The organism is Pseudomonas bijieensis, from assembly GCF_013347965.1.
Lineage (GTDB): Bacteria > Pseudomonadota > Gammaproteobacteria > Pseudomonadales > Pseudomonadaceae > Aquipseudomonas > Aquipseudomonas bijieensis.
Genome location: NZ_CP048810.1, coordinates 1,785,203 through 1,842,873 on the forward strand (window position 1 = coordinate 1,785,203; position 57,671 = coordinate 1,842,873).

At 61.2% G+C, this 57,671-nt stretch carries 50 protein-coding genes and 1 pseudogene (2 of these 51 running past the window's edge); 20 read left to right on the top strand and 31 right to left on the bottom strand.

The window, feature by feature from the left end; translation table 11 throughout:
• The 4 genes from GN234_RS07515 to GN234_RS07530 form a co-directional block, all read right to left on the bottom strand.
• On the bottom strand, positions 1-1,070 hold the 5' portion of the coding sequence (locus GN234_RS07515; RefSeq protein WP_176688195.1) for a fumarate reductase/succinate dehydrogenase flavoprotein subunit. Its footprint begins 661 nt before the window's first position; the window shows 1,070 of its 1,731 coding nt (coding positions 1-1,070); the start codon lies at positions 1,068-1,070; its stop codon lies off the left edge, out of view.
• Positions 1,067-1,819: a GntR family transcriptional regulator gene (locus tag GN234_RS07520; RefSeq protein ID WP_109751846.1), complete on the bottom strand. Its 753-nt coding sequence runs from the start codon at positions 1,817-1,819 to the stop codon at positions 1,067-1,069. The genes GN234_RS07515 and GN234_RS07520 overlap by 4 nt, the downstream gene beginning before the upstream one ends.
• Positions 1,820-1,924: 105 nt before the next feature.
• Entirely contained in the window at positions 1,925-2,896 is a 972-nt protein-coding gene (locus tag GN234_RS07525) for a Gfo/Idh/MocA family protein (protein ID WP_109751768.1), read from the bottom strand.
• Between the two features lie 93 nt (positions 2,897-2,989).
• Entirely contained in the window at positions 2,990-4,027 is a 1,038-nt protein-coding gene (locus GN234_RS07530; protein ID WP_176688196.1) for an AraC family transcriptional regulator, read from the bottom strand.
• Between the two features lie 206 nt (positions 4,028-4,233).
• Here GN234_RS07530 and GN234_RS07535 point away from each other — a divergent pair, with 206 nt between their 5' ends.
• A complete protein-coding gene (locus GN234_RS07535) occupies positions 4,234-5,178 on the top strand; it encodes a SphA family protein (RefSeq protein ID WP_109751765.1) in 945 nt (314 codons plus the stop codon).
• Positions 5,179-5,390: 212 nt separating this feature from the next.
• Here the strand turns inward: GN234_RS07535 and GN234_RS07540 are convergent, their stop codons facing one another.
• The 3 genes from GN234_RS07540 to GN234_RS07550 form a co-directional block, all read right to left on the bottom strand.
• A complete protein-coding gene (locus GN234_RS07540; RefSeq protein WP_176689565.1) occupies positions 5,391-6,689 on the bottom strand; it encodes a D-arabinono-1,4-lactone oxidase in 1,299 nt (432 codons plus the stop codon).
• Between the two features lie 115 nt (positions 6,690-6,804).
• Positions 6,805-7,182 carry a c-type cytochrome gene (locus GN234_RS07545; protein WP_176688197.1) on the bottom strand — a complete coding sequence of 126 codons (378 nt, stop codon included), beginning with the start codon at positions 7,180-7,182 and terminating at the stop codon, positions 6,805-6,807.
• A 295-nt stretch (positions 7,183-7,477) separates the two neighbouring features.
• Positions 7,478-8,362 (bottom strand): LysR family transcriptional regulator, encoded by an 885-nt coding sequence (locus GN234_RS07550; protein WP_109751761.1) that lies wholly within the window; start codon positions 8,360-8,362, stop codon positions 7,478-7,480.
• Positions 8,363-8,492: 130 nt separating this feature from the next.
• Here GN234_RS07550 and GN234_RS07555 point away from each other — a divergent pair, with 130 nt between their 5' ends.
• Positions 8,493-10,136, top strand: coding sequence for a GMC family oxidoreductase (locus GN234_RS07555; protein WP_176688198.1), 1,644 nt, complete (start codon positions 8,493-8,495; stop codon positions 10,134-10,136).
• Positions 10,137-10,341: 205 nt separating this feature from the next.
• Positions 10,342-11,964, top strand: coding sequence for an MFS transporter (locus GN234_RS07560; RefSeq protein ID WP_116831977.1), 1,623 nt, complete (start codon positions 10,342-10,344; stop codon positions 11,962-11,964).
• Between the two features lie 42 nt (positions 11,965-12,006).
• Here GN234_RS07560 and GN234_RS07565 read toward each other — a convergent pair whose 3' ends face one another.
• From GN234_RS07565 to GN234_RS07580, 4 genes are all read right to left on the bottom strand, one after another.
• On the bottom strand, positions 12,007-14,484 hold the full coding sequence (locus tag GN234_RS07565) for a TonB-dependent siderophore receptor (protein WP_116831976.1): 2,478 nt from the start codon (positions 14,482-14,484) through the stop codon (positions 12,007-12,009).
• A gap of 96 nt (positions 14,485-14,580) precedes the next feature.
• Positions 14,581-15,540: a FecR domain-containing protein gene (locus tag GN234_RS07570; protein WP_163854494.1), complete on the bottom strand. Its 960-nt coding sequence runs from the start codon at positions 15,538-15,540 to the stop codon at positions 14,581-14,583.
• Positions 15,537-16,058 (bottom strand): sigma-70 family RNA polymerase sigma factor, encoded by a 522-nt coding sequence (locus tag GN234_RS07575; protein WP_053123338.1) that lies wholly within the window; start codon positions 16,056-16,058, stop codon positions 15,537-15,539. Before GN234_RS07575 ends, GN234_RS07570 begins: the two co-directional genes overlap by 4 nt.
• Positions 16,059-16,160: 102 nt before the next feature.
• Positions 16,161-16,568: a response regulator gene (locus GN234_RS07580; protein WP_109751756.1), complete on the bottom strand. Its 408-nt coding sequence runs from the start codon at positions 16,566-16,568 to the stop codon at positions 16,161-16,163.
• A gap of 239 nt (positions 16,569-16,807) precedes the next feature.
• Between GN234_RS07580 and GN234_RS07585 the strand changes: the two genes are divergently transcribed.
• Both GN234_RS07585 and GN234_RS07590 read left to right on the top strand, forming a co-directional pair.
• Entirely contained in the window at positions 16,808-18,754 is a 1,947-nt protein-coding gene (locus GN234_RS07585) for a DNA topoisomerase III (RefSeq protein WP_176688199.1), read from the top strand.
• Between the two features lie 633 nt (positions 18,755-19,387).
• Complete coding sequence (locus tag GN234_RS07590; RefSeq protein ID WP_109751754.1) at positions 19,388-19,717, top strand: hypothetical protein; 330 nt, start codon at positions 19,388-19,390, stop codon at positions 19,715-19,717.
• A gap of 60 nt (positions 19,718-19,777) precedes the next feature.
• On the opposite strand, the gene glsB is transcribed toward GN234_RS07590, so the two are convergent.
• A complete protein-coding gene (glsB, locus tag GN234_RS07595) occupies positions 19,778-20,686 on the bottom strand; it encodes a glutaminase B (RefSeq protein WP_109751753.1) in 909 nt (302 codons plus the stop codon).
• Between the two features lie 301 nt (positions 20,687-20,987).
• Here glsB and GN234_RS07600 point away from each other — a divergent pair, with 301 nt between their 5' ends.
• Positions 20,988-21,182 carry a hypothetical protein gene (locus GN234_RS07600; RefSeq protein WP_003200134.1) on the top strand — a complete coding sequence of 65 codons (195 nt, stop codon included), beginning with the start codon at positions 20,988-20,990 and terminating at the stop codon, positions 21,180-21,182.
• Positions 21,183-21,191: 9 nt separating this feature from the next.
• Here GN234_RS07600 and GN234_RS07605 read toward each other — a convergent pair whose 3' ends face one another.
• From GN234_RS07605 to GN234_RS07635, 7 genes are all read right to left on the bottom strand, one after another.
• Complete coding sequence (locus GN234_RS07605) at positions 21,192-22,211, bottom strand: hypothetical protein (RefSeq protein ID WP_176688200.1); 1,020 nt, start codon at positions 22,209-22,211, stop codon at positions 21,192-21,194.
• A 144-nt stretch (positions 22,212-22,355) separates the two neighbouring features.
• Positions 22,356-23,285, bottom strand: coding sequence for a ZIP family metal transporter (locus GN234_RS07610; protein ID WP_116831971.1), 930 nt, complete (start codon positions 23,283-23,285; stop codon positions 22,356-22,358).
• 72 nt (positions 23,286-23,357) lie between these two features.
• Positions 23,358-24,239, bottom strand: a complete 882-nt coding sequence (locus tag GN234_RS07615; RefSeq protein WP_109751750.1) for a manganese catalase family protein — start codon at positions 24,237-24,239, stop codon at positions 23,358-23,360.
• Positions 24,240-24,494: 255 nt separating this feature from the next.
• Entirely contained in the window at positions 24,495-24,872 is a 378-nt protein-coding gene (locus GN234_RS07620; RefSeq protein ID WP_116831970.1) for a con-10 family general stress protein, read from the bottom strand.
• 431 nt (positions 24,873-25,303) lie between these two features.
• Complete coding sequence (locus tag GN234_RS07625; RefSeq protein ID WP_116831969.1) at positions 25,304-25,552, bottom strand: metallothionein; 249 nt, start codon at positions 25,550-25,552, stop codon at positions 25,304-25,306.
• A 30-nt stretch (positions 25,553-25,582) separates the two neighbouring features.
• Positions 25,583-25,915 carry a hypothetical protein gene (locus GN234_RS07630; protein ID WP_176688201.1) on the bottom strand — a complete coding sequence of 111 codons (333 nt, stop codon included), beginning with the start codon at positions 25,913-25,915 and terminating at the stop codon, positions 25,583-25,585.
• 2 nt (positions 25,916-25,917) lie between these two features.
• Positions 25,918-26,427, bottom strand: a complete 510-nt coding sequence (locus GN234_RS07635) for a ferritin-like domain-containing protein (protein ID WP_116831968.1) — start codon at positions 26,425-26,427, stop codon at positions 25,918-25,920.
• Positions 26,428-26,621: 194 nt separating this feature from the next.
• On the opposite strand from GN234_RS07635, the gene GN234_RS07640 reads away from it, so the two are divergent.
• Positions 26,622-27,461 (top strand): NAD-dependent protein deacetylase, encoded by an 840-nt coding sequence (locus tag GN234_RS07640; protein WP_176688202.1) that lies wholly within the window; start codon positions 26,622-26,624, stop codon positions 27,459-27,461.
• A 112-nt stretch (positions 27,462-27,573) separates the two neighbouring features.
• Here GN234_RS07640 and GN234_RS07645 read toward each other — a convergent pair.
• Positions 27,574-28,468 (bottom strand): annotated as a pseudogene (locus GN234_RS07645) (LysR substrate-binding domain-containing protein).
• 142 nt (positions 28,469-28,610) lie between these two features.
• On the opposite strand from GN234_RS07645, the gene GN234_RS07650 reads away from it, so the two are divergent.
• The 3 genes from GN234_RS07650 to GN234_RS07660 are packed head-to-tail and all read left to right on the top strand — an operon-like array spanning position 28,611 to position 31,203.
• Entirely contained in the window at positions 28,611-29,309 is a 699-nt protein-coding gene (locus tag GN234_RS07650; RefSeq protein ID WP_176688203.1) for a CoA transferase subunit A, read from the top strand.
• A gap of 35 nt (positions 29,310-29,344) precedes the next feature.
• Entirely contained in the window at positions 29,345-30,010 is a 666-nt protein-coding gene (locus tag GN234_RS07655) for a CoA transferase subunit B (RefSeq protein ID WP_003180355.1), read from the top strand.
• A gap of 11 nt (positions 30,011-30,021) precedes the next feature.
• Complete coding sequence (locus GN234_RS07660) at positions 30,022-31,203, top strand: acetyl-CoA C-acetyltransferase (RefSeq protein ID WP_109751744.1); 1,182 nt, start codon at positions 30,022-30,024, stop codon at positions 31,201-31,203.
• Between the two features lie 387 nt (positions 31,204-31,590).
• On the opposite strand, the gene GN234_RS07665 is transcribed toward GN234_RS07660, so the two are convergent.
• Positions 31,591-32,304 carry a FadR/GntR family transcriptional regulator gene (locus tag GN234_RS07665; protein ID WP_116831964.1) on the bottom strand — a complete coding sequence of 238 codons (714 nt, stop codon included), beginning with the start codon at positions 32,302-32,304 and terminating at the stop codon, positions 31,591-31,593.
• Between the two features lie 334 nt (positions 32,305-32,638).
• Between GN234_RS07665 and GN234_RS07670 the strand changes: the two genes are divergently transcribed.
• Positions 32,639-33,985 carry an MFS transporter gene (locus GN234_RS07670; protein ID WP_109751742.1) on the top strand — a complete coding sequence of 449 codons (1,347 nt, stop codon included), beginning with the start codon at positions 32,639-32,641 and terminating at the stop codon, positions 33,983-33,985.
• A 29-nt stretch (positions 33,986-34,014) separates the two neighbouring features.
• Positions 34,015-35,358 (top strand): glucarate dehydratase, encoded by a 1,344-nt coding sequence (gene gudD / locus GN234_RS07675; protein ID WP_109751741.1) that lies wholly within the window; start codon positions 34,015-34,017, stop codon positions 35,356-35,358.
• Between the two features lie 250 nt (positions 35,359-35,608).
• Here gudD and glgB read toward each other — a convergent pair whose 3' ends face one another.
• The 3 genes from glgB to GN234_RS07690 form a co-directional block, all read right to left on the bottom strand.
• Positions 35,609-37,843, bottom strand: coding sequence for a 1,4-alpha-glucan branching protein GlgB (gene glgB, locus GN234_RS07680; protein WP_176688204.1), 2,235 nt, complete (start codon positions 37,841-37,843; stop codon positions 35,609-35,611).
• 11 nt (positions 37,844-37,854) lie between these two features.
• Positions 37,855-41,199, bottom strand: coding sequence for a maltose alpha-D-glucosyltransferase (gene treS, locus GN234_RS07685; RefSeq protein ID WP_163854504.1), 3,345 nt, complete (start codon positions 41,197-41,199; stop codon positions 37,855-37,857).
• A gap of 181 nt (positions 41,200-41,380) precedes the next feature.
• On the bottom strand, positions 41,381-43,378 hold the full coding sequence (locus tag GN234_RS07690; RefSeq protein WP_176688205.1) for an alpha-1,4-glucan--maltose-1-phosphate maltosyltransferase: 1,998 nt from the start codon (positions 43,376-43,378) through the stop codon (positions 41,381-41,383).
• A gap of 213 nt (positions 43,379-43,591) precedes the next feature.
• On the opposite strand from GN234_RS07690, the gene GN234_RS07695 reads away from it, so the two are divergent.
• Positions 43,592-43,756 carry a hypothetical protein gene (locus GN234_RS07695; protein WP_013692690.1) on the top strand — a complete coding sequence of 55 codons (165 nt, stop codon included), beginning with the start codon at positions 43,592-43,594 and terminating at the stop codon, positions 43,754-43,756.
• 148 nt (positions 43,757-43,904) lie between these two features.
• Here GN234_RS07695 and GN234_RS07700 read toward each other — a convergent pair whose 3' ends face one another.
• The gene (locus tag GN234_RS07700) at positions 43,905-44,405 is read right to left on the bottom strand and encodes an MgtC/SapB family protein (protein WP_109751736.1); all 501 of its coding nucleotides are present in this window, start codon (positions 44,403-44,405) and stop codon (positions 43,905-43,907) included.
• Between the two features lie 136 nt (positions 44,406-44,541).
• Here GN234_RS07700 and GN234_RS07705 point away from each other — a divergent pair, with 136 nt between their 5' ends.
• From GN234_RS07705 to GN234_RS07720, 4 genes are all read left to right on the top strand, one after another.
• Positions 44,542-44,775 (top strand): DUF3203 family protein, encoded by a 234-nt coding sequence (locus GN234_RS07705; RefSeq protein WP_109751735.1) that lies wholly within the window; start codon positions 44,542-44,544, stop codon positions 44,773-44,775.
• 286 nt (positions 44,776-45,061) lie between these two features.
• Complete coding sequence (gene ccoG, locus GN234_RS07710; RefSeq protein ID WP_109751733.1) at positions 45,062-46,474, top strand: cytochrome c oxidase accessory protein CcoG; 1,413 nt, start codon at positions 45,062-45,064, stop codon at positions 46,472-46,474.
• A gap of 180 nt (positions 46,475-46,654) precedes the next feature.
• Positions 46,655-48,082 carry a GntR family transcriptional regulator MpaR gene (gene mapR, locus GN234_RS07715; RefSeq protein ID WP_176688206.1) on the top strand — a complete coding sequence of 476 codons (1,428 nt, stop codon included), beginning with the start codon at positions 46,655-46,657 and terminating at the stop codon, positions 48,080-48,082.
• A gap of 112 nt (positions 48,083-48,194) precedes the next feature.
• The gene (locus GN234_RS07720; protein ID WP_176688207.1) at positions 48,195-48,614 is read left to right on the top strand and encodes a hypothetical protein; all 420 of its coding nucleotides are present in this window, start codon (positions 48,195-48,197) and stop codon (positions 48,612-48,614) included.
• Positions 48,615-48,763: 149 nt separating this feature from the next.
• Here GN234_RS07720 and GN234_RS07725 read toward each other — a convergent pair whose 3' ends face one another.
• Together GN234_RS07725 and GN234_RS07730 are read right to left on the bottom strand one after the other, a co-directional pair.
• Positions 48,764-49,510, bottom strand: a complete 747-nt coding sequence (locus GN234_RS07725) for an SDR family oxidoreductase (protein WP_176688208.1) — start codon at positions 49,508-49,510, stop codon at positions 48,764-48,766.
• A 99-nt stretch (positions 49,511-49,609) separates the two neighbouring features.
• Positions 49,610-50,488 carry a Dyp-type peroxidase gene (locus GN234_RS07730; protein ID WP_176688209.1) on the bottom strand — a complete coding sequence of 293 codons (879 nt, stop codon included), beginning with the start codon at positions 50,486-50,488 and terminating at the stop codon, positions 49,610-49,612.
• A gap of 264 nt (positions 50,489-50,752) precedes the next feature.
• On the opposite strand from GN234_RS07730, the gene ampC reads away from it, so the two are divergent.
• Complete coding sequence (gene ampC, locus GN234_RS07735) at positions 50,753-51,901, top strand: class C beta-lactamase (RefSeq protein ID WP_176688210.1); 1,149 nt, start codon at positions 50,753-50,755, stop codon at positions 51,899-51,901.
• A gap of 150 nt (positions 51,902-52,051) precedes the next feature.
• On the opposite strand, the gene GN234_RS07740 is transcribed toward ampC, so the two are convergent.
• The 3 genes from GN234_RS07740 to GN234_RS07750 all read right to left on the bottom strand — a co-directional run bounded on the left by GN234_RS07740 (position 52,052) and on the right by GN234_RS07750 (position 54,471).
• Positions 52,052-52,600 (bottom strand): DUF4174 domain-containing protein, encoded by a 549-nt coding sequence (locus GN234_RS07740; RefSeq protein WP_116831957.1) that lies wholly within the window; start codon positions 52,598-52,600, stop codon positions 52,052-52,054.
• A gap of 228 nt (positions 52,601-52,828) precedes the next feature.
• A complete protein-coding gene (locus GN234_RS07745; RefSeq protein ID WP_109751727.1) occupies positions 52,829-53,614 on the bottom strand; it encodes a sulfite exporter TauE/SafE family protein in 786 nt (261 codons plus the stop codon).
• A gap of 107 nt (positions 53,615-53,721) precedes the next feature.
• The gene (locus tag GN234_RS07750) at positions 53,722-54,471 is read right to left on the bottom strand and encodes a hypothetical protein (RefSeq protein ID WP_109751726.1); all 750 of its coding nucleotides are present in this window, start codon (positions 54,469-54,471) and stop codon (positions 53,722-53,724) included.
• 297 nt (positions 54,472-54,768) lie between these two features.
• On the opposite strand from GN234_RS07750, the gene GN234_RS07755 reads away from it, so the two are divergent.
• Both GN234_RS07755 and GN234_RS07760 read left to right on the top strand, forming a co-directional pair.
• A complete protein-coding gene (locus GN234_RS07755) occupies positions 54,769-55,920 on the top strand; it encodes an aldose epimerase family protein (RefSeq protein ID WP_176688211.1) in 1,152 nt (383 codons plus the stop codon).
• A 160-nt stretch (positions 55,921-56,080) separates the two neighbouring features.
• Positions 56,081-56,902 (top strand): aldo/keto reductase, encoded by an 822-nt coding sequence (locus GN234_RS07760; RefSeq protein WP_176688212.1) that lies wholly within the window; start codon positions 56,081-56,083, stop codon positions 56,900-56,902.
• Between the two features lie 177 nt (positions 56,903-57,079).
• On the opposite strand, the gene GN234_RS07765 is transcribed toward GN234_RS07760, so the two are convergent.
• Positions 57,080-57,671, bottom strand: partial view of a DNA polymerase II gene (locus GN234_RS07765; RefSeq protein WP_176688213.1) — the end only. It continues 1,772 nt past the right edge of the window; only the last 592 of its 2,364 coding nucleotides appear in the window; the start codon falls outside the window, past its right edge; it ends in the stop codon at positions 57,080-57,082.

Sequence of the window (57,671 nt, forward strand, 5' to 3'; positions counted from 1 at the left end):
GAGGCCGAGTGACCGCTGCAAAAACCGATTTCGGAGATGTGCATCTCCACCATCTGCGTGCGGTAGTCAGTACCGCGGTTGGCATGGAACTGACCACGACTGGGTCGTTCGTTACTGTGCAGGATGTCCTCGATGTTCTGGATGGTTTCCTCGGCCAGGTGATCGAGCTTGAGGAACACCGGACCATTGCCACTTTCGAGTTCCTGGTGAAACTCCCACATCATCTGCCCGCTCCAGTAGTCGCACTCGATAAAGCGCTCGCCCTTGTTGTTGGCGGTATAGCCGCCCAGGGGACCGGTGACATAGGCGCACGCCGGGCCGTTGTAATCCTTGATCAGCGGGTTGATCTGGAAGCATTCCAGGTTCGCCAGTTCGGCACCGGCGTGGTAGGCCATGGCATAGCCGTCCCCGGCATTGGTGGGGTTCTCATAGGTGCCCATCAGGTAGCCGGAGGCCGGCAACCCCAGGCGTCCCGCCGCACCGCAGCAGAGGATGACCGCCTTGGCCTTGATCACATGAAAATCGGCGGTACGGCAATCGAAGCCCATCACACCGTTCACCGCGCCCGCTTCGTCAGTCAGCAAACGGGTACAGACCAGCCGATTGGTGATACTCACCCGCGCCCGTTTCAACTGGCGATACAGGACTTTCTTGATGTCGTGCCCTTCCGGCATCGGCAACACGTAGGCGCCCATGTGATGGACCTTTTTCACCGCATAGTCGCCGGTTTCATCCTTCTCGAACTTCACGCCCCAGCGGTCCAGTTGCTCGATCGTTTCGAAGCTGTGGGTCGCGTAGGCATACACCGCCGTCTGGTTGACGATGCCGTCGTTGGCGATGGTGATTTCCTTGGTGTACTGCTCGGGGGTGGAATGACCGGGGATGATGGCGTTGTTCAAGCCGTCCATGCCCATGCTGATGGCGCCGCTGCGCTTGACGTTGGCCTTGTCCACCAGCAGCACGCGCAAATCACGGTTGCGCTCCTTGGCCTTGATCGCCGCCATGGGGCCGGCGGTGCCACCGCCGATGACGACGATGTCGTATTCCTGTTCGAGGGTGCTCCGAGTCATGCCTGCGTTCCTTTTTGCCGGTCGATCCGCAAGCGGTACTGGAAAGCATCGCCACGGTAATAGAGGTGTTCGAAGTCCAGTGGCTGGCCGCTGGCATCATGGGTCAGGCGCTCGATGCGCATGATCGGCGAACCCGGCTCGACCTCCAGGGCCTGGGTCAGGTCGCTGTCGGCCAGTACCGCATCGATGGCCAGGTCCGCATGGCCCAAGGTCAGGGCACAGTCGTTTTCCAGGATCAGGAAAATGTCGCGGGTGACCAGATCGGCCTTTTCCAGGCGCTCGCCGAGGGCCTTGGGCAGGTAGGTGATCTCCAGGGAAACCGGCTCGCGATTGATCAAGCGCACCCGTTTGATCTGCACCACCTCTTCCCCTTCAGTCAATTTCAGGCGCTCGGCCACCAGTTTGTCGGCCGCGATGAACTTGAAACTGAGCAGGCGGTTGATCACCTCGAAACCGCGCCCGGTCATGGACTCGGCCAGGCCCTGGAGGGTGCTGACATTCTGGAAGGTCTTGGGCTTGGCCACGAACGTCCCTTTGCCGTGGATCTTGAAAATCAGCCCTTCCTTTTGCAGGTCACCCAGCGCTTGGCGCACGGTGATACGACTGACACGGAACAGCGCACCGAGCTCGCTTTCCGAGGGCATCTGGCTGCCTTGGGGGTATTGGCCATCGAGGATGCGCGCACGCAGCACGTCTCGTAGTTGCGTGTGCAGCGGCACGCTGCTGAGGGGAAGAACGTTGTCGGACATGGCCTTCATCACTTGTCATAACGAGTTATGACGTGATCTTAGAAAACCCGTCCAATGCTTGGGAAATACTCTTTGAGCATTAGGTTATGCCCACGAGGGCTCGCTTCAGCAGCGCTGGAGAATGCGATCCATCACCCAGTCGGTCTTCAATGCCTGTTCGGCAATGGCCGGATGCTGCGACTCACCACGGATATGGGCATTCATGCCGAGTACATGGTGCCACTGGATATGCTCAGGATGATGAGGGATGTCGAGGCTGATGGATGTGTCCGTACACAGTTGCAGTGGCTCATCATTGAACACCGAGAAGTTGATTCGCCCTTGACTGCCGATCACTTCCACACGGTCCTCACGTCGGTCAGCGACGAAATTCCAACAGCCCATGCCTGTGGCCCCGCAGGCGAATCGCCAATGGGCCACGACCGCATCTTCTGCCTGATACAAACCGCCCTGGCGAGCGGCGAAACCCGTTACCTCGACAATGTCCCCCAACAAGAACTGGAACAGGTCAAGGCCATGGCAGGCCAGATCAGTGAAATAACCTCCGCCTGCAATCGTCGGATCGGTACGCCAATTGATCGCTCCGCTGATATCCGCCGATGAGGCGGGCTTGGTGAGCGTCCAGGTCAAATGCCGAATGTCACCGATGCATCCTTGTTCGATCCATTGCCGCACCTTGCGAAAACGCGGCAGTGAGCGCCGGTAGTACGACACAAACAAATGCACCCCCGCGGCGTCGAATACTCGCTGCATTTCCCGGCTCTGCGTGGCATTGAGGGACATGGGTTTCTCAACGCAGCAATGCTTGCCGGCGGCCGCCACCAGCATGCTATAGCTGAAATGACTGTCGGGCGGCGTCGCAATGTAAACCGCATCGACTTCAGGATCATCGATCAGTGCCTGCGCGTCAGTGTAGAACCTGGCGATACCGTGGCGTTCAGCATAATCGGACACTGCCTCCGAACGTCGCCCCATCACCGCTACCAACGCTGAGCCGGGTGCCTTGTAGAAGGCCGGCCCACTCTTGCGTTCCGTCACGCTGCCACAACCGATCATGCCCCAGCGTACCGTTCTCATCGTTTGACTCATGGAATCAAGGCCATCTGGCTCCGCAATGAAGCCCCCTCAAAAAAGACAGGAGTTTAATCAGGCCCAGCCTGAATGTCGTGGCTACAACGTTTGCCCCTCATTGCGAAACGCACTGGGGCTCATACCGGTCCAACGCCGGAACGCCCGGCGAAAACTGCGCACATCGCTGTAGCCGACTTCTTCGGTGATGCGCTCGATGGACAGCCCGGGGTTGGCCAGCAGGCTCAGGGTTCGACCGCGGCGCACCTGTTCGAGCAAGGCCTCGAAGGTCAGGCCGTGTTCGGTCAGGCGCCGACGCAGGGTGCGGCTGCTCATGTTGAGGTCGCCAGCGATTTTCTCGATGTGGCTGCCACGGGTCAGGTCCCGGGCAATCGCCCGTTCCACAGCCTGGATCAGGTCGATCTTCTGGTGGACCTCGGTGACCTCCTGCTCCAGCAAGGCCAAGGCCTGGCGCAAGGCCAACGGGTGGTGATTGGGCAGGCGCATATCCAGCCAGCGTACATCGATCAGCATGCGATTGTGCCGGCAACCGAAGCGCACATCCGGCCCCAGTATCCGCTGGTATTGCTGGGCATAGGACGGCGCGGCGTGCATGAACTCCACGGCCTGAGGCTTGAAATCGGCCCCCGCCAGCGCCCGCCCATAGACCATCAGGCTGGCGAAGAACTCCTCCACGGCAAATACCTGGATCTCGGCGAAAGGCAGGCGGCAGGTCGCCTCGACCATGATCCGGTCAGTGGCTTCTTCGACACTGGTCACCGCGATGCCACCGGTGGTGTGCTGGTAACGAACCCCCAGGGCAAAGGCATCGCGCAGGGTTTCGCACAGCGACAAGACGTGGCCCAACAGGCCGAGGGTGCCGAGCACGTTACGGTCGCCCACCCATAATCCCAGGCCCTGGTCGGGCAACAGTCTGAGCGCCCGTTGGATCATGACCACCGCCTGACGATAGGAAATGCGCTGGGCGGGATCTTGCAGATCGTCAAGACCGAACCCCAGGCCGCGACACAGGCTGGCGGCATCGAAGCCCTTGTCAGCCACCACCTCGGCCAGGGTTTGCAGCAGGAATGGCGATACCAGCGCCAACTCATAGGTGGGGTCGATGACTTTCATCTGCATGGGGCGGGTTCCGGAGCACGTTAGGCGGCGTTTTTGTAACCGGTTATTTCATAAAGTTAGCATGCCCAAGCGAATCGAGGAGCACAAAAATCTGGCCGCCCAAGTCCCCTGTCTGGCCGCCAATACCCTGCCCTGTCGGCGGCGAACGGCTTATTTCTATGGCTCGGACCTTCGGTGTATCTCCAACAATAATAATGAGCCCCCACATGAACCCGATCCGCACGACATTCGCCTTGCAATTGACCCTCGGCCTGGCCGGCGTTTGTGCCCTGCCCGCGTGGGCTACCGAAACCGGAGTCGATAACATCGGCCCCGGTACCGACGGTTTTTTTGTGTTGCCCTTGGAAGTCGACAGCCTTCCGGACAACATGGTCGCGTTCAACCTCTACTACAACCACTACAAGGCCCGGAAATTCAACATCAGCTCGTTGGGCGGCGAAGTGCCAAATGTCGAAATAGAATCCACGGCGGTGGTCCCGCGTATCGATTACCTCAGCCCATTGCGAGTGGCCGGTGGACGCGTGGGGATCTACATCGCCCAACCCTGGATCAAGCAGGAAGTCGCGGTGTTCGGCCTGAGCGATACCCGCGAGGGCATGGGCGATACCACCATTTCGCCAATCGTGCTGTGGGACATGGGCAAGAACCTGACCCTGGCCGCGGCGGTGGAAATCACCGTGCCGACCGGCGAATACAGCAAGGATCGCCTGGCCAACACCAGCACCAATTTCTACACCTACAAGCCGCTGTTCTCCTTCACCTGGCTGCCCACGGAAAACACCGAGCTGTCGATGAAAACCACCTACAGCTTCAACCGTGAGAACAAGGACACCGACTACCGTTCAGGGCAGATCTTTCACTTCGATTATTCCGCCAGCTACCGCCTGACCGACAACCTGCGGCTGGGGCTCAACGGCTACTACCTCAAACAGACCACCGACGACAAACAATACGGCCGCACCGTGCAATTCGCCGGGCAGGACGTGGACGATGGTGTGCGCGGCCAGGTGTTCGCCATCGGCCCGGCGCTGCATCTCACTTTCCTCAAATACGCCAGCGCCGAAATTCGCTGGGCCAAGGAATTCGATGTGGAAAACCGCCCCGAAGGGGAGATGCTCTGGGCCAAGATCAGTATTCCGTTTGCGTTCTAATAGCGTTTCACAGCACTTCTGGAGAGGGGACTTATCTGTGGGAGCAAGGCTTGCCCGCGAAGCAAGCGACTCGGTTCCAGATAGACCGTGTGTTCTTCATCGCGGGCAAGCCTTGCTCCCACAGATAAGTCCCCTCACCACAGGTTTTGTGCCTGACACGAATGCATCAGCTGCAGGCCAGTCAGCGCTCGACCCGCGACGATTGAAGCCAATCAGCTCACCCCCAGAATCGACGAAAGATGCCCATTGAGGAACTTGCCACCAGGGTCCAGCGCCTGGCGCACCTGGGTGAATTCAGTCCAGCGCGGGTACAGCGCCTGGAGCGCCTTGGCGTTCAGGGAATGCAATTTCCCCCAATGCGGACGGCCCTGGTATTTCCAGAAGATCGGTTCGATGGCGGCAAAGAAGTTGTGATGGTCCATCTGGTAATGCTGGTGCACCGAGATCGAGCAACTGTCCCGGCCTTCGAACATGCTCAGGGCAATGTCGTCGGCCTTCACGTAGCGGTATTCGATGGGAAACCAGGTGCGCAGGTCCTTGTCGCGGATCAGTGCCAGGATTTCCCGCAAGCATGCCGGGCCGTGCTCGGCCGGTACCGAGTACTCCATCTCATTGAAGCGCACGGTGCGGGCATTGGCGTAGATGTCGTGGGAGTCACCGACCCGGTCATCGAAATCAGCCACCAGCCGCAGGCTGTTGAGCAGCGCTCGACGAATCGCGGGAAAGTCGCTGCCATACTTGTCGAGGTTTTCGATCAGCGTGACGAATTCGTTGCCGCCCTCCTCCTCGGGGCTGATCGGCGGCGTGGCCGGGTCCGTGGTTTCGTTCAGGGTAATCGACAACGCATAATCGGAATGGGTGACGACCTGCATTTCCCAATGCTGGTTGTCCCGGGTGTTGGCCTCCACGTCCTCGAGCAACTCCTCGGTCTTCGCCACCCACTGGTGCTCGCGCAAGCGATAGGCGACGCGGTTCTGCAGGCGCACACGGGTCACCAGCCCCAACGCGCCAAGGGACACCCGGCCAGCCTTGAACACTTCAGGATGACGCTGGGCATCGCAATCGAGCACCTCGCCGCTGGCCGTTACCAGTTGCAGGCCGACCACTTGGGACGCGTACGAGCCGAAAGCCTTGCCGGTGCCGTGGGTCGAGGTGGCGATGGCTCCGGCCAGGGTCTGGTAATCCACGTCGGCCATGTTCGGCAGCGCCTGGCCGATGGACTTGAGCGCCGGGCCCATGCGGGACATGGGCGTGCCGCCACCGAACTCGGCTTGCAGGCTGGCCCCGTCGTGATCCAGCAGCCCACTGAAAAAGCTCAGCGACAACAAGGTGCCGTCGGTGGGCACCAGGGCGCTGAAGGAATGGCCGGAACCCACCGGACGAATCCGCCCTTCAGCGCGGCGCACCACCTGCACCAGCTCATCGAGGTCCTTGGGGGCCAGGCGCGCCGCTGGCAGGCAGCTCTGCGCGCCCGACCAGTTGCGCCACGGAATCAACCGTGGCGCGCGCATCAGCTCGGCCAGGGCACCCTGGCTGCCCAGCGCGGTAAAGGCTGCGACAACGCCGGCCTGTTGCAACAAGCGACGCCGTGAGTAGTCCATCGTCATGCCGTAGTACTCGTATTTATTATTGGAAATGTTGACCGGACATGAAGGCGATCAGGGCCAGGAACTGCTCTTGGGAACAGTGCATGCACAGGCCCATCGGCGGCATGCCGTTGTAGCCGTTGATCGCGTGGTCCAGCAGGGTGTCGGCGCCCTGGGCGACCCGCGGGGCCCAGGCGTTCGTGTCGCCGGTCAACGGCGCTCCGGCACCGGGGTTGGCGTGGCAGAGCTTGCAGCTGCTGTCATAAACCTGGGCCAGCGCCGCATCGCTGGGCATGGCGGTGAACACCGTGGGCGCGGGCGGCTTGCCCTCCTCGCCGCAGCCTGTGAGCAGGGTGCCGAGCAGGAGGATGAAGGCTGGCTTGAGCCAGATTGAAGTTGAAGGTGTCGTTGCCGGCATAGGGACCTCTTGGCGGCGCTTTCTTGTTGTGGGTCAACACTAAGGCACGCCAGCGCGTCGACTTGAGGTCATTGGGGGCCATAAAAGGGGGCTTGGGCGGCCAGCTGCTGGCCTATCAATGACCTTTGTGGCGAGGGGATTTATCTGTGGGCTCTATGAGTTCTGTGGGAGCAAGGCTTGCCCGCGAAGCAGCCGACTCGGTTCCAGATAGACCGTGTGTTTTTCATCACGGGCAAGCCTTGCTCCCACAGAGCCTTGTTCCCCCAGAGCGGCTCGCCACACGGGCATTGCGTGCTCAGGGGAGTAATAACCCCTGCTCGCGCTCGCACAACTGCACCACGTAATCCCACAGCACCCGCAGGCGTACGGATTTGTGCAGTTCGCGGCGGGTGCTGATCCAATAGCTGCGGCGGATGGTTTCGTCCGGCAGCAAGGGCACCAGCGCCGGGTCGCCGTTGGCCATGTAGCAAGGCAGCACGGCGATCCCCAGCCCCGAGCGCGCGGCCTGTTGCTGGGCGATGACGCTGGTGCTGTGGAACACCACCCGGGGGTTGCGGCAAAAACTGTTGAGGAACATCAGTTCCTGGCTGAACAGCAAGTCATCGACGTAGCCGATCCAGGCGTGGCGAGCCAGGTCCTCGCGGCTACGCAGTGCTGGCGAGCGGTCCAGGTAGGCCTGGCTGGCGTACAGCGCCAGGCTGTAGTCGGTGAGCTTGCGCGTCACCAGCAGGTCGGCCGCTGGACGTTCGAGGTGGATGCTGATTTCCGCCTCGCGGTTGAGGATGCTGACAAACCGCGGCACCGCCACCAGCTCCACCTCCAGCCCCGGATAACGCTGGAACAGCCCCTCCATGCGGCTGGCCAGGAACATGATGCCCAGCCCTTCGGTCACCCCCAGGCGGATCTTGCCCAGCGGTGCGCTGGACTGGGTGATGTCCTCCTGGGCCAGCAACGCCACGTTCTCCATGGCTTCGGCGTGCTTGAGCAGCGTCTCGCCAGCCGGGGTCAGTTCATAACCCTGCGCATGCTGGACGAACAGCGCGGTGCCCAGGCTTTTCTCGATGGCCTCGATGTGCCGGGCCACCGTGGCGTGGGTGGTGTTCAACCGCCGTGCAGCCGTCAGCAAACGCCCGCTGCGTTGCAGCTCCAGGAAATAGCGCAGGTCATTCCAGTCGAACATGAGGCGATCCTTGAACACACCTGAAGGCACGACTGTTTATAAACGCACAGCCGCTGCGCAAAAACTAACATTCTTTTGACGAAAACTAACAACTAGGATGGATCCCACAACAACAAGAATGAGGTCGCGAATGCAACCTGTCGTCGATGAATACGATTACGTGATCGTGGGCGCCGGCCCTGCCGGATGCTTGCTGGCCAATCGGCTTTCGGCCAACCCGCAACACCGGGTGCTGCTGCTCGAAGCCGGCGGGCGCGACAACTATCCGTGGATTCACATCCCGGTCGGCTACCTGTTCTGCATCGGCAACCCACGCACCGACTGGTGCTTCAAGACCGAAGCACAACCGGGCCTGCAAGGCCGCGCCCTGAGCTATCCCCGCGGCAAGGTCCTGGGCGGTTGCTCCTCCATCAACGGCATGATCTACATGCGCGGCCAGGCTGCGGACTATGACGGCTGGACCGCAGAGGGTAACCCTGGCTGGGCCTGGAAGGACGTTCTGCCGCTGTTTCGCCAGAGCGAAAATCACTTTGCCGGAGCCTCCGAATTCCATGGTGCCGGCGGGGAATGGCGGGTCGAACGCCAGCGCCTGTCATGGCCGATTCTCGATGCCTTCCGCAGCGCCGCCGAGCAGAGCGGCATCCCCAACGTCGACGATTTCAACAGCGGCGACAATGAAGGCTGCGGCTACTTCCAGGTCAACCAGAAAGCCGGGGTACGCTGGAATGCGGCCAAGGCCTTTCTCAAGCCGGTTCGCCAGCGTCCCAACCTCACGGTGTTGACTGACGTCGAAGTGGACCGTGTGTTAGTGCGTGATGACCGCGCCCACGCTGTCAGCGCCCGCTGGCAAGGCAAGGGCATGACCTTCAAGGCCCGTAAGGAAATCGTATTGTGCGCCGGGGCAGTTGGCTCGCCGGGCATCCTGCAACGCTCCGGGATCGGCCCGCGCAGCCTGCTGCAACGCTTGGGTATCGGCGTGACCCACGAGCTGCCTGGTGTGGGCGGCAACTTGCAGGACCACCTGCAACTGCGACTGATCTACCAATTGGAAAATGCCCGCACGCTGAACCAGATCGCCGGCACCCTGTGGGGCAAGATGGGCATGGGCCTGCGCTATCTGTACGACCGCAGCGGCCCGCTGTCCATGGCCCCCAGCCAACTCGGCGCATTCGCCCGCTCGGGTCCGGAGCAGACCTCGGCCAACCTCGAATACCACGTCCAGCCGTTGTCCCTGGAACGCTTCGGCGAACCGCTGCACAGCTTCCCGGCGTTCACCGCGTCGGTCTGCGACCTGCGCCCGCAAAGCCGTGGCCGGGTGGACATTCGTTCGGCCGACCCGCACGAAGCGCCGCTGATCCAGCCCAATTACTTGAGCCACCCCGAAGACTTGCGCGTTGCCGCCGACGCCATCCGCCTGACCCGACGCATCGTCGCCGCCCCGGCCCTGAGCGCGTTCAAACCGGTGGAATACCTGCCGGGCCCCAGTCTGCAAACCGAAGAAGAACTGCACCAGGCCGCCGCCCGGATTGGCACGACGATTTTCCACCCGGTCGGCACTTGCCGCATGGGCCAGGACCACGACGCGGTGGTGGATGCGCAACTGCGCGTCCATGGCATCAAGGGCCTGCGCATCGCCGACGCCTCGATCATGCCGCGCATCACCTCGGGCAACACCTGCTCGCCGACGCTGATGATTGCCGAGAAGGCGGCGCGGATGATGCTCGAGGCAGATACCAGAATCATCATGCCGCAAAAGGAGCCGGCCACAGCCTGAAGAACAACAGAATCCCCTGTGGGAGCGAGCCTGCTCGCGATAGCGATCTATCTGTCACATATGTGTTGAATGTGCAGCCGTCATCGCGAGCAGGCTCGCTCCCACAAGGGAGATGAGTCGATTCAAGGAAAGTGTGTCAAATCAGGAGACGCCACCCCGGCGTCGCAGTGGAACAACAAAAACAATCACTGTGAGGGATACCGCTATGTCTGAACATGTTCAGCCCCTGGAAGCCACGCGCAGCGCCGGCACCAGCCAGGAAACCCAGAAAGTCATCTTCGCCTCGTCCCTGGGGACGGTGTTCGAGTGGTACGACTTTTTCCTCTATGGCGCCCTGGCGGCGGTGATCAGCAAGCAATTCTTTGCCGGGGTCAACGACACCACGGCGTTCATCTTCGCCCTGATGGCGTTCGCCGCCGGTTTCATCGTGCGGCCATTCGGTGCGCTGGTGTTCGGCCGGCTGGGGGACATGATCGGGCGCAAGTACACCTTCCTGGCCACCATCATCCTCATGGGCCTGGCGACGTTCTGCGTCGGCCTGCTGCCCAACTACGCCAGCATCGGCATCGCCGCGCCGATCATCCTGGTGGTGTTGCGCATGCTCCAGGGCCTGGCCCTGGGCGGTGAATACGGTGGCGCGGCGACCTACGTCGCCGAGCACGCGCCGATGGGCAAGCGCGGTTTCCATACCAGCTGGATTCAGTCCACCGCCACCCTCGGATTGCTGCTGTCGCTGCTGGTGGTGCTGGGTTGCCGCTACTTCACCGGCGATCAGTTCGAAGTCTGGGGCTGGCGCATTCCGTTCCTGCTGTCGATCCTGCTGCTGGGCATCTCCACCTGGATTCGCCTGAGCCTGCATGAGTCACCAGCGTTCTTGAAAATGAAAGAGGAAGGCAAGTGCTGCAAGGCGCCGATCCGCGAGTCGTTCGGCAAATGGGAAAACCTCAAGGTGGTGCTGATCGCCTTGTTCAGCATCAACGCCGGGCAAGCGGTGACCTTCTACGCCGCGCAGTTCTACGTGCTGTTCTTCCTCACTCAGTTCCTGAAGATGGATCCGGCCCTGGCCAACAGCCTGCTGATTGTGAGCGTGGTGATCGGCGCACCGTTCTTCATCTTTTTCGGCTGGCTGTCGGACAAGGTCGGGCGCAAACCGGTGCTGATGATCGGCCTGCTGCTGGCGACCGCCCTGTACTTCCCGATCTTCAAGACCCTAGCCCATTACGCCAACCCGGCCATCGACCTGGCGAGCCGCCAGGCACCGATCACCGTGGTCGCCGACCCGGCCACCTGCACCTTCCAGTTCGACCCGGTGGGCAAGGCGCGTTTCGACAGCCCTTGCGACAAGGTCAAGACCTTCCTGGTCAAGCAGGGCCTGCCCTACAGCAGCGTCGCGGCCCCAGCCGGAAGCGCGGTGCAGGTCAGTGTCGGTGACGTGAAACTCGAAGGGTACGACGAAGCCGCCCTGCGCGGTGCGGTGACCCTGGCCGGCTACCCGCAGCAGGCCGATGCGCAGCAGATCAACCGGCCGATGATCGTGGCCTTGATCGTGGCGCTGATCATCATCTCGGCGATGTGCTACGGACCGCTGGCGGCGTTGATGGTCGAACTGTTCCCGACTAGGATCCGCTACACCTCCATGTCCCTGCCCTACCACATCGGCAACGGCTGGTTTGGCGGTTTCCTGCCCACCGTATCGTTTGCCCTGGTGGTCTACACCGGAGATATCTTCTATGGGCTGTGGTATCCGGTGGTGATTACCGGAGTGAGCCTGGTGGTGGGCATGCTTTGCCTGCGGGAAACCAGGAACGTGGATCTGGATACCAATTGAGGGCAAAACCGTGGCGAGGGCATTGGCGCCCTCGCCACCGACTCAGAAGCTCGCCTTCACGGTCATGGTGAAGTTGCGTGGCTCACCGTAATAGTTACCGAAGCTCTCGGTGCCGATGGTGGTGTAGTAGCGCTTGTCGAACAGGTTGTTGCCATTGAGGGCCACCGACCAGGTGTCATCGATGCGATAGCCCACGCGACCGTTCCACACGGCATAACCGGCCTGGGTGATCTTCTCGCCGCTAACCGGCGATACGCGGAAATTGTCGCTTTGTGCATTGACCCCGGCACCGACACTGAACCGTTCCAACGCCCCGCCGAGGACATAATCGCCCCACAGACGCAGCACATGGCGCGGCACGTAGCTGTTGAACGAGCCGCCGTTGAGGCTGGTGTCGATGTCGTCGAGGGTCTTGGTCTGGGTGTAGGTGTAGCCGGCCAGCAACTGCAGGCGCTCGATGACTTCACCGCTGATCTCCGCTTCGAAACCCTGGGCGCGCACCTTGCCGGCATTCTCATAGCAGAAACCATCCGAGGACGCACAACTGGAGAAGTAGTCGGTCTGGGCCTGGTCTTTCTGCAGCGTGCGGAACAGGTTGAAAGCGCTGTTCAGGCGTCCGTCGAACCACTCGCCCTTGATCCCCAGCTCATAACTCTCGCCCACCAGGGGCTTGAGTGCCGAGCCGCTTTCGGAGCGATAGTTGCCCTGGGGCGTGAAGATATCCGAGTAGCTGGCATAGGCCGTCAGGTGCTCATTGAGGTCCAGCAACACGGCGGCAAACGGCGTGACTTGTCCCGTCTCCGTGCTCTTGGCGTGTTCCGTACCGCCGGTGAGGAACACCGAGTCGGTCTTGGAGCTGTACCAGCTCACTCGGCTGCCGACGACAAACGTCAACGGGTCCGCCAGTTTCAACCGCAGGGTCGAATACATCCCTCGCTGCTCGGTAATGGTCTTGACCGGACCACCGCGCGTCGAGTTCTCGATGAAGTAACTGTCGTCCGGTTCGGGAATATGTCGATCCGGCTCGAACACATTCTGCTTCTGTGGCAGCAGCGCCACCGAGAAGAAGTCATCCTTGTCCGAGCGGCTGGCGTTGAAACCGACAATCAACTCATGTTGCTGCCCCAGGGCGTCGAACTTGCCGTCCAGGTAGGCGTCAAGGCCGTAATCGACCTGGTCATAGTCGTACATGCTACCCAGCATGTTGGTGGTCGAGGTGCCGGGCGTTACCGAGCCCGATGCAAACGCGTATTTGATGTCCTGGGTATTTTTCGTATAGACACTGGCGACCTTTACGGCCCAGTCATCATTGAGCTGATGCTTGAGATCGCCAAACACCGTGGTCCGCTGGCTGCGCCAGGTGTTCCACGATGGGTCCAGGCAAGTGGAACGACTGAGTTTCAGATCGCTGCCGTCCCGGTAGCGCGGAAGCCCGCCCCAGCAGGGGCTTGCATCGACGTCTTCATAGGCAACGCCCACGCCTAGCGTCGTGTCGGGCGACAGATCGAAGTCCAGGGCGCCGTAATAGATCTGGTCCTTGCGCCGGGCATCGTCGTAGAAATAATGCCGACTCTGCTCGGCGATCACCGCCCTGCCCCGCACGGTGCCCGAATCATTCAGCGGGCCACCGGTATCGACCTGCCCGCGGTAATTGTCCCAGGTACCGCCCGAAAGGCTGAGCTCCGTCTGGGCAGTGGCCTGGCCGCGTTTGCGGACGAAATTGACGCCGCCGGACGTGCCACCCGCCCCCTTCATCATCCCGGCGGCACCGCGCAGCACTTCGACGCGGTCGTAATAAGCCATGTCACTGCTGAAACTGTCGGCCTGGACATAGCTGTTGCCCATGTCCAGCGGAACGCCGTCGTATTGATACTGGCCAGACATCCGGAACCCGCGGGAATAGAAATACTTGCCGCCCATGGTCGAGTCGTAGACGGTAATGCCAGGGGTCTTTTCCATGACTTGATCGATGGTATTGAGGTTCTGGTCATCGAGCATCTTGCGGGTAATCACCGTCACCGACTGCGGCGTTTCGCGCAGGGAGTGCTCGCCCTTGCCGATGGTGACCGCGCCCGTCGTGTAGGAATTGCTGTGCTCGGTGGTCGCCCCAAGCCGCTGTGCCTCGATGGTGGTTGCGTCCAGTTCCAGTGCCGAACCGCTGACCGGCACGGGGCGCAGCACGTACGTGCCGTTGGCCTGGAGGGCGGCTTGCAGGCCGCTACCAGCCAGAATGCGCGCAAAACCGTCGCCCACGCCGAAAGAGCCGCTCAGGCCGGGTGATCGCAAACCTTCGAGTTGCCGGGCATCGAACGAAATAGCGACACCGGCGGCGCTGGAGAAACGGGTCAGCACATCCACCAGGCTCGCGGCGCCGATATCGTAGGCCTGCACCGCGCGCTGCTGCGCCGCAGCCGCTGGAACCGGGCTGGCATTCACCGCCGTGGCGCCGGCGGTCGTGACCGCCAGCAAACCTATTTTCACTGCAAACACCAGACGGCCCGGCGCGCTCACCCACGTCATACTTTCCCTCCCCCAAACGGTCGATAAAAACTCACTGAGGAAGAGCCGAACGATGAGGATGAAAAGTGCAGGGGCTGGTTTTTTTATTACGCGGCATTAGCGCCGATCGCCACCGGACACCTGGACCCAGAATCGGCTGTAGCGGGTCACCCGCAGCGAAAAACCGCTTTCCAGCGCCGCCAGGGCAAGATCGGTGTTATCGACGGGAAATACACCGGAAACCTTCAAGTCGCCAATCGCCGGGTCCCAGCGCAGCACACCGGGACGGTAGCGCGACAGTTCATCCAGCAGCGCCGCCAGGGGACGGTCAATGGCGATGATGCTGCCCTTCTGCCAGGCACCGACCGACACATCGTTGCCACGCAGCGCCCCCAACGACCGCTCATTGAAATCCAGGCGCTGGCCGGCTTCGACCCGCATCCTTGAACCAGTCGCCAGCAGGCTTACCTCGACCGCTTTCTCAAGCACCGCCACTTCGCCGCCCCCCGCCTGGCTACGGACGATAAACCGCGTGCCCAGCGCAAGCACTTCGGTCGGCCCAGTGACCACCTTGAATGGACGTCGCAAGGGATCGAACGCCGTCGTCACGAGGATCTCACCCCGCAACAGCTCCAGGCGCCGCTGCTGTCCATCGAAACGCACATTGATCGAGGTGTCAGTGTTGAGCAGGACCGTGCTGCCATCGGCCAGCTGGAACTCGCGACGCTCGCCCACCGCGGTGCGGTGATCGCAAAACAGGTTCTGGGTTGCCTGGCTGCGCCAGCCCAGCCAGCCCAGGCCGCCGGCGGACGTCAGCAGCAAGGCGCTGCGCAACACCTGACGGCGGGATCGCTGGTGGGTGTCGCTCAAGGTCGGCGCCGCGAGGGCGCCCGGCACACTCGCCATCTGCTCGGCCACCGCGGCCATGCGCTGCCAGGCCTGGCCGTGCAACGGATCGGCAGCCAGCCAGGCGCGCCAATCGGCCCGGTCCGCGTCGGTCGCAATGCCGGAATGAAGCCGGGCGTACCAGCGCGCTGCCACACGGATAGCTTGCAACTCTTCGGCGGGCAGGTTCATGAAAGCTGCAATTGAATCTGCATCAGGCAGCAATGTTCCATGGCCTTGGCCATGTGGTTGTTGACCGTGCGTACGCTGACGCCCAGGCGCTCGGCAATCTGCGGGTACGTCAGGCCATCGAACTGCGACAGGATGAACGCCTGCCTGACGCGCGGCCCCAGCCCCAGGAGCAGGCGGTCGATCTCCATCAGGGCCTGGAGCAGGATCGCCTGTTCTTCCAGTGACGGGTGCTGCTCTTGCGGCATGGCCGCCAATGCTTCGAGGTAGGATTGTTCCAGCGAGCGGCGGCGAAACAGGTCGATCAGCAGCCCTTTGGCGATCATCGACAGGTACGGTCGCGGCTCGCGGATATCCAGCGCGGTGCGCGCCTTGATGACCCGCACAAACGTATCCTGGGTCAGGTCGGCGGCATCGAACGTATTGCCCAGACGCTTGCGCAACCAGCCCTGGAGCCAACTGTGATGATCACTGTACAGAACGTCGACAGCACTGCGTAGGGACAGATCGTTGGCGGGCATGGCAATGGAATAATTCGCGACTGATAATGACTCGCATTGTCATGGAGGCCATCGCCGCTTGCAACCCAAACGTGCTCGGCCGCCTTCATCCTCTGGAATCAATCAGTTGATGGAATGATTTTTCACCGTGCTTTCCACCAGGTCCAGCATCTGTCCCAGGGCCCAGGGTTTGGCAATGAACGATGCGTGGTGCTTGATTCCAGCGCTTTCCGGCGTCTCGTAACCGGACATGATCAGCAACGGTATCTGCGGCCAGCGGTCTCCGGTCAGGTTGGCCAGGTCCGCGCCGTCGATCCTGCCGGGCATGGTGATGTCGGTGAGCAGCAGGTCCACGTAGTGGGCGCTCTCTTCGAGGAACGTCAGCGCCGCATCGGCGCTTTCCCGAGGCTCCACGACGAACCCTTCCTCCTCCAGGATCTCGCAGAGGAACTCCAGGATCGTGGGATCGTCCTCCACGACGAGAATCAAACGTGTAGTCGCTTGGCCATTGCCATTTGGCATCGAATTCATGAAAGTGACTCTCCTTGACCTCATAAACCTTCTTTGCGGGATCAACCGCCTTGAAGTTATGAGCGATCCCCCTGCGAGAAATTCATTCTGCGTGCCAACTGGCCGCCGAATGTCACGCCAGCCCTCTTGGCAACGCAGCGCAACGTTTTTATCTGTATATCCATACAGATAAAACTTGCCCTGGCGCGCATCCATGACCATGCTACAGCCCCATGAAATCTGCTCAGGAAAAGGGCGCTATGCAGCTGTACCTGTGTGAAAAACCGTCCCAGGCCAAGGACATCGCCGCTGTACTCGGCGCCACGCGCCGTGGCGACGGTTGCTGGCTGGGCCCCGGCGTCACGGTCACCTGGTGCATCGGCCATCTGCTGGAAACCGCCCCGCCCGATGCCTACGATGCCCGCTACAAGCGCTGGGTCCTGGCCGACCTGCCAATCGTGCCCGCGCAATGGAAAATGACCGTCAAGCCGAAAACCGCCAGCCAGTACAAAGCGGTCAAGCGCCTGCTGGGGGAAGCGAAGGAGTTGGTCATCGCTACCGACGCCGACCGTGAAGGCGAAATGATCGCCCGGGAGCTGGTGGAACATTGCCGCTATCGCGGGCCAATCCGACGGCTATGGCTGTCGGCCCTGGACGAAGCGTCGATCCGCAAGGCCCTGGCCGCCCTCAAGCCGGGCATCGAAACCTTCAACCTGTATCACTCGGCCCTGGGCCGTTCCCGGGCCGACTGGCTGATCGGCATGAACATGAGTCGCCTGTTCACCCTGCTGGGGCGCCAGTCCGGCTACCAGGGCGTGTTGCCGGTGGGGCGCGTGCAGACCCCTACGCTGCGGCTGGTGGTGGACCGCGACCGCAGCATCGCCGACTTCGTGCCGGTCGCCTATTGGGCCATCGACGTGCAACTGAGCCACGAAGGTACGGCATTCATCGCCCAGTGGCGCGCCGATCCGGATGCCTGCGACGACCAGGAGCGCTGCCTGAACCAGGCCCTGGCCCGGGACGCCGCTCATGCCATGAGCAACGCCGCCACCGCCCGGACGCTGAAGGTACGTACCGAGCGCCTGCGCGAAGCGGCACCGTTGCCCTTCGACCTGGGCACGCTACAGGAGGTCTGCTCGAAGAAACTTGGCCTGGGTGCCCAGGAAACCCTGGACATTGCCCAGTCGCTCTACGAGACCTACAAGCTCATCACCTACCCGCGCAGCGATTGCGGTTTCCTGCCCTTGAGCCAGCACAGTGAAGCACCGGCCATCCTGGCCGCCCTCGCCCAGGCCGACCCGAGCCTGGCGCCGCTGCGCGAGCACCTGCAGCCGCAGCGCAAGTCCCGGGCCTGGAACGACGCCAAGGTCAGTGCTCACCACGGCATCATTCCCACCGCCGCCGCCAAGAACCTCGACAAGCTCGCCGGCAAACAGCGAGCGGTCTATACGCTGATTCGCGCGCGCTACCTGGCGCAGTTCCTGCCCAACCACGAATACGACCGGACCCTGGCCGACTTCGACTGTGCCGGCCAGGCGCTGCGTGCCGTGGGCAAGCAGATCGTCGAACCCGGCTGGAAACGCGCCCTGCCCGAAGCGCTGGCGCCGGCACGGGGCCGTGAAGCACCGGCACCGCAAACCCTGCCGGCATTGGCCGAAGGTCGCGATTGCGCGGTGGATGAGGTGAAACCCAAGGACCTGTGGACCCAACCCCCCAAGCCCTTCACCGAAGGCGACTTGATCAAGGCAATGAAGAACGTCGCCAAACTGGTGGAGGATCCGCTGCTCAAGCAAAAGCTCAAGGACACCACCGGCATCGGCACCGAAGCGACCCGGGCCTCGATCATCCAGGGGCTGCTCGACCGCGGTTACCTGGTGAAAAACGGCAAGGCCTTGTCCGCGACCCCGGCGGCGTTCAGCCTGATCGACGCCGTGCCCCGGGCCATCGCCGACCCGGGCACCACCGCCATCTGGGAACAGGCGCTGGACATGGTGCAAAGCGGGGAAATGAGCCTGGAAGAATTCGTGACCCGGCAAGCCGCCTGGATGAGCAAGCATGTCGCCCGCTGCCAGGGCATGAGCCTGACCATCAACGGCCCGGCCAGCCCCGCCGGGCGCGGCGCAACGCCGTGGAAGAACAAGCGCAAGCCAGCCAAGCGCAAGACAGGCGGCGCACCGCGCAAGGCGACTAAAGCCAAAGCGACCTGATGAATACGTGTTCGCCGTGTCGCCCTGTGGGAGCGAGCCTGCTCGCGATAGCGTTACTTGAATCACCTTGGATATCGACTGGTACACCGTCATCGCGAGCAGGCTCGCTCCCACAGGGATATCTGCCCTGAGCCAGAATTCTCATAACAAAACCATTTTGTCCGACAATATGTAGTGACCAAAAATAATCACTACAAAACCGTTGACGCCTCCGATTTGCCCTTGCATGATGCAGACGTCTCCCCGATCGGGAGTACAGGCAACTGTTTGAGCAAGCTCGTCTGACCGCCGAGCTGTTTTTTGGATAAGGGACTGCCCACAAGGCAGATTGAAGGTGCTGACCTGGCATGACCGTCCGGTAACAAGGACGAGAAACGTCGGCGAAGATCCTCATGACGCACGTGGTCGACCCTCGAAAGTTGACACTGGCTGAAGATTCTTCGCTGTTTCTCTTCGTTGTAGCGCATTTGCGTAGCGGCCCTTCGATAAACACTACACAACCGATGCATGACCCCGCCGAAGTTCGACGGACGAATGCTGACGACCTGGTTTCGGTATCAGGTGCCACTTACCGAGAAGCGAAGTTTTTGCGAACCACCAGACAGATCAACCAAATGGTCAAGGGGCTTACACATGAATCTGAATAATCAACCATCTATTGATGAACTGGCTCGCATGTTCGCAGCGCACAAGGACACTCTCGACAGCCATATCCTGTGGATCAGCAAGACTGGCCAGGTGCATATGGACTGCCTGTCTCCCTATACCCAGGAAGACGAGTTCGATAAGAACACACAAGACCTGTGTGCCCGGCTGAAGATGTACCGTCGCGGCCAGGGTTACGTCGGCAAGAAGGCCGCTGCGGACAAGGACTTCATGGGACGCGTCCTGCAGACGCTGACCCAGGCCTGGGAGTCGATGCAGAACACCTCGCAAGTGCGAGTCATCGACCGCCTCTGCTGATTGCACATGAATGAAACAGGGCCCGCTCCTCAACCAGGAGCGGGCCCTTTTTCGTGATGCTTAGAACACTGACCAGCCGATCCGCTGGCTCATCAACTCCAGCGCCGCCATGCCGGCCAGGGAGTTACCGGCGGCGTTGAGTTCCGGCGACCACACGCACACCGTGAACCGCCCTGGTACCACCGCGACGATCCCGCCGCCAACACCGCTCTTGCCCGGCAAGCCGACGCGATAAGCGAAATTGCCGGCCTCATCGTACAAGCCGCTGGTGGCCATGATGGAGTTGACCTGCTGGGTCTGCCGAGCGCTGAGAATTTGTTCGCCGCTGTGCTTGCAGAACCCATCGTTGGCCAGGAAACAGAAAGCCCGTGCCAGGTCGATGCAACTCATCCGCAGGGCACAGTGGCTGAAATAACTGCGCAACACCGCTTCCACGTCGTTCTCGAAGTTACCGAACGATTGCATCAGGTACGCCATTGCCGCGTTCCGGGCGCGGTGCTGGTATTCCGACTCGGCGACCTTGCCATCCACCATCACCTGCGGGTTGCCCGACAGCCGCCGTACGAAATCGCGCATCGACAGCGCCGGCGCGGCGAAACGCGACTGGTTGATATCGCAGATAACCAAGGCGCCAGCGTTGATGAACGGGTTGCGCGGCCGACCGCGTTCGAATTCCAGTTGCACCAGGGAGTTGAAAGGTTGGCCGGATGGCTCATGGCCCAGGCGTTCCCAGATCGCTTCGCCGGAATGCCCGATGGCCTGCACCAGGCTGAACACCTTGGAAATACTCTGCACCGAAAACGCTGTTTCGGCGTCGCCAGCGCAATACATCTCGCCGTCGTTGCCATACACGGCAATACCCAACTGGTTGGGCGCCACAGTGCCCAGGGCCGGGATATAGTCGGCCACCTTGCCCTGACCAATCAGGGGGCGAACCGCATCAAGGATCTCGTTCAACAGTACTTGCATATGCGCGGGGTCCAGTCATTCCCCGTTCGAGTGCGGGGATACAGACGCTAGACGCTGGTAGGCGGGATCAGAGCACACTGATTATCAAGCTTCAGGCACACAACCCTGTAGCAAGGGAGCTGTGGGTGCAGACTTTGTGGGAGCAAGGCTTGCCCGCGATGAAGATGACATGGTCTATCTGGAACCGAGTCGCCTGCTTCGCGGGCAAGCCTTGCTCCCACAGGGTGTGGGCGTTTTCATGGGCGCTTGTCGTCGAATCGAGCGGTCTATAGTTCAAAGGATCAATCGGCAGGAGTAGACGATGCGACAGATCATGCAAAAAGAACCTTGGTGGGCCTCGCCACCCAAGCCCGGGCAGGATGAAAGCGAGCTGGAATGGGGCTGGCTGGTAATCTACAGCGAAGGCGAGCCGCGCTTCGAATTCATCAAGGAGCGCCCATCGGACGAGCAGATCCGCCAACGCAAAGGTTGTCGCGTCACCCTTGGCTCAGAATGAGCCGGCCCGTCACGGCTTGATGTCTGGCAATGCCACCGCTCGATTGGCCAGGTCCGCCTCCACCAGGCTGCCTTCTATTTCTTCGTCCAGGTAATACACCGGTGCCATCACCCCGCTGAGGGGATGCTTGAGTGACTTGAACCACGCCTCATCGAACGCAGCGCTCAGGCTTTTGCGGATCTGCGCCTCCATTTCCGGCCGCTCGCCCTCGTGAATGATCGCGCGAATACCCGCCACGCCCACCGAAATCAATGCCCCGGCCGCTTTCCCTGCCACGGCCGCCGCCGCGCCAGTCGCGCCTCGCGTGGCAAATTGCGCCTCGATTTTTTCGCTGGTGCGTTGCGCCACCGTTGCAATCACCGCCTCTGATGGCCCGGCACCTGTGGTAGCGGCCTTGTTGACGTGATCGATCAGGGCCGCATAAGCCGGCAGTGTGTTCAGCGGTTCGGCATGAATCACCTCGTACAACGAAGCGTTACGCGCCGCCGGCGGCCCCAGGTTGATAGCAGGAATACCGTGCAGGCGCCGATTCATCAGTTCGTTCGGGATTCGATGCCGCTGGGCGACAACCTGGACCTGTTGATTGAGCTGGCGAATGTAGTAGTCCGTCGCGGCGGCCCTGATCGCCTCGGGATCAATTTCCATCGCCACGGGTTCCAGCACCTGCTCGCGATATTGCTCTTGCAGGTAAACCGCCAGACGCCTGGCTGAGGAATCCTCCTCGCCCTTGGCACTGGCGGCATACCAACTGACCTTCACCGCCAGCCATTCCTGAGTCCAGTAGCTGCTGAACCAGGGGATGAATTGAGCCTCGGTGCGTTCATAGACCAACACACGCCAATGCTCCATCGACCCGCGAGCGTAGAGGGCTGCCTGTTCGATAGCGCTTTTCGAAGCCGCGATGATCTGCTGGTCAACCTGTCGCCAAGTCTCCTGGGAGATGGCTACCGTGGCCGCCTGTTGACCGCGCTGTGGCGTGGCGCACCCCGCCAGAACGAGCACAATGGCCAACATCAGCGCACGCAGCACAGTCGCGCTACTCCGGGTTCAGGTCATCTACCGGTTGAGTATAGGTCGCGAGAAACAGGGATCCGGGGTAGACACACAAAACCAATGTGGGAGCGAGCTTGCTCGCTCCCACAGGATGTAATCCAGCAGGTATTTGGCTGGCCTTCAACCCAACGCCGTGTCTAGAAACATCATCACCGCAAACCCCATCATCAACCCCAAGGTGGCCGGTGTTTCATGGCCGTTGCGGTGGGTTTCGGGAATCACTTCGTGGGACACCACGAAGATCATCGCCCCGGCCGCCAGGCCCAGGCTGATGGGATAGGCCACGGCCACACCCGAAGACATGCCCAGGCCAATCACCGACCCCAAAGGCTCCATCAACCCCGAGCCCACGGCAATCAGCGCGGCACGCAAGGTACTGATGCCGGTGACCCGCAGCGCCATGGCAATGGCGAGGCCTTCGGGAATGTCCTGGATGGCAATGGCGGTGGTCAGGGGCAAGCCGACCTTGAAATCGCCGTCGGCAAAACTGACGCCGATGGCCATACCTTCTGGCAAGTTATGCAAGGTGATGGCGAGTACGAACAACCAGACACGATTGATGCGTTCGACTTGCGGACCGCGCCGGCCACTCAACTCGTGCTCGTGGGGGACGAAACGGTCGAGGCCGATCATCAAGGCGACGCCCAGCCCCAATCCCACCACGACGACAAACGCGGCAAGCAACTGATTGCCGCAAATGACCTGTGCCGCCTCGATCCCCGGCAAAATCAGTGAGAAGGAACTGGCGGCGAGCATCATGCCCGCGGCGAACCCCAGCATGATGTCCTGGGTACGGGAGGAGATATCCCGCAATACCACCGCCATCACAGCCCCCAATGCGGTGGCGGCGAAGCCGGACGTGCCGCCGAGTACCGCATACCCCAGGTTTTGCCGATCAGCCCCAACCAGTGCGTTGTAGCCGCTGTAGAGCAACAACACGGCAACCAACGCCAACCCCAGCCAGAAGGTTACCCCTAGCACCAGATTGTTTTGCACAGGATCCAGCCAGGTACGCCAGGGCGATCGGATCCGGGAAGTGGGCTGGTCCATTGAAAGTCCTTAACTGGTTGAGCGGGCAAACAGAATTCTCAGGCGAGGGAGCCGAGCCCCCTCGCCGGTTTCCTACAGTTTGTCACCTTGCATCCCTGAACCCAAGTCGGCGCCGGTGGTGGGGTCGCTATCGGGGTTGGACATGGTCCGCGCCTTCATGTCCATCAACAGCGCTTCGTCTTTTTTACTCAACTGGACGCTGGCCAGTCCATCGCCACCGTCCACCGCTGGCGTTGGATTCTCCACGAACTCCCAGTCGTCGCCCTGGTTCCATGGACCGCGCACGGTAGGTTCGCCCTGGGACATGTTGAAATACACATGACTGAATTCCGGCATACCCGGCAATTTGCCTTGCGGGAAATTGGGCTGGATCGAGTGCAAGGCTTTTTCGAACGACAACTGATGCGCGATTTCACGGGTCATCAAAAAGCCGAGCGCTTCTTTTACCCCGGGATCATCGGTGAGGTTCATCAACCGTTCATAGATGATTTTCGCCCGGGCCTCAGCAGCAATGTTCGAGCGCATGTCCGCCGTTGGTTCGCCGATGGTGTCGACATAGGCGGCAGTCCAGGGCACACCGGCGGAGTTGGTCAGCGGCGAGCCGGCGCCATACAAGAGGCTGGTGATGTGCGAGTCATTACCGGCACCGTTGATGTCCCGGTACAACTGCCCCTCCTTCTCCACGCCTTCAGCCATTCTGCCCTTGGCACCCTTGTTCAACATCACGATGATCGAACCGATCACCTCCAGATGACTGAGCTCTTCGGTGGCAATGTCCATCAGCAAATCCTTGCGACCTGGATCGTCCTCGGACAAGGCCTGGGTGAAATAACGCGATGCCGCCGCCAATTCCCCTTGGGCCCCGCCGAACTGCTCGAGCAGCAGATTGGCGAGTCCGGGATTGGGCTCAGCGACACGCACGGTGTACTGCAATCGTTTGTTATGTAGAAACATGATTGAACTCCTCGTTCAGGTACACGGCATGAGAACACTGCCGACGGCAGGCCCATGAAAGTCTGAAGAAATTAAATGAATAAAATTTAGTTTTTATTCAAAACAGAAGACGAGTGGCTTATTGCAACGCAAGCACACGCACTTATTTTTCAAACAATAAATCCATCAGCGAAGTCGGGCATGAATACCCGACTTAATATCACCGCCGAAACAGGTCCCAGCCCAATCGCACGGGACCTGCGAGACTACGAAACATTAGGAATTACGACCGCCACCGCGGCTGTTTTCACCGCCTTTCCTGCCGGCTTCGGAGGCTTTTTCCCGGTCGTTGGCAAAGTTGCCACCCGAGGCCTGGCCACCTTTTCGGCCAGCTTCAGAAGCCCGTTCTGGGTCGTTGGCAAAGTTACCCCCCGAGGCTTGCCCGCCTTTGCGTCCGGCTTCTGCGGCGCGCTGCGGGTCGTTGGCAAAATTGCCGCCAGAGGCCTGGCCACCCTTGCGTCCAGCCTCGGAAGCGCGCTCAGGATTGTTGGCAAAATTGCCTCCTGATGCTTGGCCGCCCTTTTTCCCGGCTTCCGATGCCTTCTCACGATCGTTAGCGAAATTGCCAGGGTTGTTATTACCTGTGTTAGCCATTTCATTCACCTCGTTTAGTTGATATCAACGAGTCTCGTTGACTCGTCTTATTCGGAAAACATGACGCCACCAAGGTTTTAAGAGAACGTGTCAAACGGCGACGAATGGTCAATACTTCTATTTGCACCGAAGCCTTGATAGTTATTGCAACAGGCTATTAAACAAGCGGCGACCGATTAACAGCCTTAACACTAAAACTTCATCCAACGAAAAACCCACATGGTTCCACGGAAAAAACAGTGCGTGTCTTTCCACGCTGTCCGCCAAAGGCCGGGTGCCGCCAGCACCCCATTGCACCGGTCTCGTCACCCTGGCCTCGCGCCGTTCCAGGAAGCCAAAACTCGCGGGCTGCCGGTGTTGTTCTGCACCACCACACTGACCGGCTTGCGGTGTCCGGATCCCCTGTCGCCGAGACCCGGATTCAAGAATGCTCAGGGTGAAATCGGATCGCTCGCCGGAAAGGTTTCCTCCAGTGCATCATCCAGTTGATTGTCAGTGATATCGCGCTCACCGACCTTGCCGCTGCGCTCGCAATGGCAGTCCGGTGCCGGACACGGTTCACCGTTGGGGTGCTGTTCGGCGCAGGCCTGGCTGCAATAAGCCTCGCCGTCGTGATTGAAGACCCGCTGTGGATCGACATCACAATGACAATCGGGACAGCCACACTTTAATTCGCTCATGTCTTTCTCCTGAATGGATCGACGTTGCGTTCAAGAGGACCCCGCCAGCAACTGCACCTCCAGATTTGCCGCCGCCACACCGTGATTCGCTACATAGACGTCAGCGGTCCAACCCTTGGTCAAGTTGCGATAGGACTGGGTGCCCAGGGCGGTGCCGCTGTCCCACGCGATGACATCACCAATATCGATGTCATTGGCCGAACTCAGCTCGAAAACGGTATGGCCATCCTCCTGGTCCACATACACGCCCACCATCGCACTCTGACGATTGATGGCGCGTACTTCACCGGTGGTCCGCTCGTCTTTCTCCTTTTTCGGCAGCGCCCCAGGTGTCCGCAAATAAGCGTCCGAATGCTCTTTCATGCTCAGCGCTTAGCCTCGGTATGCGGACTGGCCGAGCGTTCGAGGAACGCCTGGGTGATCTCCGGCAGGTGTTCGCGCAACCACTCGGCCATGGCGATTTCCTGGGGCAGGATCTGTTCGCAGGCCCGTTGTGTTTCCACATCGCCGGCCACTTTCGCTGCCTCGATCAGCACGGTGTAGGAGGCGATTTCGAGGTTCTCGAACACATAGCCACTCATGGCGCCCTTGACCACTTCGTCACTCATCGTCATGCCACCGACCGCCTGGCCGAAGGCCATGAGCTTGGCGGCCAGGTCCTTGAGCGTCGAGGTACTCCCGCCCAGGCGCTTTATGCATTGCTCCACCAACTTTTGCTGGCCGAGGGTTTCTTGCAAGTGCTCCTCGATCCGGGCCTTGAGCGCTGGATAATGTTCGAGGCGTTCCGCTTGGGCCTTGAGCATTTTTTCCGCTTGTTGCTCCATGGCATGGGCATCGTTGAGCCAGTCCAGCAGGTTCTCTTTTGGCGTTGCCATTCCCTTCTCCTTAGCCGTGGTCGCCACTGCATCGCAGCGCGACGATTCTGAGGTACCGCACATAGAAGTGGATGTCGCCGGGCCGGGGAAAGTTTGAAGCAACCGTCGCGCTGAGCGACGAAAGGCGTCAGCGCGCTTTCCCTGGACAACCGCAGTGCTAACCTCAACGGTTCCAGGCCAGCGGAGACAACCACATGCCCGACGATCTTCACCGTGAACCGATCGATCAGTTGCGAGAGCACATGGCCGGGCGCCATTTCCTGGTCCTCACTGGCCCCGGTATCAGCACACCATCGGGCATCCCCGATTACCGCGACAGCGACGGTGTACGCCGGGGTCGACAACCCATGATGTACCAGGAGTTCCTCGCCAAACCCGAGGCGCGGCGACGCTATTGGGCGCGGGCAATGCTGGGCTGGCCACGGGTGCGACAAGCACGGCCGAATGCAGCCCACGAGGCCTTGGCGGCGCTACAGGCCGAACAGCGCATCAGTGGTCTGATCACCCAGAACGTCGACACATTGCACGACCAGGCCGGCAGCCAGGACGTGATCGAACTCCACGGCAGCCTGCACCGTGTGCTCTGCCTGGATTGTGAGCAGCGCAGCGAACGGCAGCAGATCCAATTGTTGATGGAAGCGCAAAATCCCTATCTGGCCGGAGTCGATGCAGTGCAGGCTCCGGACGGCGACACCCTGCTGGACCCGACGTTCGAGGCGCGCTTCCAGGTACCCCACTGCCCCCACTGCGGCGGCGAGCGGTTGAAGCCCGACGTGGTGTTTTTCGGCGAGAATGTTGCTGCCGCCACCGCCGCGCGCGCCACCCGGGCCGTCGAGGAAGCGGAAGGCCTGCTGGTGGTGGGCTCGTCGTTGATGGCCTGGTCGGCGTTTCGCCTGTGCCGGGCGATCAAGGACCAGGGCAAGCCGCTGCTGGCGATCAACCGGGGCAGGACCCGGGCTGATGAGTTGCTGGATCTCAAGCTTGAAGAACCGTGTGAACAGTTGTTGCCGTTGCTGGCACACCACCCGTTCTAGCGAACACCCCAAATCCACTGTGGGAGCGAGCCTGCTCGCGATAGCGGTATTTCAGCGTGCATCTATGTTGAATGTGCCACCGCATCGCGAGCAGGCTCGCTCCCCCCAGGAGTCAGTCAATCTGCGCCGAGTCCTGATCCCTGAGCGTATCGAACAACGCCTGCGCCGCCGCCGACAATTCATGCCCCGGCTTGGTCAGTACCCCGATGGCCCGTTCGATCACCGGATCGCTCAAGGTGATGCAACGGGCGCCCAGCTCGTGCATCTGGCCGACGCACAACGCTGGTACCGCACTGACCCCCCAACCCGCTGGCGACCATCCGCCCGACTGTCGCCAGCTGATGGCTCTCGAACTCCACGGGCAGCTTCATTCCCCGAGCCTGCAGATGCTCTTCCAGCATCACCCGTACGGTGGATGGGCGTTGCAGCGTGATGAATGGTTGCTCCAGCAGAGTCTCCCAGTGGATTTCGTCGCGCTGGGCAAGCGGTGAGTCCTGCGGCACCACCGCGACGAAGCGATCGAGATACAAGGGCGTGAACGCCAATGACGAACCCTGCATCGGTTCGAACGCCACGCCCAATTCGACATGCCGGTCACGGACCATTTCCAGCACCTGTTCGTTGATCACGTCGTTGACCGTGACATTGACATTCGGATAACGGGCGCGGAAGGTCTTGAGGATCGGTGGCAACAGGTTGCCGGCAAACGACGGCATCGCCGCCAACGTCACGCGACCACGCTGCAAGGTGAAGCGCTGGCGCATTTCGTCCTCGGCATTGTCCCAGTCGGCGATCAGCCGCCGGGCCAGGGGCAACAAGGATTCGCCTTCAGGGGTCAGTGCGACGTTACGGGTATTGCGACTGAACAAGCGTCCGCCCAGGCCTTCTTCCAAGGCCTTGATGGTAAGGCTCAGGGCTGACTGGGACAGATGCAATCGCTCGCAAGCCACGGCGAAACTCAGGCTCTGGGCCACGGCGAGGAAGGCGCGGACTTGCTTAAGGGTCATGGGCGCTCGGTGTCCGGTTGTGTCGAAGGGAGAACTATTGAGTTTTATCAATCAATCCAATCTAAAAATCAACTTAACAAATATATGAGTTGGCGCAACACTGCATCTCATTGCGACCCCATCAAGAATAAAAGAGGTGTCTATGGCAGGTTTCGACAAACGCGTGAGTTCCTATGAAGAGGCGCTGAAAGGCTTGAAGGACGGCATGACCGTCATCGCCGGCGGCTTCGGCCTCTGCGGTATCCCGGAAAACCTGATCGCCGAGATCAAGCGCAAGGGCATCCGCGACCTCACCGTGGTCTCCAACAACTGTGGCGTCGACGGTTTCGGCCTCGGCGTGCTGCTGGAAGACCGGCAGATCCGCAAGGTGGTGGCCTCCTACGTGGGCGAAAACGCCCTCTTCGAGAAGCAACTGCTGAGCGGCGAAATCGAAGTCGTACTCACCCCCCAAGGCACCCTCGCCGAAAAAATGCGCGCCGGTGGCGCCGGCATCCCGGCCTTCTTCACCGCCACCGGCGTCGGCACGCCAGTGGCCGAAGGCAAGGAAGTGCGTGAATTCCATGGCCGCCAGTACCTGATGGAAGAATCCATCACCGGCGATTTCGCCATCGTCAAAGGCTGGAAAGCCGACCATTTCGGCAACGTGATCTATCGCCACACCGCCCAGAACTTCAACCCGCTGGCCGCCACGGCGGGCAAGATCACCGTGGTGGAAGTCGAAGAAATCGTCGAACCCGGCGAGCTGGACCCGACACAGATCCACACCCCTGGCATCTACGTCGACCGGGTCATTTGCGGCACATTCGAGAAGCGCATCGAACAGCGCACCGTGCGTAAGTGATCCCCTGCCCCCGGCCCGAATGAAGGAATAACAACATGGCACTTTCCCGCGAACAAATGGCTCAGCGCGTCGCCCGCGAAATGCAGGACGGCTACTACGTGAACCTGGGCATCGGCATTCCGACCCTGGTCGCCAACTACATCCCCGAAGGCATGGAAGTCATGCTGCAATCGGAAAACGGCTTGCTTGGCATGGGCGCGTTTCCCACCGAAGCCGAAGTCGACGCCGACATGATCAACGCCGGCAAGCAGACCGTCACCGCGCGCATCGGCGCGTCGATCTTCTCTTCGGCCGAATCGTTTGCCATGATCCGTGGCGGCCACATCGACCTGACCGTGCTCGGCGCGTTCGAAGTGGATGTGGAAGGCAACATTGCCTCGTGGATGATCCCCGGCAAGCTGGTCAAGGGCATGGGCGGCGCGATGGACCTGGTGGCCGGCGCCGAGAACATCATCGTTACCATGACCCACGCGTCCAAGGACGGCGAGTCGAAACTGCTGCCACGTTGCAGCCTGCCGCTGACGGGCGCCGGTTGCATCAAGCGCGTGCTGACCGACTTGGCCTACCTGGAAATCCAGGACGGCGCCTTCATCCTGAAAGAACGTGCCCCGGGCGTCAGCGTCGAGGAAATCGTCGCCAAGACCGCCGGCAAATTGATCGTGCCGGACCATGTGCCTGAAATGCAGTTCGCTGCCCAGTGAGGAGAGATTCGATGCAAGAAGTCGTGATTGTCGCCGCTACCCGTACCGCCATCGGCAGTTTCCAGGGTTCGTTGGCTTCCATCCCCGCACCGGAGCTCGGTGCCGCGGTGATTCGGCGCCTGCTGGAGCAAACCGGCCTGTCCGGCGAGCAGGTCGATGAAGTGATCCTCGGCCAGGTGCTGACCGCAGGCTCGGGACAGAACCCGGCGCGCCAGGCGTCGATCCTCGCCGGCCTGCCCCACGCGGTGCCGGCGCTGACCCTGAACAAGGTCTGCGGTTCGGGCCTCAAGGCGTTGCACCTGGGCGCCCAGGCGATCCGCTGTGGCGACGCAGAGGTCATCATCGCCGGCGGCATGGAGAACATGAGCCTGGCCCCCTACGTACTGCCGGCCGCCCGCACCGGCCTGCGCATGGGCCACGCGAAGATGATCGACAGCATGATCACCGACGGTTTGTGGGATGCCTTCAACGACTACCACATGGGCATCACCGCCGAGAACCTGGTGGACAAGTACGGCATCAGCCGTGAGGAGCAGGACGCTTTCGCCGCCGCTTCCCAACAGAAGGCCGTGGCCGCCATCGAGGGCGGTCGGTTCGCCGATGAGATCACGCCGATCCTTATTCCCCAGCGCAAAGGCGATCCCGTGGCGTTCGCCACCGACGAACAACCACGCGCCGGCACCACCGCCGAATCCCTGGGCAAGCTCAAGCCTGCCTTCAAGAAGGACGGCAGCGTCACCGCCGGCAACGCTTCGTCGCTGAACGATGGCGCTGCCGCGGTGATCCTGATGAGCGCGGAAAAAGCCAAGGCCCTGGGCCTGCCCGTGCTGGCAAAGATCAGCGCCTATGCCAATGCTGGCGTCGACCCGGCGATCATGGGCATTGGCCCGGTTTCGGCCACCCGTCGCTGCCTGGACAAGGCCGGCTGGTCGCTGGAGCAACTGGACCTGGTCGAAGCCAACGAAGCCTTCGCCGCCCAGTCGCTGGCCGTGGCCCGGGAATTGAAATGGGACATGGACAAGGTCAACGTCAATGGCGGCGCCATCGCCCTGGGCCACCCTATCGGCGCATCGGGATGCCGGGTCCTGGTGTCGCTGCTGCATGAAATGATCAAGCGCGACGCCAAGAAAGGCCTCGCGACACTGTGCATCGGCGGCGGCCAAGGCGTGGCCCTGGCGCTGGAGCGGGCGTAACCGACACAGGTTCAACGGTGGTTGTGCGGACCCACGAATATCCGCACGACCGCTGGCACCACCACCGGCGCAATCTCGGTTGCGCCGGTTTTTTTTGCCCGCTGGTTTTGAGCGTGGGCTGCCGGCCTCATCGCGAGCAGGCTCGCTCCCACAGTGGATCTCCAGTGTTCACTGACCTTGCATTCACCACAAATCCCTGTGGGAGCCTAGCTTGCTCGCGATAGCGCTGGGTCAGCTTGCGGAGATGTTGAATGTGCCGCCGTCATCGCGAGCAAGCTTGGCTCCCACACTGGATCTGCGGCGGACACTGCGTCTGTGAACACCCAAGAACTCTCCTGTGGGAGCGAGCCTGCTCGCGATAGCGACAGGTCAGGCGACGATGAGCCTTCAGGTACCCGCGCCAAACCGGTCACGGCTGTTGGTCAGGTGCAACCACATGGCAGCGCGGGCGGCGTCCGGGTCCTGGCGCTTGATTGCGTTGAAGATCGCCTCGTGCTCCAGGTTGGCCAGTTGCGCCAGTTTGCTCAGGTCAGCCTGGCCGCGTTCGGCCACATTCACTCGCGTCCTGGGGATCATCGCACTGCCCAGATGCTGCATGATTTCGACAAAACAGGCGTTGTCCGTGGCTTCGGCGATAAGCAAATGGAAACGCCGGTCGGCTTCGACACAGCTGTCGTTGCTGCTGGACAAGCGCTGATAGTCATCCAGGGCCTGGCGCATCTGCTGCAACTGGCGTTCGCTGCGGCGCTGGGCCGCCAGGGCGACTGCCTGGGTTTCCAGGCCCAGGCGCAGTTCCAGGATGGCCCGCACACCCGCCGCAGTGTCGACATTGAGCCGCAGCCCAGGCTCGCCGGTCTGCGCCAGCACAAAGGTACCGATGCCGTGGCGGGTCTCCACCAGCCCCGAAGCCTGCAATTTGGAAATCGCCTCGCGCACCACCGTCCGGCTGACGCCATGGGCCTGCACGATGGCACCTTCCGATGGCAACTTCTCGCCCGGCTTCAACTGCCCCAGCAAGATGCTCTGGCTCAGCTTCGCCACCAGGTCATGGGCCAGGTTATGGGTACGCTTGCGCAGGGGCGCGTCGGTGTCTTGCGGCATCGCCGGGTTCCTCGAAAACAGGCTGACTGATCGTATCACCAGCGGGCGTGGGAAATCTCATCGTCACGCCTCCAACTTGTATGACAACACTCAAGATCGGTCCTTCTCAGCGCTGATCACCCTTTCAAAAAACTGCTTAGCCCAGGCCAGGCAGACGCTGAATAAAATCAGCCAGACTGGAAAAGCCCAGCAAATACGGCATAAAAACGCTATTCGCCCAATCCAATAATGCTGAAAAACTGCTTGTCATCCAAAAAAATCAAGTTGTATGATGTCTATCAACATCGGCACCTGCACGATGCCCGCATAAAAATAACGAGTGGGAGAAAAACCAGTGAACACATCCAGCCTCAAGGCGAATGCCGGAGCGGATCCGGTGCTGCTGTCGGCCATCGCCAAGGTCAAGCGCCACATCCTGCCGCTGTTCGTCATCATGTTTATCGTCAACTACATCGACCGCGTGAACATCGGCTTCGTGCGCGCCCACATGGAGCACGACCTGGGTATCGGTGCCGCGGCCTATGGCTTTGGTGCCGGCCTGTTCTTCATCGGCTACGCGCTGTTCGAAGTCCCGTCCAACATCCTCTTGCAGAGAATCGGCGCGCGCATCTGGCTGACCCGCATCATGCTCACCTGGGGCCTGGTGGCAGCGGGCATGGCCTTCATCCAGAACGAAACCCACTTCTACATCCTGCGTTTCCTGCTGGGCGTGGCCGAAGCCGGTTTCTTCCCCGGGGTGATCTACTACTTCACTCGCTGGTTGCCGGGTGTCGAGCGCGGCAAAGCCATCGCCATCTTCCTCAGCGGTTCGGCCATTGCCTCGCTGATCTCCGGCCCGCTGTCGGGGCTGCTCCTGCAGATCAACGGCCTGGGCATGCACGGCTGGCAGTGGATGTACTTCATCGAAGGGATGTTCTCCGTCTGCCTGTGCGTGTTCGTCTGGTTCTGGCTGGATTCCAAGCCCCATGACGCCAAATGGCTGAGCCGTGAAGAACAAGACGTGCTGGTCAAGACCATCGATGATGAACAACGAGCGCGCGAAGCCGCCTCGCCGATCAAACTGTCCATCGGCAAGTTGCTCAAGGACCGGCAGATCATCCTGTTCTGCCTGATCTACTTCTTCATCCAGCTGACGATCTACGCCGCCACGTTCTGGCTGCCGAGCATCATCAAGAAGATGGGCGACCTGAGCGACATCCAGGTCGGGCTGTTCAACTCGATCCCGTGGTTGCTGTCGATCGTCGGCATGTACGCCTTCGCTTCGCTGTCGGCCAAATGGAAGTTTCAGCAGGCCTGGGTCGCCGCAGCCTTGTTGATCGCCGCCGCCGGCATGTTCATGTCCACCACTGGCGGGCCGATCTTCGCCTTTGTCGCCATCTGTTTCGCGGCCTTGGGCTTCAAGTCGGCGTCGTCGCTGTTCTGGCCGATTCCCCAGGCCTACCTGGACGCCCGGATCGCAGCCGGGGTGATTGCCCTGATCAACTCGGTGGGCAACCTCGGCGGGTTCGTCGCCCCGACCACCTTCGGCCTGCTGGAACAGCACACCGGTTCGATCCAGGGCGGCCTCTATGGCCTGGCAGCCACCTCGATCGTTGCCGCGATCATTGTGTTTGCCGCGCGCAATACGCCTAAACCCAAGTCGGCACCGACGCCGGCCAACCCTGCCGCCAGCCACGTTTGATTACTCGATTCGTTCAAGGATAAGTGCACATGACTCCTCCAGAAGCCAGCAAAGCCCCGATCATCACCAGCATGCAGATCGTGCCCGTGGCCGGCCATGACGGCATGCTGCTGAACCTCAGCGGCGCCCACGGCCCGTTCTTCACCCGCAACATCGTCATCCTCAAGGACAACGCCGGTCACACCGGCGTGGGCGAAGTCCCCGGTGGCGAGCGCATTCGCCAGACCCTCGAAGACGCCCGCTCGCTGGTGGTCGGTAGCCCCATCGGTACGTACCAGAAGATCCTCAACACCGTGCGCCACGCCTTCGCCGACCGCGATGCCGGCGGCCGTGGCCTGCAGACCTTCGACCTGCGCATCACCATCCACGCGGTGACCGGTCTGGAAGCGGCCTTGCTGGACCTGCTCGGCCAGCACCTGGACGTACCGGTCGCCGCCCTGCTCGGCGAAGGCCAGCAACGCGATGAGGTGAAGATGCTCGGCTACCTGTTTTACGTCGGTGATCGCCAGCAGACCGACCTGCCCTATCGCAGCGAACCGGACGCCGACAACGACTGGTTCCGTGTACGCCATGAGAAAGCCCTGGACGCCGCCGCCGTGGTGCGCCTGGCCGAAGCCGCCCACGCTCGCTACGGCTTCCAGGATTTCAAGCTCAAGGGCGGTGTGCTCAACGGCGATGAGGAAATCGAAGCGGTCACCGCACTGGCCGAGCGCTTTCCCCAGGCCCGCATCACCCTGGACCCGAACGGTGCCTGGTCACTCAAGGAAGCGGTCCGTTTGTGTCGCGACCAGCACAAAGTGCTGGCCTACGCCGAAGACCCCTGCGGTGCCGAGAACGGCTATTCCGGTCGCGAGGTCATGGCCGAGTTCCGCCGTGCCACGGGCCTGAAGACCGCCACCAACATGATTGCCACCGACTGGCGCGAGATGGGCCACGCCATCACCTTGCAGTCAGTGGACATTCCCCTGGCCGATCCGCACTTCTGGACCATGCAAGGCTCCGTGCGCGTGGCGCAGATGTGCAATGAATGGGGCCTGACCTGGGGCTCGCACTCCAACAACCATTTCGACATTTCCCTGGCGATGTTCACCCACGTGGCCGCCGCCGCACCGGGCGACATCACCGCCATCGACACCCACTGGATCTGGCAGGACGGCCAGCGGCTGACCAAGGCGCCCTTGCAGATCCAGGGCGGCTGCGTGCAGGTGCCGAAAAAACCGGGGCTGGGGATCGAGTTGGACACGGACCAGTTGGCCAAGGCCCATGAGCTGTACAAAGGCATGGGACTAGGGGCGCGGGACGATGCCGTGGCGATGCAGTACCTGATTCCAGGCTGGACGTTCAACAACAAGCGGCCGTGTCTGGTTCGCTGAAACAACTCTGCCCCCCTGTGGGAGCGAGCTTGCTCGCGATGGTGGTGGATCAGCCACATTGATGTTGACTGACACGCCGCTATCGCGAGCAAGCTCGCTCCCACACTTGGTCGATGGTGCCCATGAGCTTGAAGTCACCCATGACTCCTTGTGGGAGCGAGCCTGCTCGCGATGACGGCGGCACATCCGACATCACCTTTTCAGGCAGACCGCATCGCGAGCAGGCTCGCTCCCACAGGGGACTGCGTGGCTAGCCCTCCGGCCGCAGGATCAACACCGCCAACGGCGGCAGGTTGAGTTCCAGCGACAGCGCCTGGCCATGGCTGGGCACCTCTTCGGTGGAGGCACCGCCGCCGTTGCCGTAGTTGGAACCGGCGTAGGTGTCGGCATCACTGTTGAGCAGTTCCACCCAGCGCCCGGCGAATGGCACGCCGACCCGGTAGGCCTCGCGCGGCACCGGTGTGAAGTTGGCGACCACCAGCACCGGCCGGCCATCCTTGCTCCAGCGCAGCCAGGCGTAGACGCTGTTGAGCGCATCGTCGCCAATCAACCACTGGAAGCCTTGGGGCGCATCATCCTGGTCATGCAGCGCCGGCTCTTCGCGATAGAGTCGGTTCAGATCGCTCACCAGCCTCTGCACGCCACGGTGCTCGGGGTATTGCAGCAGGTACCAGTCCAATTGCTGGTCATGGTTCCACTCGCGCCATTGGCCGAACTCACAGCCCATGAACAACAGCTTCTTGCCCGGATGACCCCACATGAAGCTGAGATAGGCCCTCAGGTTGGCAAATTTCTGCCAGCGATCACCGGGCATCTTGTCGATCAGCGAGCGTTTGCCATGGACCACTTCGTCGTGGGAAATCGGCAGGACGAAGCGCTCGGACCAGGCATACACCAGGCCGAAACTCAGTTCGTTATGGTGATGGGCGCGGTACACCGGGTCTTGCTGGATGTAGTGCAGCGAATCGTGCATCCAGCCCATGTTCCACTTGTAGGCGAAACCCAGGCCGCCCTGCTGGGTGCTCTGGCTGACGCCCGGCCACGCAGTGGACTCTTCAGCGATGACCAGTGCGCCAGGGGTTTCCAATGCCACCACATCGTTGAGGTGGCGCAGGAAATCGATGGCTTCGAGGTTTTCGCGCCCGCCGTGGCGGTTGGGCACCCACTCCCCTGCCTTGCGCGAATAGTCGCGGTACAACATCGAGGCCACGGCATCCACCCGCAGGCCATCGATGTGGAAATGCTTGAGCCAGTGCAGCGCCGACGCCAGCATGAAACCGTGGACTTCGGTGCGGCCCAGGTTGTAGATCAGCGTGTCCCAATCCTGGTGGAAGCCTTCCAGCGGGTTGCCGTATTCGTACAGCGCGGTGCCATCGAACTGGGCCAGGCCGTGGGTGTCAGTGGGGAAATGCGCCGGCACCCAGTCGAGGATGATGCCGATATCGGCCTGGTGGCAGGCGTTGACGAACGCCGCGAAATCGTCCGGCGAGCCAAAGCGTGCCGTCGGCGCGAATTGTGACAGCGGCTGATAGCCCCAGGAGCCACCGAATGGATGCTCCATGATCGGCATCAGCTCGATGTGGGTGAACCCCAGGTCCTTGACGTACGGGATCAGGCGCTCGGCCAGTTCATGCCAGTTGTATTGCCGGGCCACCTCCCCCGCCTCGTCGATTTCGCACTGCCAGGAACCGGCGTGCAATTCGTAGATCGACAGCGGCGCACCCGGGAGCTGGCGCTCGCGACGGTGCTGCATCCACTCATCGTCCTGCCACTCGATCTTCAAGGGCGCGGCGACTTTCGACGCCGTGTCTGGCGGCATCTGCGTGGCCAGGGCCACCGGGTCGGCCTTGAGTGGCAGGATGCCGTGGGCACCGAGAATTTCATATTTGTAGCCTTCGCCCGCACCGAGCCGCGGAATGAACAACTCCCACACGCCGGATGGATAGCGGATGCGCATCGGATGCCGACGCCCGTCCCAGACGTTGAAATCCCCGACCACCGAAACGCGCCGGGCGTTCGGCGCCCAGACCGCGAAGCGCACGCCGTCGACACCATCGACGGTGGTCAGTTGCGCACCGAGGCAGGAACTGAGGTCGCGGTGATTACCCTCGCCAAACAGGTAGAGATCCATCTCCCCCAGCAACGGACCGAAGCTGTAGGGGTCTTCGGCCACCTGTTCGCCGCCGGCCCAACGGGTGCGCAGCAAGTACGCCTGGGCATGATCGAAATGGCCGACGAACAGGCCCGGGGTTTCGGTCTGTTGCAGCTCACCGAGCTCTTCACCGCCGTCACGGGCGAGCACCTGCACGCTCAGCGCACCGGGCAAGTAAGCGCGGATGAATTGCCCGCCGGCACCGTCGCCATGGGGGCCGAGGATGGAAAACGGGTCGTGATGTTCGGCACGCACCAGCGCGTCGATGTCATGGGGGGCCGGCAGCAATGACTCCTTGGTCTGCCCCTGGGGTTCTTTGTTCGAGACACTCATGATTCTCTCCACTAAATCGGTCCGGCTACGTCGGAAAAGGGTTGCAGCCCACTTAACAACCCGACCAGACCATGCAACGGCACGGGCAGCCAGGTGGGGCGATTCTCGGCTTCATAGGCCACTTCATAGGCCGCCTTCTCCAGGCCGAACAACGCCAGCGCGGCGTCTTCGCCTTCAGCATCCTTCCACTCATGGGCAAGACTAGCTGCCGCCAGCCGATATGCCTCGACAAATGCCTGGCGAGCCTCTTTCAAATAACGATCGGCGACCCGTTGCCGCGCCGCATCGGCATCGGCCGTACTGTCGACGGTGTGCAAGTGGATCGCCATGGCCGCCGCATAATCGAAGGAGCGCAGCACGCCACTGACGTCCTTGTACGGGCTGTGCTTGCCCCGTCGTTCATGCAATGGTCGCGCCGGCTCACCTTCGAAGTCGATCAGGTAGGCATCGCCCTTGATCACCAGCACCTGCCCCAGGTGCAGGTCGCCATGGACGCGGATGCGCAAGCCGCCGACGGCCTTGCCAGCCAGCTCCTGGACATGGGCCAGGATGGTTTTCTTGTGCTCCAGCAAGCGTGCGACCATGGCCTGGTCCACAGGATTCAATTGGCCCTGGTTCTGCTTGAGCAGGCGCAAGGCATTTTCCACTTGGGCGGCCACATCCTTGCCGATGGCCTGGGTTTCCTTGGCGTTGGTGGTCAGCGGCGCGAAGTCCGGGTTGTCGGTGGCCTGGGCCAGCAACTGGTGCATTTCCCCCAGGCGCTGGCCGAGCATGCCGGCGAAGTCCTTGAGTTCGCCCAGGGCGTTGTAATGTTGCTCCTGCTCGGACACCGCGTCCGCCAGCTCATCGCGCAAGGCGCGCTCGAGGTTATTCTGGGTCCACTCCCAGGCATCGCCCTGATTGCTCAAGTAACCCTGGGCGATCATCAGCAACGAATCCTCACCCTGGGCGTCGCGGCGAACCACCGAGCCCAGCAACGGTGAGATGTTGCCGAAGCCGGCAGCGGTGAGATAGGCGCTCATTTCCAGTTCCGGGTGTACACCCGAAGCGACCTTGCGGATCAGCTTGAGTACCAGGCTGCCCCCCACCACCACCGAACTGTTGGATTGTTCGGCGGACAGGTAGCGAACCTCCGGCTCGGCCCCAAGGTTCAACGCGGTCAAGCCTTCGGTGGGTTCGAACCGCAATTCACCTTCGGTGCATGGCAGTACCGTACCGGCCTGCATGCCTTGCAGCACGGCGCGTATGAAATGCTCCAGGCTGAACGCATCGGTGATCAGACCGACCTGGCGAACCCGACGTACACGGGACAACGCCAATTGTTGCGGCAACGCCGCGCCCACCTGGTCTTCAGGCAGCAGGCCGAACGGCAGTTGATAGCGCAGGGTCTGGCCAGCGCTGGTGACGTCGATTTCGCTGAGCAACACCGGATGCTGCGGATCACCGAAGCGCACGCCATAGACAATCTCCACCTTCTCGATCGCACTGTCCTTGCCGGCGAACCAGCGCCGGTTCTGCAACCAGCTCGGCAGGATGGTTTGCTCCAAGGTGGTGCGCGATGGCGCCTCGAGCAATTCCTCCAGGCGTTTTTTCAGCACCAGGGTGGTGAAGTCCGGCAGGCTCTGGGCCGGTTCCACGTGCCAGCTCGGCATCTGGTTTTCTGCCGCCAGGGCGAACCAATAGAAGCCGTACGGCGCCAGGGTCAGCAGGAAGTTCAACTGACCGATCGGTGGGAAGGCATTACCGCCCAGCATTTCCACCGGGACCATGCCGGCGTAGGCCGACAGGTCCAGTTCGGCGGCCTGGGCGCTGCGGGACACGTTGGCCACGCACAGGATGATTTCGTGCTTGCCGTCGGGGCCGGTGTATTCGCGGGTATAGGCCAGGATCCGGCGATTGCTCGGCGAGAGCATTTTCAATGTGCCACGACCGAAGGCCTTGGACTGTTTGCGCACCGCCAGCATGCGTCGGTTCCAGTTGAGCAGCGAGTGCGGATCGCCGGCCTGGGTCTCGACGTTGACCGACTGGTAGCCATACAGCGGGTCCATGATCGGCGGCAGCACCAGGCTGGCCGGGTCGGCGCGGGAGAAACCGCCGTTGCGGTCGATGGACCACTGCATCGGCGTACGCACGCCATCGCGGTCGCCCAGATAGATGTTGTCGCCCATGCCGATTTCATCGCCGTAGTACAGCGTCGGCGTGCCGGGCATCGACAGCAGCAGGCTGTTGAGCAGCTCTACGCGTCGACGATCGCGCTCCACCAACGGCGCCAAGCGCCGGCGAATGCCCAGGTTGATACGCGCCCGGCGGTCAGCCGCATAATAGTTCCACAGGTAGTCGCGCTCCTTGTCGGTGACCATTTCCAGGGTCAGCTCATCATGGTTGCGCAGGAAAATCGCCCACTGGCAGTTGGCGGGAATCTCTGGAGTCTGGCGCAGGATGTCGGTGATCGGGAAGCGATCTTCCTGGGCCAGCGCCATGTACATGCGTGGCATCAGCGGAAAGTGGAAAGCCATGTGGCATTCGTCACCGTTCAGCCCTTGGGCGTCGACATCACCGAAGTACAACTGCGTGTCTTCCGGCCACTGGTTGGCTTCGGCCAGCAACATGCGGTCGGGGTAGTTGGCGTCGATCTCGGCGCGGATCAGCTTCAGAACGTCATGGGTCTCGGGCAGGTTTTCGTTATTGGTGCCGTCGCGCTCGATCAGGTACGGGATGGCGTCCAGGCGCAGGCCGTCGATGCCCATGTCCAGCCAGTAGCGCATCACCGACAACACCGCCTTGATCACTTGCGGGTTGTCGAAATTGAGGTCGGGCTGGTGGGAATAGAAACGGTGCCAGAAGTACTGGCCCGCCACCGGATCCCAGGTCCAGTTGGACTTCTCGGTGTCGAGGAAAATGATCCGCGTGCCGTCGTACTTGTGGTCGTCATCGGACCAGACGTAGAAGTCCCGCGCCTTCGAACCCGGCTTGGCCTTGCGCGCGCGTTGGAACCAGGGGTGTTGGTCCGAGGTGTGGTTGATGACCAGCTCGGTGATCACCCGCAGGTTGCGCTTGTGGGCTTCGGCAATGAAGCGCCGCGCATCGGCCATGGTCCCGTAGTCGGCGCTGACGCCACGGTATTCGGCAATGTCATAACCGTCGTCGCGCCGGGGCGAAGGATAGAACGGCAGCAGCCAGATGGTGTTGACGCCCAAGTCGGCAATGTAGTCGAGTTTCTCGATCAGGCCGGGAAAGTCACCGATCCCGTCGTTATTGGAGTCGAAATAGGATTTTACGTGGACCTGGTAAATCACCGCGTCCTTGTACCAGAGCGGGTCTTTGATAAAGGTGGCAGACCGGGGTTTCTTCGCCATTTGCAACTCCTGATGAATTCAATAAAGCCGCGGGATACAGGCTTGTGAGGTCTTTTTGTGGCGAGGGGATTCAGCGAAACCGTACCGCTTTGTGGGAGCAAAGCTTGCTCGCGATACAGGCGCCTCCGTTCCTCAGGAGACCGCGTCATCTTCATCGCGGGCAAGCCTTGCTCCCACAGCCTTACGCCACGCTGATCCGCCAGATCCCGAACGGCTGGTACGCCGGATCAATCCGCATGAACTGGTACTTGCCGTACCAGGTCCAGCGATGTCCGTTCATCAAATCCTCGCCCTGGGTCTGGGCGTCGTCAGGCAGGCCCATCTCCCACAGCGGCAATTCAAAACTGGCTTCCTGGGGGGTGTGCGGATCGAGGCTCACCGCCACCAGGATGAAATTGCTGCCGTCGGGCGTGCGCTTGCCGAAATAGAGAATGTTGTCGTTCCAGGCGTTGTAGATCTTCAGGCCCAAATGCGTGTGCAAGGCCGGGTTCTGCCGGCGAATGCGGTTGAGCTGGGCGATCTCGGCAACGATGTTGCCCGGGGCGGTGAAGTCCCGGGGGCGGATCTCGTACTTCTCTGAATCGAGGTACTCCTCCTTGCCCGGCACCGGTGCCGATTCGCACAGTTCGAAGCCCGAATACATGCCCCACAAACCTGAGCCCATGGTCGCCAGGGCTGCGCGGATCAGAAAACCCGGGCGCCCTGACTCATGGAGAAAGGCCGGGTTGATGTCCGGCGTATTGACGAAAAAGTTCGGCCGGTAGCATTCGCGCCAAGGCGATTCATTGAGTTCGCTGAAGTAGGTCGCCAGCTCGGCCTTGGTGTTACGCCAGGTGAAATAGGTGTAGCTCTGGGAATAACCGACCTTGCCCAGCCGCGCCATCATGGCCGGCGTGGTGAACGCTTCAGCCAGGAAGATCACTTCAGGGTATTGGGTTCGAACATCGGCGATCAGCCATTGCCAGAATGGCAGCGGCTTGGTGTGAGGGTTGTCGACGCGGAATATCTTCACGCCTTCCTTGACCCAACCCACCACGATGTCGCGCAACTCCGTCCACAGGCTGGGAATCGCATCGGCCGCGTAGAAATCAACGTTGACGATGTCCTGGTATTTCTTCGGCGGGTTTTCCGCGTATTTGATCGTGCCGTCCGGTCGCCAGCTGAACCAGCCCGGATGCTGTTTGAGCCAAGGGTGGTCCTGGGAACACTGGATCGCGAAATCCAGGGCAATCTCCAGGCCGTGATCAGCGGCCGCCGCCACCAGGCGCCGGAAGTCTTCGCGGCTACCCAATTGCGGGTGAATGGCCTCGTGCCCACCCTCCTCGCTGCCAATGGCATATGGGCTGCCCGGGTCGTCGGGACCGGCGGTGAGGGAATTGTTCGGGCCTTTGCGGAAACTGCGACCGATGGGGTGGATCGGCGGGAAGTACAACACGTCGAAGCCCATGTCCTGGATCACCGCCAGGCGCGAATGCACATCTTTGAAGGTGCCGTGGCGCTGGGGATCGTCAGTGATGGAACGGGGAAACAGCTCATACCAGCTGGCAAACTCGGACAGCTTGCGCTCCACATCCAACGGGTATTCAGGGCTGATGCTCAAGTACGGGCGATGATCGGCCAGGGACATCAGATCGGCACTGCGCGGTGCCAGAAACAGCTCCACCTGCTCGGTTGGCAGCAAACCGGAGAGCTCGTGGTGCAAGGCCGCCAGTTGCTCGCTCAACTCTCCCGTGCTGCGCTCGACGGCCATTTGCACCTGGTTGCGCCCTTCCTGCAACTCCAGGCTGATCGGCACCCCTGCCCCGAATTTCTTCTCCAGCTCATAGCGAAAGCTGGCGAACTGATCGATCCAGGCCTCGATACAGAACACATAGCGGCCCTGTTCCGGCACATTGAACTGGCCACGCCAGCCGTTGTTACCCAGGTCGCTCATGACTTCGCTGTTCCATACTTCGTCCTGCAGCGCACGCCAGCGGATGCGCACGGCCAGCTTGTCGTGGCCATCGGCGAAGACCTTGCTGGTTACCGTCACATCCTGCCCGACCACGGCCTTGGCGGCGAACTGCCCGCCGTCGATCACCGGCATGGTGTTTTCAATAGCGATACGCGGCAACAGCAAGGCTTGAGACAGCGGCAGATGCGGGTTGTAGGCCAGGTCGGTCGGGTATTCGGCAATCATCGAGCATCGCTCCTTTTACGCCCCATGGACGCGCTTGTGGCGGTAAAGGCCCAACGGGTCCCTGAAAAAAACTCACTTAAACTCCGAACCGAATCAGCGGTTAAAAGTTCAGAGGGATTTGCCCCGATGCATCGCGGGGATCAAAAGCCGATGCAAGGTGGTCAACAACAATAAGCACGACTCAAGCCATGTGCGTCACGGAGACCCGTCCCGATGAATATTCCCATCCCGGCTGAAACACCTGACCCGAACATCGACGACCCCACCTTGCCTCCACCCGGTCCTGATCCGGAACCGATTCCCGAGAAGGACCCGCCGCTGGACCCACAACCGCCGCTGGGTGACCCGCCGAGCGAGGCGCCGCCGGAGCGGGTTTGATCAACAGACTAGTGGATAACAAAAAACCTGTGGGAGCGGGCTTGCTCGCGAAGGCGGTGTGTCAGCCAAGGTTTTCATCGACTGACACACCGCTTTCGCGAGCAAGCCCGCTCCCACATTGAATGGTGTGTTCTGGCTGGGATCACGGTCACGGCTTGTTCTCCCTCTCCAGCGCCCGGACGATCACCGGCATCACACTGAAGATCACCAGCGCCAGCACCGTGCTGAGCACCGCCGTCGCCTCCCGGCCCAGCCCGGCAGCGACGCCGATGGCGGCGGTCATCCACAGGCCGGCAGCGGTGGTCAGGCCTTTTACATGACCTTCGTCGCCATCATTGTTCTTCAGGATCGTGCCCGCGCCGAGAAAACCGATGCCGGCGACAATGCCTTGGATCACCCGGCTCATGGCGTCGGCCTGGGATCCGGACATCTGCGGCACCAGCACGAACAACGCGGCCCCCAGGGCCACGAGCATGTGGGTGCGCACGCCGGCCGCCTTGCCCTTGTGTTCGCGCTCGAACCCCAGGATGCCACCCAGCAATGCGGCCATGACCAGGCGCACCGTGACCCGGGTCATCTGCTGGGCATCGGTGATGTCGGCGAATTCCGCCTGCAGGGTCATCCAGACTTCATGCCACCAGGCTTCCATGGACCGTCCTCTTTTCCATTCGATACATGATGGACCGCAAGCGAAGCCAGAGGTGCGCTCGACCGCTGATCAGGCGCGACGAACCCTGGCTACCGGGCTACGCCTAATGTTCAGGACATAACGAGGAAGTGCTGCCATGCCTATACGTATCGAAAACCAGACCTGCTATTTCGACAGTGCCAGTGGCCCGCAACAGCGCCCCGCCAGCCAGCTGACCATCATCACCGACCCGGACAAGGCCATGTCAGCCGTGAAGATCAATGGCGACCTGGTCTACATCACCGAGGCCGAAGCCGATGCCCTGACCGTGGCCGGCGCGACCGACGGGCGCAAGCACCTGAAGGCCACGGACAGCGGCTCGGCGATCTGAGCCCGTTGACGCCTCTGCGAGGTATTCAATCCGTCGGAGCAAAGCTTGCTCGCGATAAGAACAACACGATACCTCTTGAACCGAGGTGCCTGTATCGCGAGCAAGCTTTGCTCCCACAGATCCTTGGCACAGATGTTGTTCGCTTTCCCTCGGGTGCATCAAAGTGTCGCAGCGCCTGGGTTTCGCGGCATCTGATCCGGTTTTTATCAAAACACCTGAGTCTGTTATGCAAACAGTTCCATGGTCATAGTGCGCCGGCCAGATAGAGGCTGATGAGCGACCGACCATGAGCGATAGAATCCCCGTCCAGTTGATACAGACGTTCGAACCTGCGCCAACGAAGATAAAGGCCAGGACCACCGATAACCTGATCCACACCCGCAGCTTCACCGGTTTGTTTCGCACCTTGCGCATCAGCGGTGCCGGGGTTCTGTTCCTGCTGTTCTTCGGCACGGTGTGGCTGAACTGGGGCGGTCGCCAGGCGGTGCTCTGGGATCTTTCCGAAAGCAAATTCCACATCTTCGGCGCGACTTTCTGGCCCCAGGATTTCATCCTGCTGTCGGCCTTGCTGATCATCGCTGCCTTCGGCCTGTTCGCCGTCACCGTGTTCGCCGGGCGCGTGTGGTGCGGCTACACCTGCCCACAGAGCTCCTGGACCTGGATCTTCATGTGGTGCGAGAAAATCACCGAAGGCGAACGCAACCAGCGGATCAAGCTGCAGGCAGCGCCCTGGGGCCTGAACAAACTCGTACGCCGCAGCGCCAAGCACACGTTGTGGCTGGCCATCAGTCTGCTCACCGGCCTGACGTTCGTTGGCTACTTCACACCGATCCGCCCATTGACCGAAGAACTGCTGACCCTGCAAATCGGCGGCGTGAGCTTGTTCTGGGTACTTTTCTTTACCGCAGCCACCTACCTCAACGCCGGCTGGCTGCGTGAAGCGGTGTGCATGCACATGTGCCCTTATGCACGCTTTCAGAGCGTGATGTTCGACAAGGACACCTTGACCATTTCCTACGACACGGCCCGCGGTGAAATCCGCGGCCCGCGCAAACGCGAAGCAAACCCGGCGAATATCGGCCTGGGCGACTGCATCGACTGCCAGATGTGCGTACAGGTCTGCCCCACCGGCATCGACATCCGCGATGGCCTGCAAATGGAATGCATCGGCTGCGCAGCCTGCATCGATGCCTGCGACTCGATCATGGACAAGATGGGTTATGCCCGTGGCCTGATCAAATACACCTCCGAACACCAGTTGCAAGGCGGCAAGACTCATCTGCTGCGACCTCGGCTGATCGGCTACACCGCCGTGTTGCTGGTGATGATCGGCGCACTGGCCGTGGCGCTGGTGCAGCGGCCCATGGTGTCGCTGGACGTCAGCAAGGACCGTGGCCTGTTCCGCGAGAACAGCGCGGGCCAGATCGAGAACATCTACAGCCTGAAAGTCATCAACAAGACCCAACAGCGCCAGGATTATCACCTGTCCCTGGTGGACGGCGACGGCTTCGTCCTGCAAGGCAAGACGCAATTGAGCCTGGCCCCGGGGGAAATCGTCGATGTGCCGGTGTCGGTAGCGATGCTCAGCGAACGGCCGGGCAAAAGCTCCCAGGAGATGACGTTCAAGATCGCCGACACGGATGAGCCGGGAATCTACAGCCTCGCCAAAAGTCGTTTTGTAGCGCCGATGAATCGCTGAAGCTTTAAGATGCCGGGCACCTGCGGGAGCGGGCTTGTGGGAGCAAAGCTTGCTCGCGAAGAACGATGACGCGACCTGACGATTGATCCGTGTCGCCTGCATCGCGAGCAAGCTTTGCTCCCACGGGTTTTCCCACCGTTAAAAAGCGAAAACCATGTGTCACTCAAGACTGGGCCAGCCATGAAACGCTACGAAAAATTCGCCGACGACATCGCTGAACTGATCCGCTCGGGCATGCTGGGGCCGGGTCAACGAGTGCCGTCGGTACGCTACGCCAGCCAGACCTACGGCGTCAGCCCGTCCACCGTATTCCAGGCCTATTACCTGCTGGAACGACGCGGCATGATCCGGGCCCGGCCGCGCTCCGGCTACTTCGTCAACGCCCATGCGCCAAGCCCGTTTTCCGAGCCTGCGATCAGTAGCCAGGTGCACGAATCCACCGAAGTCGACGTCAGTGAGTTGGTGTTTTCGGTACTGGATTCGATCAAGGACCCGGCCACCGTACCCTTCGGCTCGGCATTCCCCAGCCCGACGCTGTTCCCACTGCAACGGCTGTCCCGTTCGCTGTCCAGCGCAACACGGGACATGGACCCGCGAATGGTGGTCACGGACATGTCGCCAGGCAATCCACAATTGCGTCGACAAATCGCGCTGCGCTACATGGTCGGCGGGTTGATGTTGCCCATGGAGGAGCTGCTGGTCACCAACGGTGCCCTGGAAGCCTTGAACCTGTGCCTGCAAGCGGTGACCGAGCCCGGCGACCTGGTGGCGATCGAGGCGCCGGCATTCTATGCCAGCCTGCAGGTACTGGAGCGGCTCAAGCTCAAGGCCGTGGAGATTCCCGTCCACCCGCGCGACGGTATCGACCTGGAAGTGTTGGAGCAGACACTGGAGCGCCATCCGATCAAGGCCTGCTGGTGCATGACCAGTTTCCAGAACCCCATGGGCGCAACCATGCCCGAGGCAAGGAAACAGGCCTTGGTGGAACTGCTACGCCGCCATCAGGTGCCGCTGATCGAGGACGACGTCTACGCCGAACTCTATTACGGCCAACAGGCCCCCAAGCCCGCCAAGGCGTTCGACACCGAAGGGCTGGTGATGCATTGCGGTTCGTTCGCCAAGAGCCTGGCGCCGGGCTATCGCATCGGCTGGGTCGCCGCCGGGCGCTTTGCGCAGAAGATCGAACGGCTCAAGCTCATGACCTCGCTGTGCGCCTCGATGCCAGCCCAGGCCGCCATCGCTGACTACCTGCAACACGGCGGCTATGACCGTCACCTGCGCAAACTGCGCTACGCCCTGGAAGAACAGCAAAGCGCGATGCTCGCCGCCATCGCCCGCTACTTCCCGGCCCAGACCCGCGTCAGCCAACCGGCAGGCGGTTACTTCCTGTGGCTGGAGCTGCCGGAGCAGATGGACTCGCTGAAACTGTTCCAGATGGCCCTGGCCCAGGGCATCAGCATCGCGCCGGGACCGATCTTTTCACCGACCCGGCGCTTCAGGAATTGCATCCGCCTGAACTATGGCAGCCCGTGGACCGAGGTCTCGGAAACAGCCATGGAGACGTTGGGGCGGATTATTCGGTCGTTGGTAAGCAGGCACGAGCATTGAGAATGACCTGTCAACTCTGACAGTAGAACACCCTCCGGAAATGTCTTAGCGTAGCGATGGCTGACCGAATGAGCGTCACGCGTTAGCAAAAAATCTACCTAAGGAGAAAATCGTGAACTACTTTCAAGATTTCGAGAAGGACCAAGACGGCTGGAGATTTATCCAAGGTGACGGAAAGATAGTAACGGAAGCGGGTGGTAATCATTACCTCACCGGCGATGAGTATGTAACTGATTACGGCTTACAGAAAATCTTCAAGTTGCCCTTCGAGGACAAAAGTCCAGTCACGATAAAATTCAAAATCAAAGTTCCCAAGACCGTATCCCTGAAATATTTGAGCTGTGGATTCATGAATGGCCTCACGAGTTTGGCTGTTCCGGAAAGCGATGACCAATGGCATTCGTGCGAAGCAGTCCTACCCCCTCCTCCTAGCTCAGAACTTCCTATGGTACGGATATGGGCGTACCAAGATGAGGTGAATTATCCACAGGGTATCGGGTTTGATGATATTGAAATCGTCCAGCAGCAATAACCGATGAGAGCGAAGGGAATAGTCCAACCGTTCCAATGGCGATTTACGGATGCATACATCATCGCGAGCAAGCTCGCTCCCACAGGGAACCGTATTCCAATGTGGGAGCGAGCCTGCTCGCGATAAGGGCGGAACAGACACCCCAGACCTCAGCGCCCGCCCCCCAGGTCCACAAACGTCCCGGTCGCATACGAAGCCTTGTCCGACAGCAGCCAGATAATCGCCTCGGCCACTTCGTCCGGACGACCGCCCCGGGCCATGGGAATCGCCGATTCCAGTTTGCTGACCCGATCCGGGTCGCCGCTCAGGGCATGAAAGTCGGTGTAGATGTAGCCGGGACGCACCGCGTTGACGCGAATACCTTCGCCAGCCACTTCCTTGGACAGGCCGATGGTGAAGGTGTCCAGCGCGCCCTTGGAGGCTGCGTAATCGATGTATTCACCCGGTGCCCCCAGGCGAGCAGCCACCGACGAGACGTTGACGATACTGCCGCCCTGCCCGCCATGCCGGGGCGACATGCGCAGCACCGCGTGCTTGGCACAGAGGATCGGACCCAGCACGTTGGTCTTCATGATCTTGAGAATGCGGAACTCGGACATTTCATCGAGCCGGGACTTGTGGGCCACCGTGCCGGCGTTGTTCACCAGGGCGGTGACACGTCCCAGCTCGGCATCCACCCGGTCGAACAGGCTGATCACCTCATCTTCGATGCTCACGTCGGCGCGCACGGCCATCGCCTGTGCGCCCTTGGCCCGCACCTGTTCGAGCACCTCTTGCGCGGCACTTTCATCCGATTGGTAATTGATACAGATCCGATAACCCAACTCGGCAGCCAACAGCGCCGTGGCCGCCCCGATGCCGCGACCGCCACCGGTGATGACGATGACTTTATCCACGTTTGCTTCCCCCGTTCCACGGATAGACGTCCGGCCCAAGAATAGCGTTGACCGATGCGTTTGCACAAAACGCCCGGCTCAGCGGACCAAAACGCCTGTTCAGCGGGCTATGGCCCGTAGGTCCAGGCGTCCGTCCAGCAGCGGCGGGCACCAGTAGTAACCACCGGTGATTGGCCGGCTCATGCGATACAGGCCGTCGGTGATACCGTCTTCCAGGCCACTCATGCGTCGCAGTTGTGCCTCGAAGGCATCGAGGGAGAAGCCGAACGCCAGGAACATCAGCCCTGCACGGTCACCTTCGATCCACGGCATGGAGCGACGTACCACGAACGCCTCCGGGGCGAAACTTTCCTGGGCGGTGCGCTTGACGTGGGCCGACTCCGGCGCGTCGTCGATTTCTTCGTTGTCGCTCAGGCGGCGGCCCATGATGTTGTCGCGTTCGTGGGGCTGCATCGCCGCGAAACCGTCCAGGTCATGCTGCCACTGCTGGATCGCGGCAAAACTGCCACCGCGTACCCCGTCGGCGCCCTGGGCCAGGGCGGCGGCGATGGCCGCTTCGTCATGAGGGTTTTCGGTGCCGTCTTCGTAGCCGGTCAGGTCATGGCCAGTCATATGGCGGAAGGTTTCGTTCATCTGCACCAGGCGCAGCGCCGGGGCCAGCGCGGCCTCGATGGCGCGACTGCGGTGCATCAGCTCGCCGCGGTCTTCGCCGTGCAGCCAGCACCACAGCGCGTGCTGGGTCGACGGGTTGTCCACGCCCACGCCGGCCAACGCAGGAAAGGCCCGCAGGCTTTCGACCTGGGCGCCCAGCGCCTGGACCAGCGATTCGCCGAAGCCGACCACGGCCCGCCCATCGAGCAGCGACTGGAGTTTGTCTATCGCAGCCGGCAGTGCCTCGACCGATTCCAGGGCAAAAAACAAATGACGGGCCTGAGGCGGAACAGGGGTGGCGAGAATGCCGGGCTGGTAGTAACTCATGTGAACTCCTTTAGAAAGGGCACAAGTCTACCCGGCAGCCGTGGGGGTTTGCCATGCGACACCGAGGGCGGCTGCCAAAAGATTTTCGTAGGAAGACTCCCGCGAGCCAGTCAGACGACTCGGAACCTGACCTGAGCCCGATAGCAGCCAATTGCCGAGCAACCGAAAACCTCCTAGATTGACCAGCCCCAAGATGCCCCAGGCATCGCAAGCTGCCGGATGCAGAGCGGCTTGAACCACCGCCATCCAAGGAGACGGTCCGACATGCACATGGCTAAATCGATACTCGCAGGCACTTTTTTCCTGCTCTACGGGGCGGCTCCGGGCTTTGCCCAGGATCGTATTGAAGAGGCCGTCAATGCCACGATCCAGCCATTGATGAAGCAACAGGACATCGCCGGCATGGCTGTGGCGATCACCTACAAGGGCCAACGCCATTACTTCAACTACGGCGAGGCCTCCAAGGACACGAAAAACCCGGTCACCGACCAGACACTCTTCGAAATCGGCTCGATCAGCAAGACCTTTACCGCCACCCTCGGCGCCTATGCCCAGGCCCAGGGCAAGTTGTCCCTGACGGACCCGGCCAGTCGCTTCGCCCCCGAGCTGCGCGGCAGCGCCTTCGACGGCATCAGCCTGCTCAACCTCGCCACCTACACCGCCGGCGGCCTGCCGTTGCAGTTTCCCGACGAGGCAGACCATCCGGACCGGATGTTCAGTTATTACACGACCTGGAAGCCGCTCTACCCGGCCGGCACCCAGCGGCTCTATTCAAACCCGAGCATCGGGTTGTTCGGCTATCTGGCAGCCCGCAGCATGGGCCAGTCGTTTGACGAGGTAATGGAGCGCACACTGATGCCAGGGCTGGGCCTCAAGCACAGTTATGTGCGGGTGCCACAGGCTCAGTCGGGTCGATACGCCCAAGGGTATGCAAAGGACGGCAAGCCTGTCCGGGTCGGGCCTGGTGCCCTGGACTCCGAGGCTTACGGGGTGAAGACCAGCTCATCGGACCTGATTCGCTTCGTCGAGGCCAACCTGCGCCCCGGAAAACTGGACGCCAACCTGCGCCAAGCCATCGCCACGACTCATACCGGGTTCTATAAGGTCGGTGGAATGACCCAGGGGTTGGGTTGGGAGTTCTACCCCTACCCGCTCACCGTGGATGCGCTGCTGGCTGGCAACTCGACGCAAGTCGCGATGACGCCAAACAAGGTCGAACCGCTGGATCCGCCTCGCCCTGCGCCGGTCAACGCCTGGATCAACAAGACCGGTTCCACCGGCGGCTTTGGTGCCTACGTGGCATTCGTGCCCGGAAAGGACATGGGGATCGTCATGCTTGCCAACAGGAACTACCCGAACGAGGAACGGGTGAAAGCCGCGCACCGGATCCTCACTGCACTGGACGGGAAGTAAATCGGCGGGGTTACCTGTGGCGAGGGGATTTATCCCCGCTCGAGTGCGTAGCACTCGCCGGATTCTTTGACATGCAGAAATGCTGGGGCCGCTTCGCAGCCCAGCGGGGATAAATCCCCTCGCCACAGGGAGCCTCATCGTTACTGGAAGTCAATCATCCAGCGGCTTCGGCGGCCCTGCCGGCTTGACTGCCTTGCCAGGCTTGGCACCTTTCGTATCCTTGGCCGGTGCAGGCTCTGGCGCGGGAGGTGGAGCTGGAGGTGTCGCTTCTTTTTCGGCCGCAGGCAGTTTATCGACGGTGTCGAAGAGGTCTTTCAGTTCGATCGCCCCGGAATGCTCAAGCTTCTTTTCCCCGTCCTTGCCCACCAGGATGATCTTGGTCTGCGCACCGGCGCCCAACTTGAGGGAGCGAATCAACGCCATGGTGCTTTGCGGGTCCAGGTCCTTGCCATCGCGCTGCCCAATGGTATTGAGCACGGTATAGAGCACCATGTTGCGCTCAGAAAAGCCCTGCTTGCCTGCCGGCTCATCCAAGGCCTTTTTCAGGCTCACCCAGGCAGGGTCGACCGTACTGGGCGCGATGACGATCAGGGGACGTGCCCTGCCTGCATCCGCCACCAAGGGTGAGTCTCCATCGGCAGCGAACAGGGGGCTGGCGATGGCCAGCAAGGTAGCGAAGGTCAACGACCGAATGAGCATGCGCCTCTCCTTTTGATATTTACGCTGTACTGATTGCACAGGGCGGCGATTGTTCCGCGAGAGTCGCTCGATACTGCGCCTGCCTGACTTGAAGCTTAGGCCAGGGGGGTCATTGCGCAACCAGCCAACGCGTATGGGAGGGAGAGGTATGACTGCTAGAGGTACAGTCACCGCAAACGAGTGTGGGAGCGGGCTTGCTCGCTCCCACAATGGATCTCGGTGCCAGTTCTAGAACGCCAGCTTGAACCCGATCATCGCCAACATCACCGCCAGGCACGGGCGCAGCAGTTCGTCGGAGATGCGGCCCGACAAATGACTGCCCAGGTAGATCCCTGGCAACGAACCTACCAGCAGGAACCCCAGGATGTGCCAGTCCATGTTGCCCATGCTCGCATGGCCCAGGCCAGCCACCAGAGTCAGCGGCACGGCGTGGGCGATCTCGGTGCCCACCAGGCGCTTGGTGACCAGGAACGGATAGAGGATGAACAGCGCGACAGTACCCAGCGCGCCGGCACCGATGGAGGTCAACGCGACCATCGTACCCAGCACCAGGCCGGTGATGACCGTGAGCACGTTGAGTTGCGAACCGGAGGGATTGTAGTGGCCGCCAGCACGATCATGAGCGAATTGCAGCAGGCGCTTCTTGAACAGGATCGCCAGGGCAGTGGCGAACAACACAAAGCCCAGGGCCTGCTTGATCACCGCGTTCATGGCGTCGGGGGAGCTGTGCAGGCTGCTGAGGAACCACAGCGTCAAGCCGACCGCCGGCACGCTGCCCAACGTCAGCCAGCCGGTGATGGCCCAGTCGATGTTGCGGTTTTTGGCATGAACCAGGACACCGCCAGACTTGGTAATGGCCGCATACAGCAGGTCCGTACCCACCGCGGTCGCCGGGTTGATCCCAAACCACAACAGGATCGGGGTCATCAACGAACCACCGCCGACGCCGGTCATCCCAACGATGAAGCCGACCACCAGGCCCGCAACGACTAAACCGACATTACCGAAATCCATTAAACCCGTCTCAACACGACCGCATGAAAAATCTGGCCGCGAGCATAGCGATTTTTCTTATAACCCCCTATATCGATATGATCTATCTTTATTCCTTTCTCATCACATCACTGAACCGGCAGGAAGTTGAGGAACAGCAGGCTCTGGGCATAATTCAAGCCGATCCGCCGGTAGCGTTCGTCGAGCATCTGGGTCAGCAGGTCCAGCCGGGCGACGATTTTTCCGAACTCCACGGCGAAACTCAGGTTGCTGCCCTCCTCCGAAATCTCATTGGAAAACAGCAGCGGTTTGCCCTCCTTGTTCTGCCGCTGACTTAGCAGCCAAGTGGCTTTTTCGATATTGCGCGCCGCATTGCTGACAAAGCGCGGATCGATGGTGTCGGTCATGTAGAACTCCAGGCGATTGCCGTGAGCAGTGACCAGCATGCTACCGATGGCATAGATGAACGCCCCGACCCGATCACCGAGAAATTCCGGGCTCATGGCATAGCTCAGGGCAGCCAGATCCTTCTTGCCGCCCAGGGTCGGTAAGGGTTGTTGCTGCTCGATGGCCATGCGCACTTGTTTTTCCGCGGTGCGGGCGTCGAGAAAGCCGGACTTGCGCAGTTCCTCGGGGTTGCGCAGGTAAAGCTTGCTCATCAGCAGATAGAGGCTTTGCAGGTTGTCGTGCATCGACAGCGTGGCCATGCGGTCGACGCTGGTCTGCAAGAACTCCTGGGGCCTGGCGTTGCTGAACTGCGTGACCATGTCCTGCCCCTGCTGCTGGCTGCAGCCGCCGCTGAACAGCACCGACACACCGACCAACAACGCCATGCCGCGGCGGCGCAACCTCATCACAGAATAAAAAACACCGGCCATCGAGTCTCGGTCTGGGCATGGGGAAGCGATGGGGGTCGCCGCTTCCAGGCCAAGGATAGAGCGGTAAAAAACGCAAAAGTGCAGTGTCCGGTGAAAACCCGCAGCCTTCCACGACAACTCAAAAACCCAATTAGTCTTACTTTTTAATTGATAAATCTCTATTAATGGCTATAAATCCCTTCTCAACTCACAAATAGAAAGACTACTAACCCGAAAAACCTTCAGCGCTGTCCGACCAGTAACGGACTCGCCCCGCGTTCAAAACAACAACAAAACAACAGGAAGGAAGGTCATACCATGCTTGAATCCAGACAACTGCTCACGGCCCTCGGAGTGTCTCTGATGATCGCCACCTCGGCTTCCCAGGCTACCGGCCTGACCAACGAACGCGGTACGTTCGGCAAGACCGACGACGGCACGGCGGTGGAAAAATTCGTGCTGCGCAACAGCCACGGCATGGAGGCCACGGTCATCACCTACGGCGGCATCCTGCAGTCATTGAGCGTGCCGGACAAAAACGGCAAGGCCGCCGACATCGTGCTCGGTTTCGACGATGTGCAGGGTTACCAGAAGAACGGCAGCGTGTATTTCGGCGCGACCATCGGCCGCTTTGGCAATCGCCTGGCCGACGGGGCTTTCGAGCTGGACGGCAAGCGTTACCAGGTGCCGCAGAACGACCATGGCAACTCCCTGCACGGCGGCCCACAAGGGTTCGACAAGCGCGTCTGGAAGGCCGAGCCCCATAATGCCAAGGACTCGGTGGGTGTCACCCTGACCTACCTGTCACCTGATGGCGAGATGGGCTTTCCCGGCGCACTAAAGACCGACGTCACCTACAGCCTCAACGAACAGAACGAGTTGCGCATCGAGTACAAGGCCACCACCGACAAACCCACGGTGCTGAACCTGACCAACCACAGCTATTTCAACCTGGCCGGCGCCGGCAACGGCGACATACTCGAGCAGATCGCAACTCTGCACGCAGCCCATTACACGCCGGTCACTGGAAAACTCATTCCCACCGGCGAACTGGCCCCCGTAGCCGGCACACCGATGGATTTCACCCAACCCACCGCCATCGGCACCCATATCAAGGCCGATCACCCACAACTCAAATTCGCCGAGCCGAAACAGGGTGGCTTCGATTTCAACTGGGCGCTGGACGCCAAGGGCGACGTGACCAAACTGGCCGCCGAGGTGTATGACACCGATTCCGGACGCCGCCTGCAGCTCTACACCAGCGAGCCTGGCGTGCAGTTCTACACCAGCAACTTCCTCGACGGCACAGTCAAGGGCAAGCATGGCAAGGTCTATCCGCACTGGGGCGCGTTCACCCTGGAAACCCAGCACTACCCCGACTCGCCCAACCAGCCGAACTTCCCCTCGACGCGGCTCGATCCAGGCCAGACCTACACCCAGACCATGGTGCTGAAGTTCTCGGCAAAATAACGTCCCCGCCGACTGACCGTTCCCACGCTCCGCGTCACGCCTTTGGGACGCGGAGCATCCCGGAAAGCATTCCCACGCAGAACGTGGGAACGCTCATCAGGTGAACACCTGGGCTATCCTGCTGCCACAGCACTATCGGTCTAAACAACAGGAGGTAGCCATGAAGACTCTGGAATTGGCCGGCGTGTCCGTACCGGTGATCGGCCAAGGCACCTGGCGCATGGGTGAGGAACCGTCCCATCACAAGAAAGAAGTGGCGGCCCTGCGGCTGGGAATCGAACTGGGCATGACCCTGATCGACACGGCAGAGATGTACGCCGAGGGCGGAGCCGAAACCGTCGTTGGCGAAGCGATCACCGGCCTGCGCGACCAGGTTTTCCTGGTGAGCAAGGTCTATCCCCACAACGCCAGTCGCAAAGGCATTCCCCTGGCCTGCGAACGCAGCTTGCGCCGGCTCGACACCGATTACATCGACCTTTACCTGCTGCACTGGCGCGGTCAGTACCCGCTGGAGGAAACCGTCGAAGCCTTCGAACGCCTGCGTGAAGAAGGCAAGATCGGCCGTTGGGGCGTGTCGAACTTCGACGTGGCGGACCTTGAAGAACTGGCCGCGCCAGCCTGCGCGACCAACCAGGTGCTGTACAACCTGCAAGAACGCGGTATCGAATTCGACCTGCTGCCCTGGTGCCAGAAACGGCCCATGCCAGTCATGGCTTACTGCCCGGTCGGCCAGGGCGGGCACCTGCTCAAGGATCACACCCTGGGACAAATCGCCGAACGCCATCGCGCCACACCGGCGCAAATAGCACTGGCCTGGTTGCTGCGCCAGGACAATGTCATTGCGATTCCCAAGGCCGTGAAGCCCGAGCATGTGCGTTTGAATGCCGAGGCGGCGAACCTGAAGCTTGAACCGCAGGACCTGGCCGCGCTGGACCTGATATTTCCCCAGCCTCAAGGAAAGCAGCGGCTGGCGATGGTCTGACACCCAATCCTGGGGTTCACACCGACCTGTGGCGATGGAGTTTTTCTGTGGGAGCAAGGCTTGCCCGCGATGCGGACACCTCGTTCCCCAGGACACCGCGTCGTCTTCATCGCGGGCAAGCCTTGCTCCCACCGGGGATAGGCCTTGATCACAGCTAGGCCTGAATACCTGGGGATTTCAGAACAACCCCATCTGCCCACCCACCAACGTCGAAAAATCATCCTCCACAAACGGTAGGATCGCATCCGCCACCGGCTGTAGCTGTTTGGTCACGTAGTGGTCGTAATCGATGGGTGCATTGCGGGTTTCCAAAGGTTCAGGGCCGGCGACGGTGATGACGTAGCTGATCCAGCCGCCGTTCTGGTACTGCCGCGGCCGGCCCTGACGCTGGTTGAACTCATCGGCCAGGCGCGCGGCTCGCACATGGGGCGGGACGTTGCGTTCGTAGTCTTCCAGTGGCCGGCGCAGGCGCTTGCGGTAGACCAGCCGATCATCGAACGCACCGGCCAGGGTCTGTCGCACATAATCGCGCACATAATCCTGATAGGGCTGGCGGTGGAAGATCCGCCCGTACAGCTCCTGCTGGAACTGCCGGGCCAGCGGCGACCAGTCGGTGCGCACGGTTTCCAGGCCCTTGTAGACAATTTCGTCGCTGCCGTCGGCGCGCGTCACCAGCCCGGCGTAGCGTTTCTTGCTGCCCTCCTCCGCGCCCCGAATGGTCGGCATCAAGAAGCGCTTGAAGTGGGTTTCGAACTGCAACTCCAGCGCG

What these genes read in the sequence shown, in the direction of transcription:
- GN234_RS07615 (WP_109751750.1), bottom strand. Translation starts at nt 24,239, where the DNA reads ATGTTTCTACATAACAAACGATTGCAGTACACCGTGCGTGTCGCTGAG.
- glgB (WP_176688204.1), bottom strand. Translation starts at nt 37,843, where the DNA reads ATGAGTGTCTCGAACAAAGAACCCCAGGGGCAGACCAAGGAGTCATTG.
- GN234_RS07545 (WP_176688197.1), bottom strand. Translation starts at nt 7,182, where the DNA reads ATGCCGGCAACGACACCTTCAACTTCAATCTGGCTCAAGCCAGCCTTC.
- GN234_RS07750 (WP_109751726.1), bottom strand. Translation starts at nt 54,471, where the DNA reads ATGGCCGGTGTTTTTTATTCTGTGATGAGGTTGCGCCGCCGCGGCATG.
- GN234_RS07580 (WP_109751756.1), bottom strand. Translation starts at nt 16,568, where the DNA reads ATGAATTCGATGCCAAATGGCAATGGCCAAGCGACTACACGTTTGATT.
- GN234_RS07600 (WP_003200134.1), top strand. Translation starts at nt 20,988, where the DNA reads ATGCGACAGATCATGCAAAAAGAACCTTGGTGGGCCTCGCCACCCAAG.
- GN234_RS07610 (WP_116831971.1), bottom strand. Translation starts at nt 23,285, where the DNA reads ATGGACCAGCCCACTTCCCGGATCCGATCGCCCTGGCGTACCTGGCTG.
- GN234_RS07730 (WP_176688209.1), bottom strand. Translation starts at nt 50,488, where the DNA reads ATGAGTTACTACCAGCCCGGCATTCTCGCCACCCCTGTTCCGCCTCAG.
- gudD (WP_109751741.1), top strand. Translation starts at nt 34,015, where the DNA reads ATGACTCCTCCAGAAGCCAGCAAAGCCCCGATCATCACCAGCATGCAG.
- ampC (WP_176688210.1), top strand. Translation starts at nt 50,753, where the DNA reads ATGCACATGGCTAAATCGATACTCGCAGGCACTTTTTTCCTGCTCTAC.
- GN234_RS07555 (WP_176688198.1), top strand. Translation starts at nt 8,493, where the DNA reads ATGCAACCTGTCGTCGATGAATACGATTACGTGATCGTGGGCGCCGGC.
- GN234_RS07755 (WP_176688211.1), top strand. Translation starts at nt 54,769, where the DNA reads ATGCTTGAATCCAGACAACTGCTCACGGCCCTCGGAGTGTCTCTGATG.
- GN234_RS07745 (WP_109751727.1), bottom strand. Translation starts at nt 53,614, where the DNA reads ATGGATTTCGGTAATGTCGGTTTAGTCGTTGCGGGCCTGGTGGTCGGC.
- treS (WP_163854504.1), bottom strand. Translation starts at nt 41,199, where the DNA reads ATGGCGAAGAAACCCCGGTCTGCCACCTTTATCAAAGACCCGCTCTGG.
- ccoG (WP_109751733.1), top strand. Translation starts at nt 45,062, where the DNA reads ATGAGCGATAGAATCCCCGTCCAGTTGATACAGACGTTCGAACCTGCG.
- GN234_RS07565 (WP_116831976.1), bottom strand. Translation starts at nt 14,484, where the DNA reads ATGACGTGGGTGAGCGCGCCGGGCCGTCTGGTGTTTGCAGTGAAAATA.
- GN234_RS07575 (WP_053123338.1), bottom strand. Translation starts at nt 16,058, where the DNA reads ATGCCCGCCAACGATCTGTCCCTACGCAGTGCTGTCGACGTTCTGTAC.
- GN234_RS07530 (WP_176688196.1), bottom strand. Translation starts at nt 4,027, where the DNA reads ATGCAGATGAAAGTCATCGACCCCACCTATGAGTTGGCGCTGGTATCG.
- GN234_RS07540 (WP_176689565.1), bottom strand. Translation starts at nt 6,689, where the DNA reads ATGCGCGCGCCACGGTTGATTCCGTGGCGCAACTGGTCGGGCGCGCAG.
- GN234_RS07740 (WP_116831957.1), bottom strand. Translation starts at nt 52,600, where the DNA reads ATGCTCATTCGGTCGTTGACCTTCGCTACCTTGCTGGCCATCGCCAGC.
- GN234_RS07630 (WP_176688201.1), bottom strand. Translation starts at nt 25,915, where the DNA reads ATGAAAGAGCATTCGGACGCTTATTTGCGGACACCTGGGGCGCTGCCG.
- GN234_RS07690 (WP_176688205.1), bottom strand. Translation starts at nt 43,378, where the DNA reads ATGATTGCCGAATACCCGACCGACCTGGCCTACAACCCGCATCTGCCG.
- GN234_RS07655 (WP_003180355.1), top strand. Translation starts at nt 29,345, where the DNA reads ATGGCACTTTCCCGCGAACAAATGGCTCAGCGCGTCGCCCGCGAAATG.
- GN234_RS07700 (WP_109751736.1), bottom strand. Translation starts at nt 44,405, where the DNA reads ATGGAAGCCTGGTGGCATGAAGTCTGGATGACCCTGCAGGCGGAATTC.
- GN234_RS07625 (WP_116831969.1), bottom strand. Translation starts at nt 25,552, where the DNA reads ATGAGCGAATTAAAGTGTGGCTGTCCCGATTGTCATTGTGATGTCGAT.
- GN234_RS07640 (WP_176688202.1), top strand. Translation starts at nt 26,622, where the DNA reads ATGCCCGACGATCTTCACCGTGAACCGATCGATCAGTTGCGAGAGCAC.
- GN234_RS07520 (WP_109751846.1), bottom strand. Translation starts at nt 1,819, where the DNA reads ATGTCCGACAACGTTCTTCCCCTCAGCAGCGTGCCGCTGCACACGCAA.
- GN234_RS07550 (WP_109751761.1), bottom strand. Translation starts at nt 8,362, where the DNA reads ATGTTCGACTGGAATGACCTGCGCTATTTCCTGGAGCTGCAACGCAGC.
- GN234_RS07705 (WP_109751735.1), top strand. Translation starts at nt 44,542, where the DNA reads ATGCCTATACGTATCGAAAACCAGACCTGCTATTTCGACAGTGCCAGT.
- glsB (WP_109751753.1), bottom strand. Translation starts at nt 20,686, where the DNA reads ATGCAAGTACTGTTGAACGAGATCCTTGATGCGGTTCGCCCCCTGATT.
- GN234_RS07585 (WP_176688199.1), top strand. Translation starts at nt 16,808, where the DNA reads ATGCAGCTGTACCTGTGTGAAAAACCGTCCCAGGCCAAGGACATCGCC.
- GN234_RS07665 (WP_116831964.1), bottom strand. Translation starts at nt 32,304, where the DNA reads ATGCCGCAAGACACCGACGCGCCCCTGCGCAAGCGTACCCATAACCTG.
- GN234_RS07535 (WP_109751765.1), top strand. Translation starts at nt 4,234, where the DNA reads ATGAACCCGATCCGCACGACATTCGCCTTGCAATTGACCCTCGGCCTG.
- GN234_RS07525 (WP_109751768.1), bottom strand. Translation starts at nt 2,896, where the DNA reads ATGAGAACGGTACGCTGGGGCATGATCGGTTGTGGCAGCGTGACGGAA.
- GN234_RS07560 (WP_116831977.1), top strand. Translation starts at nt 10,342, where the DNA reads ATGTCTGAACATGTTCAGCCCCTGGAAGCCACGCGCAGCGCCGGCACC.
- GN234_RS07590 (WP_109751754.1), top strand. Translation starts at nt 19,388, where the DNA reads ATGAATCTGAATAATCAACCATCTATTGATGAACTGGCTCGCATGTTC.
- GN234_RS07620 (WP_116831970.1), bottom strand. Translation starts at nt 24,872, where the DNA reads ATGGCTAACACAGGTAATAACAACCCTGGCAATTTCGCTAACGATCGT.
- GN234_RS07760 (WP_176688212.1), top strand. Translation starts at nt 56,081, where the DNA reads ATGAAGACTCTGGAATTGGCCGGCGTGTCCGTACCGGTGATCGGCCAA.
- GN234_RS07635 (WP_116831968.1), bottom strand. Translation starts at nt 26,427, where the DNA reads ATGGCAACGCCAAAAGAGAACCTGCTGGACTGGCTCAACGATGCCCAT.
- GN234_RS07695 (WP_013692690.1), top strand. Translation starts at nt 43,592, where the DNA reads ATGAATATTCCCATCCCGGCTGAAACACCTGACCCGAACATCGACGAC.
- GN234_RS07570 (WP_163854494.1), bottom strand. Translation starts at nt 15,540, where the DNA reads ATGAACCTGCCCGCCGAAGAGTTGCAAGCTATCCGTGTGGCAGCGCGC.
- GN234_RS07650 (WP_176688203.1), top strand. Translation starts at nt 28,611, where the DNA reads ATGGCAGGTTTCGACAAACGCGTGAGTTCCTATGAAGAGGCGCTGAAA.
- GN234_RS07660 (WP_109751744.1), top strand. Translation starts at nt 30,022, where the DNA reads ATGCAAGAAGTCGTGATTGTCGCCGCTACCCGTACCGCCATCGGCAGT.
- mapR (WP_176688206.1), top strand. Translation starts at nt 46,655, where the DNA reads ATGAAACGCTACGAAAAATTCGCCGACGACATCGCTGAACTGATCCGC.